Genomic DNA, 57,671 nt, shown 5'->3' on the forward strand with positions numbered 1-57,671 from the left:
GGGGGGAGGGCGTCGTCTTCGTGGAGTTCGCCGCGGACGATCTGGCGGCGTAGGTGGGCGGCGACGAGTTCGGCGGTCTTCGGAACGCGGACATGCCGCCCGATGCGTATGGCGGCGGTGTGCGCGGGTGTGTCGGTGCGCGGGGGTGTGTCGGTGTGCGGGGGCGTGGTGGTGTCCGCGGGCGGGGCGGATCCCCGCCGCCCGCGGCGGCCCGCGGCGGTGCCCTTACGCGGCGGGCCGCCGCGGCCCGGTGTCGCGGACCGGGCGGAGGTCGCGGGCCATCCCGGCCGCGCGGGTCCCGTCGGCGCCGGGGAACCGTCCGACGCGGCGGAGCCACTTGGCGGGGCGGACCGGTCCGACGGTTCTGCCCGGGGCGGGGCCGCGGCCGATGCCCCCACGGGGACGGGTCGGTCGGTCCGGGCGCGGGGCGGTGGGATCACGGTCATGGTGCACCTTTCCGGGGCGGGGTTTCGGTCACCGGGGGTGGATCGGGCGGGCGATGGATCTGGCGGGGCGGATTGCGGGATGAGCTGCGGTACCGATCGGGCGTCGTCTATGGGTGTCGTCGTCTGTCGGGGTCGTCGGCCGGATGCGCGGTGCGTCGCCGTCCGGTACCCGTGACCACGACCGCCGGGGCGGAGATGGTCGCGGGCCGGTGCGCCGGGGCGCCGCCGGGCCCATTCCCGCCGATCGTCGTCGCGCGGTGGTGAGCACCACCGCCAGGTGCATTACCGACGCCGTGAACGGCGGGATAGGCATCGGCGTCGCTCGCCGCCACACACCCCACGGAGGNGGNGGGAGCCGCAGGAGAAGATAAACCGACTACCTGAACCATACACGCGCACCATTGGGAAGATGTTGTCTCGCAAGAATGAAATGTGGTCTCTCGGTGGAGAGTTCCGGATGGTGCGCGGCGATCCGGCGCTATCGGGTTCCTGTCAAGTGGCGGGCACGGTTCTTTGTGATCCGAGTGTGGTCGAGGGAAAGGGATCGGCTCAGCGTAAGGCGTCGTTTCCGGTCGCTGGAAGCCCGCCGGTCCGTGGAAATGTGGGTCCCGTTCCTCTCGTGGCGAGTGGAACGCGGGCCTCGAGTCGGCGTGCGGGTCTGTGCCGACGGCGAACCTCGGTACCGGCTGCGTGTCCGGGCCTTGTCCGGCTCGATGCGGGGCGGCCTGGGCTGGCGGGGCGGCCTGGGCTGGCAGGGTGATCTGGGTTGGCAGGGTGATCTGGGCCGGAGGTCACTGCGGAAAGGGACCTTGGGCCCGAGTGGGCACGTGGGCGGCGGGTCTGTCCGTGCAGCTCCGTGGCCTCGGACGGCTCGGTCGAGTCGGCCCGACACCGCCGTGGACGTCGTCGGGCGACGGCCTCGAACGCTCCGATGCGTTACATTAGGCGCCCGATAAATCCACATAGTCCGTTTTCGGCGTCAAACGGACCGTGTGAGGTGTCGGTTGCTTTCGAGACAATTTTGGCTTTCGATGCGACACGTGCTAAATGTGATGGTCTCCGGCCGCTTCAAGGGGGAACATGTGATCGTCGCGCAGGCCGTTCATCAGCATGCGAGCCAGGACCTTCTGTTCGTGGTGGTGTCCGTCGGGCTTGCCGCGGTGGGATCATTCGCCGCGCTGGTGAGCGCGATCCGGATCCCCCTGTCCCAGGGTGCGGCCAGGGTTCGCTGGACTCTCGCCGCGGCGCTCTCCCTCGGCGGCGGCGCGATCTGGTCCATGCATTTCATCGGGATGATCGGTTATCGCGTCGACGGGCTCGACCTGCGGTACTCCCTACCGCTCACCGCGGTATCGCTGCTCCTCGCCGTGGCGGTCTCGGCGCTGGGGCTCACCCTCGTGGCGCGCCGTCCACGGAATACCGGATGGCTGGCGCTCAGCGGGGTGGTCTCCGGCCTGGGGATCGCCGCGATGCACTACACCGGCATGGCCGCGATGCACGTCGGCGGGACCGTGACCTACCGGCGCGGCATCGTCGTGCTGTCCATCCTCATCGCGGTGGCCGCGGCCCTCGCGGCCCTGTGGATCGCCTTCCGGGTGCGCACCGGCCGGCACGTGGTCGCAGCCTCCCTGATCATGGCGGCGGCGGTCTGCGGCATGCACTACACCGCGATGGCCGCCACCCAGGTCCAGGCCGGGCCGGGGAACGAGGGGACGACGGGCACCGATCCGATCTCCCTCGCCCCGATCGTCTGTGTGATCGCCTTCTCGGTGCTCGCGGTGGTCATCTTCGCTGCCCTGGGTGGCGTGACCGAGTCCGGCTCCTTCTCGATGGCCCGCGAGAGCAGCCGCCATCGCCGCCCGGGCGTGGGGAGGGCGGCGGTGGACGGGGTCGGGGGTGAGCCTGCGGGCCGAACCGCGGGCCGAACCTCGGGCGGGGGCAGGGGCGGGGGCAGGGGCGGGGGCAGGGGCGGGGCCGCCGGTCAGCCATCCCTGCCGGCAGCCTTCGTGAACCCCCGCGGCGACCAGTACCGGCCCGCCCCGTCGGTCCCCGTCTGGAGCGGGCCGCCCACGGGGGAGTCGACGACCCGCTCCGGCTGAGGCGTGTCGATCCGCGGCTGCCGCGTCCGATCCGGCCGCGTGACGGGGTCGGTCCCGGTCGTACGGTGAACCGGTGAGCCTGTTCGAGACCGCGGACCTGTTCGGCGGGGACGCCACACCGCCGCCGGGTGCTGCGCGCAGCGCCGGCGGCGCGGTCGGCCCTGCGGGCGGCGCGGGCGGCGCGGGCGGATCGGACGCCGGGAGCATCGATGGCGGGGCTGCGACCGGCGGGGCTGCGACCGGCGGGGCTGCGACCGGCGGGGCCGGCCCGACCCCGCTCGCGGCGCGGCTGCGGCCGCGGAACCTGGACGAGGTCGTCGGCCAGCGCCACCTTCTCGGCGCGGGCAGCCCGCTGCGCCGGCTGGTCGAGGGCGGCGGGACGACGTCGGTGATCCTCTGGGGGCCGCCCGGTACGGGGAAGACCACCCTGGCCCACATCGTCTCCCGAGCCACCGGCCGGCGGTTCCGGGAGCTGTCCGCCGTGACGGCGGGGGTGAAGGACGTCCGCGCCGTGATCGACGAGGCGCGCGCCGCTCGCTCGGCCTCCGGCGCGCGCACCGTGCTGTTCATCGACGAGGTCCACCGCTTCACCCGCACCCAGCAGGACGCCCTGCTCCCCTCGGTGGAGCTCGGCTGGGTCACCCTGGTCGCGGCCACCACCGAGAACCCCTTCTTCTCGGTGGTCAGCCCGCTGCTGTCCCGGTCGCTCCTGCTCACCCTCGAGCCNCTCACCGACGACGACATCCGCGGCGTGCTCGACCGGGCACTGCGCGACCCCCGCGGGTACGCCGACCGGGTGACGCTGACCGACGAGGCCCGTGAGCACGTGGTCCGCCTTGCCGGTGGGGACGCCCGCCGCGCGCTGACCGTCCTCGAGGCGGGTGCCGAGGCACTCCTGGCCGACCTCGCCGCGGCCGTTCCCCTCGGCCCCGGCGCTCCCACAGCTCCCGGTGCGGCCGCCGATCCCGCTGATCCCGGCGATCCCGGCGGAGCCGCCGGCGGTGCCGGGCCTGGTCGGCTGGTGGCGCGGCTCGAGGTGGACGTGCTCGAACAGGCCGTCAACCGGGCGGCCGTGCGCTACGACCGGTCCGGTGACCAGCACTACGACGTGATCAGCGCGTTCATCAAGTCGATGCGCGGCGGCGATGCCGACGCCGCGCTGCACTACCTCGCCCGGATGCTGGAGGCGGGCGAGGACCCCCGGTTCATCGCCCGCCGAATGATCATCCTGGCCAGTGAGGACATCGGGATGGCCGATCCGGGAGCGCTCGGCGTCGCGGTCGCCGCCGGGCAGGCACTCGATCTGGTCGGCCTGCCCGAGGCGCGGCTCGCGCTCGCTCAGGCGGTCATCCACCTCGCCCTGGCGCCGAAGTCGAACGCGGTGATCCGGGCGATCGACGCCGCCAGCGCCGACGTGCGTGCCGGCCGGGCCGGCCCGGTGCCGGCGCATCTGCGCGACGCCCACTATCGGGGGGCCGCCCGGGCCGGCAGCGGGGCCGGGTACCGCTACCCGCACGATGCCCCCGGCGGCGTCGTGCGCCAGCAGTACCCGCCCGACGGGCTGACCGGCACGGACTACTACCAGCCCGGCGGCAACGGCTTCGAGCGCCGGGCCACCGAACGCCTGCGCGAACTGCGATCCACCGTGCGGGGCACGCCCGCGGGCGGCTCGGACGGCGGGCGGCAGCGCGGGCCGGACGCGACGCCGGACACAACGCCGGACACGACGCCACCGGGACCGTCCGGCTGAGCGCCGTCTCTCGCAACCACCGTTGTGCCACCTGAGAGACGCCCTGGCCACGGGCCCGTGCCCCAGGGCGGGCGGCGGGGGTTACCCGTGGCCCCCGCGGCTGCCTCGGTAAGGTCACACGTGGGCGCCACCGGGGTGGCGCCCACGGCGTCCACGGTCACCGCGGTTGCGGTCCGCGGGATTCGCGGCCACCGACGGCCGCGTCCCACGCAGGCCGCGAGCCCTCGCGACCGAGGGCCCTGGTGGCGGACCGCGGCGTGGCACGGCGTGCCGGATCGGGTGGGGTGGGACCGGCCCAATCGACGATGGAGGCAGGAGCACATATGTCCGGTGGAGCGGTCGCGGGCCTGATCGCGTCGGGCGCGTTCGCGGTGCTCGCCCTCTTCGGCTGTTTCGTCCTGCTCAAACTCGGCAAGATCTTCGACGAGGCGGCGGCGCGGGTGCGTCAGACCGGTGTCGCCATCGACGAGGGAACCGCCCGGGTTCGGCAGGCCGGTGCGACGGTCGACGAGGTCAACGTGGCACTCGCGCATGTGAACAAGGAGCTGGACCGGGTCGACGCGATCACGGCCAACGTGCAGTCGATCACGACGAACGTCTCCTCGCTGACGTCGCTGTTCGCGGCGACGCTCGGCGGCCCGATGGTTCGGGTGGCCGCGTTCAGCTACGGNGTGCGCCAGGCTGCGGCCAAGCGCACCCGGTCCGAGGTCGAGTCGAGGGTGAAGTCGCAGATGAAGGCGGACAAGGCGGCCCGGCGCACGGTCGCCGAGGACGCTGGCCTGACCCCGGTCGCCGGGGCGACCGACGGACGCCGGGGGGGCCGTTAGATGTCCAGGATCTTCTATCTGGCGTTCGGTGCCGCGGCCGGCGTCGTGGTGGTGCGCCAGGCGGCGAAGGCCGCTGCGGCCCTCACCCCGACGAGCCTGGCCGGATCTCTCGTACAGTCGGTGCAGGAGTTCCTCGCGGACGTGCGTGAGGCGGCGGCGGAGCGGGAGGAGGAGATCCGTGTTGCTCTCGGCCTCGACCGCGACCCGGACGACGATGCCTCCGCTCCCTCCGGGCGGCCCGCCGACGTCGGTGCTGGTGCCGGTGGCGCCGCACCGGCCGGCTATCCGGACGGCCTCGACGACGCCGAGCGCACCATGCGGCTGGTCCCGGGTGCCCGCCGGCCCTGACGGCTTTGACGGCGCGGCGGCCGCACGGGCGGCGGCAGCAGCGCCGCCCATCCCAGGATGACGCCCCTCCTCCCACCAGTCTGGACGATGTGAACCCGATGGACACGGCCGAGATCCGCAGNCGCTTTCTCAACCACTTCGCCCGGCGCGGGCACACGATCGTCCCGAGTGCCTCGCTGGTCGCTCAGGACCCGACGTTGCTGCTGGTCAACGCCGGAATGGTGCCGTTCAAGCCCTACTTCCTCGGGGACCTGGCGACGCCGTGGCCGCGGGCCACCAGCGTGCAGAAGTGCGTGCGCACCGTCGACATCGAAAACGTCGGCCGCACCGCCCGGCACGCGTCGTTCTTCCAGATGTGCGGCAACTTCTCCTTCGGCGACTACTTCAAGNCCGAGGCGATTCCGTTCGCCTTCGAGCTGCTCGTCGACGGGTTCGGCTTCAAGCCGGACGACCTGTGGGCCACGGTCTACCTCGATGACGACGAGGCCGAGGGGATCTGGCGGGAGCTGCTGCCCGCCGAGCGCATCCAGCGCCGCGACAAGGAGGATAACTTCTGGTCGATGGGCGTGCCCGGTCCGTGCGGGCCGTGCAGCGAGATCTACTTCGACCGGGGCGCGGCGTACGGCCGCGAGGGCGGGCCGATCGCCGACGAGGAGCGCTACCTCGAGGTCTGGAACCTCGTGTTCATGCAGTACGAGCGGGGCGAGGGTGCCGGGTACGACTATCCGATCCTGCGCGAGCTGCCGGCCCGCAACATCGACACGGGCATGGGCCTGGAGCGGATGGCGACGATCCTGCAGGGCGTCGACAACCTCTACGAGATCGACATCTCCCGCCCGGTGCTCGACGCCGCCGGCCGGCTCACCGGCCGCCGCTACGGCGCCGACCCGGCCGACGACGTGCGGCTGCGCGTCGTCGCCGACCACACCCGCACCGCGGCGATGCTCATCGCCGACGGCGTCGTCCCCTCCAACGAGGGCCGCGGCTACGTGCTGCGCCGCCTGCTGCGCCGGGCGGTGCGCGACGCCCGGCTGCTCGGCGCGCGCGAGCCGGTCATGGGCGAGCTGTTCGGCGTCGTCGGCACCGCGATGGGTCCGATCTACCCGGAGCTCGTCGACAACGCCGAGACGATCACCGGCGTCGCCGTCGCGGAGGAGGCGTCGTTCGCCGAGACGCTGCGCACCGGTACGACGATCTTCGACGCGGCGGTGCGGCAGGTCCGCTCCACGGGTGCGGCGACCCTTGGCGGCGACGAGGCGTTCAAGCTCCACGACACCTACGGCTTCCCGATCGACCTGACGCTGGAGATGGCCGCCGAGGCGGGGCTGTCCGTCGACGAGGCCGGGTTCCGCCGGCTGATGGAGCGCCAGCGCCAGACCGCCAAGGCCGACCGGGCCGCGCGGCGTATCGGCAACGTCGACCTGTCGGCGTTTCGGCCGATCCTGGCCCGCTCCGGCGCGACGACCTTCACCGGCTACGAGGAGCTGTCGCGCGAGTCCGNCGTCGTCGGTCTTGTCGGCATCGCCGACGGCGCGGGCCTCGAGGTGGTCGGCGAGGGTGAGGAGGTCGGGGTCGTCCTCGACGTGACCCCCTTCTACGCCGAGAGCGGCGGCCAGGAGCCCGACTTCGGGCTGCTGCGCTTCGACGGCGGTGAGGTCGAGGTCCTCGACGTCCAGCGCCCGGTGCCGGAGNTGGTCCTGCACCGGGTGAAGGTGCGTTCCGGGGAGCTGCGCCTCGGCGACCGGGTGCAGGCCGAGGTCGACGAGAACCGCCGCCGCGCGGTGTCCCGCTCGCACACCGCCACCCACCTCGTGCACGCCGCGTTCCGCCGGGCGCTGGGGGAGGGGGCGACCCAGGCCGGCTCGCTGAATTCCCCGGGCCGACTGCGCTTCGACTTCCACGCCCTCGGCGCGGTCCCGCCGTCGGTCCTCACCGACGTCGAGGACGAGATCAACGAGGTGGCGCTGCGCGACCTGCCGGTCCGTGCGTTCGTCACGACCCAGGAGGAGGCCCGCCGGCTCGGCGCGATGGCGCTGTTCGGCGAGAAGTACGGTGACGCCGTGCGCGTCGTCGACGTGGGCGACTACGCCCGCGAGCTGTGCGGCGGCACCCACGTCGCCAGCTCGGCCCAGCTCGGCGCGGTCAAGCTGNTCTCGGAGTCGTCGATCTCTGCCGGAACCCGCCGGGTGGAGGGGCTGGTCGGCATCGACGCGTTCCGCTACCTGGCCCGCGAGCACCTGCTCGTCTCCCAGTTGTCCACGGCGCTCAAGGCCCGCCCCGACGAGCTGGCCGACCGCGTCACCGACATCGTGGGCCGGCTGCGCGACGCCGAGCGGGAGCTGGACCGGCTGCGGGCCGCCGCGGTACTCGCCGGGGCCGGGGCGCTGGCCGAGGGCGCCGAGGACGTCGGCGGCATCGCCGTGGTCACCGCCGAGGTGCCCGCCGGCACCGCGCCCGACGACGTGCGCCTGCTGGCGATGGACGTGCGCGGCCGGCTGGCGGGGCGGCCCGCGATCGTCGCCGTCGTCAAGGCCGACGGCTCCTCGATCGTCGTGGTCACCGACTCCGGCGCTCGGTCGGCGGGGCTGCGCGCCGGCGACCTGGTCCGCAACTCCTGGGCGAGCCTGGGCGGCAAGGGCGGCGGCAAGCCCGACATCGCCCAGGGCGGCGGCGGGAACCCCGAGATGGTCCCGGCCGTCTTCGCGAAGCTGCGTGGGCTGGTGGCCGAGCTCGCGTCCCGGTGACCGTCCGGCGGNCCCGGTGAGCGGGTCGGGGACTGGCCCGGGGAACGCCGGCTCAGCTCCGCGNTCCGAGGTGCGTGTCGGCGTCGGGGTTCGCGTCGGCGTCGATGTCGGCTCCGTGCGGGTCGGGGTCGCCGCCAGCGACCCCGGCGGTGTCCTCGCGGTGCCCGTCACGACCCTGGCACGGGATAAGCGCCATAATGCGGACATCGAGCAGCTTGTCCAGATCGTGCGGGACAGGCAGGCTGTAGAGGTCGTGGTGGGCCTGCCCCGGCAGATGTCGGGGCAGGAGGGGCGGGCAGTCCAGCTGGTNCGGCGGTACGTCGAGGTACTCGCCGAGCGGATCGCCCCCGTCCCCGTGCGGTTCGTGGACGAGCGGCTCACCACGGTTGCGGCTCATCGCAGAATGGCCGAGCGTGGCGTTCGTTCCCGCGCCCGCCGCAGTCTCGTGGATCAGGAGGCAGCCGTGCAGATCCTGCAGCACGACCTGGACAGCCGCCCCCGGGGCGGCGCGCCCGGCGTGGCCGGGTCTGCGGAGGTCCCTTCCGCGGAGGCCCCTTCCGCGGAGGCCCCTTCCCAGGATGCGAGGTGACGGGCGGCAACCTCGACGAGATGCTCGACGAGGATCCCTATCGCCGTGGCCGCCGCTCCTCCGGACACGCCGACCGCCGAGCGGCTGACCGGGCCGCGGTCGATCGAGTCCCGGGCGACCGTGGCCCGGGCGAGCGAGGCCTCGCCGGCCGGCATCCCGAGGACGGGTATGCCGACGAGGGGTACGCCGAGGACGGGTACGTCGGCGAGGGCTATGCCGAAGGGGGCTACGTCGACGAGGGCTATGCCGGCGAGGGCTACGCCGACGACTACGAGGACGATCCGCACCCGCGCGACGCCGGCTCGCACCGTGACCGCCGCGACGGCGGTCGCCGCCGTGATCGCCGCTCCGCCGGGGGTTACCCGCCGCCGGACGACGCCGAGGACTGGGGCGGCGGCTGGGACGACGAGGGTGCCGACGAGCGCCGCAGCCGGGCGCTGCCGAAGCTGATCGCCGTCCTCCTCGTCGTCGCCGCGCTGCTGGGCGTCGCCATCTTCGGCATCGGCAAGGTCATCGGCCGGGTCTCCGGCGGCTCCACCAGCGCCGATTACGCCGGCTCGGGCGACGGCATCGCGGTGGTCCAGGTCCCCGACGGCGCCACCGCCCGCCAGATCGCCGTGGAGCTGCACGACGCGGAGGTGACCGCGTCCGTCTCGGCGTTCGTCAAGGCCGCCTCCGCCAACCCCAAGGCGCTGGGCATCCAGCCGGGAACCTATCGGCTGCGCAGCCGGATGAGCGCCGAGGCGGCGCTCGCCGCGTTGCTCGATCCGGCGTCCTCCGCGCCGTTCAAGTTCGTCATCAAGGAGGGCATGACCGTCCACCAGGTGCTCGACGGCCTGCACCAGCGGCTCGGCCTGCCGTTGAGCGACCTGGAGGCGATCGCCCGCAACCCCGCCCAGCTCGGCCTGCCGTCCTACGCGCCGACCCTGGAGGGCTACCTCTTCCCCTCCACCTACGACCTGGTGCCCGGGTCCACCCCCATCCAGTTGCTGACCTCCTTCGTCACCCGCTTCAAGAAGGAGGCGGCGTCGATCGACCTGGAGGCCAAGGCCGCCGCGCTGGGGACGAGGCCGGCCGACATCGTGACCATCGCCTCGATCGTCGAGAAGGAGGTCGCGAACGCCAGCGAAGGGCCGAAGGTCGCCCGGGTGATCTACAACCGGCTCGGTGACACCTCCGGGCGTTTCCGTCGCCTCGACATGGACTCCACCACCCGCTACGCCGAGGACGAGTACGAGGGTCCGCTGACGAAGGACCAGCTCAACAAGGCCAATCCGTACAACACCCGCTCGGTGGCCGGCCTGCCCCCGGGCGCGATCTCCAACCCGGGGATCTGGGCGCTGAAGTCCGCCCTGGAACCNGCCGCCGGGTCATGGTTGTATTTCGTGTCCATGCCGCAGAGCAAGGTGACGCGTTTCGCCACGACCGATGCGGAGTGGGCCGAGGCGCGGGCGCAGTACCGCGCCGAGGGCGGCAGGGAGTAACGGGGTCCCGGACGGGCGACCGACGGGTGTGAACACAGGCGGCGGCGGGCGATTCGGCGCGTCCGGTCGCGCCCGGACGCCCCTGAACCAGGCGGGAGGCCACGTGGTGCGGGAGATCCAACTGGGCGGCGTAGGCGCGGCGGGCGGCCTGGGCGGCGGTGGCGGGGAAAACGGTGGCGGAGGAAACGGTGGCGTGGGCGCGCAGCCGGCGGCGCAACGGCCGCAGAGCCTCGCCGCCGCGGCGACGCCCGCGCATCCGGCCCGCGCCGCGGTGCTCGGCGCCCCGGTGGACCACTCTCTCTCCCCGGTGCTGCACGCGGCCGCCTACGCGGAGCTCGGACTCGCCGTCACCTACACGGCCATCCACTGCGATGCGCCCGACCTGCCGGCGATGGTGCAGCGGGTCCGGTCCGACCCGGACTGGGTCGGCCTGTCCCTGACGATGCCGCTCAAGACCGTCGCCGTGGACCTGCTCGACGAGGTCGACCCGACGGCCGCGGCGATCGGCGCGGTCAACACCGTCGTCGTCGGCGAGGCCGGGCGGTTGCACGGCTACAACACCGACGTCGTGGGCATCGGCGTCGCCCTGAGTCGGGTCATGCGCGGCGCGGTGCCCGGCCAGCCGCTGATCCTCGGCGCCGGCGGCACCGCCCGCGCCGCCGTCGCCGCCGTCGCCGCTGCCGGCTGCCCGCACGTCGCCGTGGTGGCGCGGCGCCCCGAGGCGGTCGCGGAGGTGGTCCGGATCGGCGCCCGCCTCGGCGTCGAGGTGACGGCGCTGCCCTGGGAGCTGCTCGCCACCGGCCTGCCCGCCGGCCCGGACCTCGTCATCGCCACCACCCCCGCCGGCGCGACCGACCCCCTCGCGACCCGCCGCTGGCCGGCGTCTAGCCAGCTCGTCGAGCTGCTCTACCATCCGTGGCCGACCGCGCTGGCCGCCGCCGCGTACCGGGCCGGCGCCCGGGTCGCCAGCGGCCTGGAGATCCTCGCCGCCCAGGCCGTCGGGCAGGTCGAGCACTTCACGGGCCGCCGCGTTCCCGCCGGGGTGCTGTTGGCCGCCGGCCAGGCCGCCCTCGACGAACGCAGGGGTGCGGATACCGCCATCGGCTCCGACCTGCACCGCGCCGGCCCGACCGTCGGGTGATGTCGGTGCCGGGCCCCTAGCGGTGGGCGAGATCGGGCTCAGCGTGCTGATCGCGCTGGTGGCGCTCGCGGTCGCGGTGCCGGTCGGGCACCGGGTCGTGGCCGGCGTGCTCCCGCCGGACGGCGACGAGCCGCGCCACGCCGCGCCCGGGACGGCGGCCCTGGGGATCGCCGCGGCGGTGGTCGTGGCCGCGGTGACCGCCGCGCTGCATCGTCACCCGGGCTGGTTACCCGCCTATCTGTATCTCAGTGTGGTCGGGGTATGGCTGGCTGTGGCCGACCTGCGGGTGCACCGGCTGCCCGACCTGCTGGTGCTGCCGTCCTACCCGGTGCTCGCCGCGCTGCTGGGGCTCGCCGCGCTGGTCGACGGCGCGCCGGGTCGCCTGCTGCGGGTCGCGATCGCCGGCGCCGCCTGCTGGCTGGCCTTCCTGGCGCTGTACCGGCTGCCGGGCGCCGGCCTCGGCCGGGGCGACGTCAAGCTCGTGGGTCTGCTCGGCGGGGCGCTGGGCTGGCTGGGCTGGCCGAGCGTGGTGTTCGGGATGTTCGCCGGGGTGGTCCTCGGCGGGGTGGCGGCGCTCGTGCTGCTCGCCGCCCGCCGGGCCCGCTGGCACGACCGCCTCGCCTACGGGCCGTTCCTGCTGGCCGGAACCCTGCTGGCGGTCCTGGCCGGCGGCGGCTGACCGGGGAAGCCGGAGCTGTCCCGACAGGTGGGTCTCGGCGGCGACGGACGTGACCTCGTTCCCGGCGCGACGTGCGCCATCGGGTGGTCGTGAAACACTGGAGGCATGGTGCGTTGGTTGACTGCCGGGGAGTCGCACGGTCCCGCCCTGGTGGCCACGGTCGAGGGGCTGCCCGCGGGTATCCGGGTGACCAGTGACGACATCGCCGCGGAGCTTGCCCGCCGGCGTCTCGGGCACGGCCGTGGGGCGCGGATGAGCTTCGAGCGGGACGTGGTCGAGCTGCTGGGCGGCCTGCGCCACGGCGTCTCGCTCGGCGGTCCGATCAGCGTCGTCATCCGCAACAGCGAGTGGCCGAAGTGGGAGCGGGTCATGTCGCCCGACCCGGTCGACCCGGCCGCGCTCGCGGGGCTGGGCCGCAACGCCCCGCTCACCCGGCCTCGGCCCGGCCACGCCGACCTTGCCGGCATGCAGAAGTACGGTTTCGACGACGCCCGCCCGGTGCTGGAGCGCGCCAGCGCCCGCGAGACGGCCGCCCGCGTCGCGCTCGGCACCGCGGCCAAGGCGCTGCTCCGCCAGGCGTACGGCATCGAGATCCTCTCCCACGTCGTCGCGATCGGCGCGGCCGAGGTCCCGCCGGGCCTGCCCGTGCCCACCTCGCTCGCGGCGATCGACGCCGACCCCGTCCGCTGCGCCGACCAGGCGACCAGCGAGCGGATGGTCGCCGAGATCGACGCCGCCCATGCCGACTCCGACACCCTCGGCGGCATCGTCGAGGTGCTGGCCTACGGCTGCCCGCCGGGGCTCGGCAGCTACGTGCACGGCGACCGCCGCCTCGACGCGCGCCTCGCCGGCGAGCTCATGGGCATCCAGGCGATCAAGGGCGTCGAGTTCGGCGACGGGTTCACCACGGCGCGGCGCCGCGGCTCGGTGGCGCACGACGAGATCGAGCCGGTCGGCGGCGTGGGCCGGCGCGTGCGGCGCGCCACCGACCGGGCCGGCGGCGTCGAGGGCGGCATGACCACCGGCGAGCCCCTGCGGGTCCGGGTGGCGATGAAGCCGATTTCCTCGCTCACCCGCCCGCTGTCCACCGTGGACGTGACCACCGGCGAGGCCGCGGTCGCGATCAACCAGCGGTCGGACGTGTGCGCGGTGCCCGCCGCGGGCGTCGTCACCGAGGCGATGGTCGCGCTCGTGCTCGCCGACGCGGCCCTGGAGAAGTTCGGCGGCGACTCGGTGGAGGAGACCCGGCGCAACTGCGAGGGGTACCTGAAGTCCCTGGTTATCCATTGACGCGGCGGTTATCCGCCGGTCGGGGNCATCCACCGGTTCGGGACATCCGCTGATCGGATCATCCACCGGTCGTCGGGCAGAACTGCAGACGGGGTAAAAGAATCATGGTTGGGGAGGCGGCGCCGGCGGCGCCGGCCGGGCCGCGCGCGGTCCTGGTCGGAGCGCCCGGCGCAGGCAAGACGACGGTGGGAACCCGGCTCGCGCAGCGGTGGGGCGTCGGGTTCCGTGACACCGACGCGGACGTCGAGGCGGAGCTCGGTCGCAGCGTCGCCGACATCTTCATCGAGTTCGGCGAGGAGTACTTCCGGGCCGCGGAGGCGCGGGCGGTGGCCGCCGCCCTCGCCGAGCACCGCGGGATCGTCGCCCTGGGCGGCGGGGCGGTCCTCGACGCCGACACCAGGGCGCTGCTCGCGGGTCACCGGGTCGTCTACCTGGAGGTCGGCGTGTCCGACGCGGTGCGCCGAGTTGGCCTCGCGCGCGACCGGCCGCTGCTCGTCGAGGGCCCGCGCGCCCGGCTCGCCGCCCTGCTCAAGGCCCGCCAGCCGCTGTACGCCGAGGTGGCGGCGGTTGTCATCGACACCGCCGGCCGCGAGCCGAACGAGGTCGCCGATCTGGTCGCCGCCGCCCTGGCGGAACTGCCCACGCCGCCAGCTCCGGCGGCGTCAGTGCGGATTCCGCGGTGAGCGCGCGGGCGAGGGTGTCCGACGTCGTGCGGATCCCGGTCCGTCCCGGCGGCGAGCGAGCCTACGACGTCGTGCTCGGTGAGGGGTTGCTCGGCGATCTCGCGGAGACGGTCGCCGGGCGGACCCGCGCCGCGGTGATCCATCCGGCCGCGCTGCGGGCCACGGCGGACGCCGTCGTCGCGGACCTGCGGGCGAACGCGGGGGTCGAGGCACACGCGGTCGAGGTGCCCGACGGCGAGGAGGCCAAGCAGCTACGCATCGCCGGTTTCTGCTGGGACGTCCTCGGCCGGATCGGCTTCACCCGCGACGACATGATCATCGGTCTCGGTGGTGGCACCGTGACCGACCTGGCCGGGTTCGTCGCCGCGAGCTGGCTGCGCGGGGTGGACGTCGTCCAGGTGCCGACCACCGTGCTCGGCATGGTCGACGCGGCCGTCGGCGGCAAGACCGGCATCGACATCGACGCGGGCAAGAACCTGGTCGGGGCGTTCCACCAGCCGCTGACCGTGCTGTGCGACCTCGCCGCGCTGGCCACGCTGCCGGCCGTCGAGGTGCGCGCCGGGCTCGCCGAGGTGGTCAAGACCGGGTTCATCGCCGACGCCGCCATCCTCGACCTGCTCGACGACGACCCCACGGGCGCCGCGCACCTGCCCGAACTGGTCGAACGGTCCATCCGGGTCAAGGCAGACGTCGTCTCCGGCGACCCCCGGGAGGCCGGCCGCCGGGAGATCCTCAACTACGGCCACACCCTCGGCCACGCGATCGAGAAGGTCGAGCACTTCACCTGGCGGCACGGCGCGGCGATCTCGGTGGGCATGGTGTTCGCGGCGGAGCTGTCGCGGCTCGTCGCCGGCCTCGACGACGCCACCGCCGACCGGCATCGCGAGCTGCTGACCCGCATCGGCCTGCCGGTGACCTACCGCGGCGACCGGTGGCCGGCGCTGCTTGACGCCATGCGCGTGGACAAGAAGTCCCGCGGCCGCCGGCTGCGCTTTATCGGCCTGGCCGCCCAGGGCGAGACCGTCATCCTCGACAATCCGGACATCGGCCTGCTGGTCGCCGCGTTCACGGCGGTCGCTCCCGACGGCCTGGCGCCGCCCGACGCACCCTGATCGCACCGCTGCCCCGGGGCGTGGGCGCCGGGCTCGGTAGACTTGTCCGCGGCCTGGCTGATCGCCGCCGCGCAGGGACCGGCAGCGGTCCCGGGCGGGCGGTCGCGGCCGGCAGGGTCGCCGCGGTGCGTGCGACCCGATGACTCTAGGCTTCAGCACGACGACGATCCGCCGTGCCGATGCACGGCAACCGAACGGGAGAACGCGCGCAGTGGCGACCAGCAACGACNTGAAGAACGGCATGACGCTCGACATCGACGGGGTGTTGTGGAACGTCGTCGGCTTCCAGCACGTCAAGCCGGGTAAGGGCGGGGCGTTCGTCCGCACGACCCTGAAGAACGTGCTCACCGGGAAGGTCGTCGACCGCACCTTCAACGCCGGCGTCAAGGTCGAGGTCGCGACCGTGGACCGGCGCGAGATGACCTACCTCTACCGGGACGGCGCCGACTTCGTCTTCATGGACAGCGAGTCCTACGACCAGATCCCGATCCCGCCGGGCGTCGTCGGCACGGCCGCCGACTACATGCTGGAGAACACTGTCGGCACCGTCGCGCTGCACGACGGCGCCCCGCTCTACGTGGAGCTGCCCGCCAGCGTCGAGCTCACCATCGCCCAGACCGACCCGGGCGTGCAGGGCGACCGCTCGACCGGTGGCACCAAGCCCGCGACCCTGGAGACGGGCGCGACGATCAACGTGCCGTTGTTCATCACGACCGGCGAGAAGGTCAAGGTCGACACCCGCGACGGCCGTTATCTGGGCCGGGTGACGAGCTGAGCGCCAGGTCCAAGGCCCGCAAGCGCGCGCTGGACATCCTGTTCGAGGCGGACGTGCGCGGGGCCGCCGTCCCGGAGATCCTCACCGCCCGGCGCGCCCAGGCCGACCCGCCCGTCTCGGAGTACGCCGAGGGGCTGGTCAGGGGCGTCGTCGAGCACTGGCGGGAGATCAACGAGCGGATCGGCCGGCACGCCGAGGGCTGGTCGCTGGAGCGCATGCCCCCGGTCGACCGCAACATCCTGCGGATTGCCGTGCTGGAGCTGTTGTGGCGGCCCGACGTTCCGCCCCGGGTCGTCATCGACGAGGCGGTGGAGCTGGCGAAGAACCTGTCCACCGACCGATCGCCGATGTTCGTCAACGGCCTGCTCGGCAGTCTGGTCGACGCCGGGACGGTGCCGGTGACGGCCGAACAGACGGCGGCGGGGCAGGTCCCGGCCGCGGGCGAGGTCTCGGTGGCGGGCCGGCCGGCCCCGCCGGGACCGGATGCCGGGCCGGGCCGGGAGGCCTGACCTACCGGGTTGGCCGGTGCCGCCGATCGGCGTGCCCGGTACGTCGCCCCAAGCGACGTACCGGGGTACCCCCGGCTACCTGTGTGCCACTCGCGTTTGGCCGGCCGGAGACCCCGAAAGCCGACCCGCGATCACATCGAGCTGAAGCTGCTGTGCCACGAACGAGACTGCTGGTGGTGCTGCGACGCCAGGCGGCGCTGGAACGCTGGTGGTGCTGGAACGCTGGTAGTGCTGGAACGGTGGTGCTGTGCTGGAACCGCTGGTAGTGCTGGAACGTTGGTGATGCTGGAACGTTGGTTGGTGCGCTGCCGGTGGAGCACCGGCGTGGTTGTCAGACGTCGGAAGCGGTGGCGTCCGCGCCCTGCTCCGGGGACAGCACGCCCCACGAGACGAGCTGTTCGGTGAGCTTGCTGGGGGAGGTGTCGTAGATCACTGCGAGGGAACGCAGGTCCTCGTAGCGGATGGAGAGAACCCGGCCGTTGTAGTCGCCGCGCTGGCTCTGAATGGTCGCCGCGTACCGCGCGAGCGGTCCGCCCTGCTCCTTGGGCACCTGGGAAAGGCGCTCGAGGTCGAGGACGATCCGCGGGGACTGCTCCAGCGGGGCGACGGTGGAACCCTCGGGAAGAAGCTCCCCGACCGGAACGCCGTAGAACTCCGCGAGCTCCGAGAGACGCTGTACGGTGACGGNGCGGTCCCCACGTTCGTAGGAACCGACGACGACGGCTTTCCACCGACCGTGCGACTTCTCTTCGACGCCATGAAGCGAGAGCCCCTGCTGGGTGCGTATCGCGCGCAGCCGAGCACCGAGCGCCTTCGCATAGTCGGACATCGGAGTGCCCACTCCTGTCGTGGTCGATCAGTTGGAACCGGGGCTCGTGCCGCCGGCGGTTACCGATAGTAGTGCCCGCCGGGTTGAGGCTCGACACCCGGGGGGTCGTGTCGCTTCTTTCTTTGTACCACTTTCTGTAGCCCTCCGGTTGCGCCCTACGCCTGCCCGGCGGGAACTTCCGCCGTTCGCCGTACCGGCGCATGCGGAAGTGAACCCGGTGACGTGCAGTCACGGCTTGGCGATGATAGTTGGCGCGGCAACAATCCGCACGGGCCGCCGAACCGGGGGGCGCGGACGGAGTCAGACGGCCGGACGGGGGTCGGCGGGCCCGCGCCGCGAGACCCTCACTCGTCCGGAGTGCCCTGGTAACGTCGCTGAGACCGCTCCTTTAAGGACCGTCCCGTGAGGCGGGGAAGGAGGGATGCCGCGTGGCCTCTGCTGCCGCGAGCGACCCCGCATCGCGCCGTCCCGGCATTGCCCGGACAGTACTGTCCGCCGATGACATGACCCGGATCGTCAGCCGGATGGCGCACCAGATCCTCGAAAAGNCCTCCGGTGGTGCCGGTGTCGTGCTGCTCGGGGTACCCACCCGAGGGGTACCCCTCGCGCATCGTCTGGCACAGCGAGTACAGGCCGTCGAGGGAGTGGATCTTCCTGTCGGCTCGCTCGACCCCACGATGTACCGCGACGATCTGCGACTGCGCGGGGTTCGGCCACTGGAGGTGACCGAAATTCCCGACGGCGGGGTCGACGGCCGGGTGGTCATCCTCGTCGACGACGTCCTCTACTCGGGGCGCACGGTGCGCGCCGCGCTCGACGCGCTGGCCGCCTATGGCCGCCCCCGCACGGTCCAGCTTGCCGTCCTGGTCGACCGGGGCCATCGCGAACTGCCGATCCGCGCGGACTATGTCGGGAAGAACATGCCGACCTCGCGTCGCGAGTCGGTGGCCGTTCGGCTGCGAGAGATCGACGGCGCCGACGGCGTGCTCATCGTCTCGCCCGAGCCCAGCCCGACCGGTGCCGCGGCGGGCGCGGCGGACCCGGGAGACCGACCGTGACCCGGCGCTCGCTCGCCGAGCGCGAGCGCGCGGGGGCGGCGTGGGCGGCGAACGGAGGTCGGNTATGAAGGGGCACCTGCTGTCGACGGAGGACCTCAGCCGGGACGACGCGCTGCTGGTGCTGGACACCGCGGAACGGATGGCGCGGGTCGCCGAGGCGTCGGTCCGCAAGCTGCCGACCCTGCGGGGCCGCACCGTGGTCAACCTTTTCTTCGAGGATTCCACCCGTACCCGCACGTCCTTCGAGGTAGCCGCCAAGAGACTGTCGGCCGATGTGATCAATTTTTCGGCGCGCGGGTCAAGCGTGTCGAAGGGCGAGAGCCTGAAGGACACCGCGCAGACCCTCGAGGCGATGGGCGCCGACGCGGTGGTCTGCCGGCATTCCGCCAGCGGCGCGCCGCACCGGCTGGCGACCTGGGTGCGCGGCAGCGTCGTGAACGCCGGCGACGGCACCCACGAGCATCCGACCCAGGCGCTGCTCGACGCGTTCACCATGCGCCGGCGGCTCGGTCGGGTCGACGGGCTCGCCGTCACCATCGTCGGCGACGTGCTGCATTCCCGGGTGGCGCGGTCCAACGTCTGGCTGCTCGCCNCCCTCGGCGCCAGTGTGACGGTGGTCGCCCCGCCGACACTGTTGCCTATCGGTGTCTCTTCGTGGCCGGTCGAGGTGTCGTACGACCTCGACGCGGTGCTACCCAAGACCGATGTGGTGATGATGCTGCGGGTCCAGCGGGAGCGGATGTCGGCGGCGTTCTTCCCCACCGAGCGGGAGTACAGCCGCCGCTACGGGCTGGACGTCGACCGGGCCGCGACCCTGCCCGAGCACGCCCTGGTCATGCATCCGGGGCCGATGGTGCGCGGGATGGAGATCGCCTCCCGGGTCGCCGACTCCGACCGGTCGACGGTGGTGGAGCAGGTTGCGAACGGGGTGAGCGTGCGGATGGCCGTGTTGTATCTGCTGCTGGGCGGTTCCGGGGAGGTCTCATGACGGCGGGTGCGGGCGGCGCGGGGGGTCCGGTCGGTGGGGCGGCGGGGGGCTCGGGACAGTCCTGGGTGCTGCGCCGGGTCCGCCCGCTCGGCGGGGATCCCGTCGACGTGCTGCTTGCCGACGGGGTCGTGGCGGCCTGGCGGCCCGCGGGCTCGACCGGCCCGGACTCCGAGGGCCTGCCCGCCGGGACGACCATCCTGGACACCGACGGCCTGATCATGCTGCCGGGCCTGGTCGACCTGCACACCCACCTGCGCGAACCGGGCCGGGAGGACGCCGAGACGGTCGAGTCGGGCACCCGGGCCGCGGCGCTCGGCGGCTACACCACCGTGTTCGCCATGGCGAACACCAACCCGGTCGCCGACACCGCGGGCGTCGTCGAGCAGGTCTGGCGGCTCGGGCTCGACGCCGGCCACTGCGACGTGCGGCCGGTCGGCGCGGTCACGGTCGGGCTGGCGGGGGAGCGACTGGCCGAACTCGGTGCGATGGCGACATCCGCGGCCGAGGTGCGGGTGTTCTCCGACGACGGGCACTGCGTGTCCGACGCCCTGCTCATGCGCCGGGCGCTGGAGTATGTCAAGGCGTTCGACGGGGTGATAGCCCAGCACGCCGAGGAGCCGAAGCTGACCGCCGGCGCCCAGATGAACGAGGGGGTCGTGGCCGCCCGGCTGGGCCTGCCCGGCTGGCCCGCGGTCGCCGAGGAGGCGATCATCGCCCGGGACGCGCTGCTGGCCGGGCACGTCGGTTCCCGGCTGCACGTCTGCCACGTCTCCACCGCGGGCTCCGTGGAGCTCATCCGCTGGGCGAAGGCGAAGGGCTGGCAGGTCACCGCCGAGGTCACCCCGCACCACCTGCTGCTCACCGACGACCTGGTCAGCTCGTACGACCCGGTCTACAAGGTCAACCCGCCGCTGCGGACCGCCGCGGACGTCGCCGCGCTGCGCGCCGGCCTCGCCGACGGGACGATCGACTGCGTGGCGACCGACCACGCCCCGCACGCGCTGGAGGACAAGGAGACCGAGTGGGCCGCGGCCCGGCCCGGCATGCTGGGCCTCGAGACCGCGCTGTCGGTGGTGATGGAGACGATGGTCATCCCCGGGCACCTCGACTGGGCCGGCGTCGCCGACCGGATGGCCCTGGCCCCGGCCCGCATCGGTGGCCTGCCGCGACCGGCGGTTGAGGGGTGGAGTTCCATAGCGGTGGGTGCGCCCGCGACCGTGACGCTGCTCGACCCGTCACCGTGGCGGGTCGTCGAGGCGGACACGCTCGCCAGCCGCAGCCGCAACACCCCCTATGCGGGGCGGTCTCTGCCGGGAGCGATCCGCGCCACGTTCCTGCGAGGCCGACCCACCGTGCTCGACGGGAAGGTCGTATGACTGTCTCGCTGGCAGCCGCCTCGCCGTTCGCCGCCTCGCCGTTCGCCGCCTCGCCGTTCGCCGACTCCTCCTCCGCCACCGGACCGGTGGTCCTCGCCGCCGGCCGGGGACCGGACCGCCTGGGCCTGCACCTGCTGCTCGTGGTGGGCCTGCTGCTGCTGTTCGTCGCGGTGGTGGGGGCGATGCTGCGGGCCTGGCGCACCAAGGCCGACCAGCAGGAGGAGGACCTGCCCGAGCTGCCCGACCCGCCGGCCGAGCCCGGCACGGTCTTTGCCGCCCCGCTGCGCGGGATGTACCTCGGCACCGTCGACGCCGGCCACTGGCTGGAGCGGATCGCCGCGCACGGCCTGGGCGGGCGCACCGGCGGGTACGTCAGCGTCTATGAGACCGGCGTGCGGGTGGACCGCGGCAGCGACGCGTTCTGGATCCCCCGGGACGCCGTGCGCGGCGCCCGGCTGGAGCGGGCCCACGCCGGCAAGGTCTCCGCGCCGGGACGCCTGATCGTGATCGCCTGGTCGTACGGCGGGCACGAGCTGGAGACCGGCTTCCGCGGGGAGGACCGGGCGCGCCAGCCCAAGGTGGTCCGCGCCGTGCACGACCTCATCGGCCCACCGCCGGCCCACCTGGCCTCCGGTGACGTCACCTCGCCGCATGCCGTGCCGCGGATGCGACCCCGGTTGCGCCCGCGGGCCGCGGCCCCGGGACCGGGACCGGGCGGCCCGCCGCCCCGGCCGGGCTCGGGCCAGCCCACCGAGGAGATGCCGGCGATCCGCACCGGTCCGCGGCTGCGCCGCGGCGAGCGCGGTGCGGCCCGCGGGGAGCGGCCGGGCGCCGCCGACCGGTCCGACTACCCGCAGCGGCGCCGGGACCCTCGCCATTCTGACCCTCGCCACCCTGACCCCCGCTACCAGGACGCCGACCAGCCGGATCCCCGCCGCGGCGGGCCACGCCCGGCCGATCCCGGCCGCGGTGACCCGCGCCGGGCGCCCGGTCCCGCCGACGCCCGCCACCCGGAGGCCCGCCACCCAGACCCCGGCTGGCCAGCCTCCCGCCAGCCCGACCCTCGCCCTTCTGACCCCCACCCGGCGGACCCGCGCTACGGCGACCGGGGCCGCCCCGAGCAGTCCGACCCCGGCCGGTCACCGGTCGACCCGTTGACCTCACCACTGGGTGAGGTGCGCAGGCTGAAGGAGGATCGGTGAGCACCCTCACCACGACCCCCGGCTCCGCGGCCGGCGACCAGCTCGCGGCCCCCGCGGCGGCGCCGGCGAACCGGCCGGCCGACCGGGCGAACCCGACCCGCGCCGTGCTGATGCTGGAGGACGGGCGCAGCTTCGTCGGCGAGGCATACGGCGCGATCGGCGAGACCTTCGGCGAGGCGGTGTTCTGCACCGGGATGACCGGATACCAGGAGACGCTGAGCGACCCGTCGTTCCACGGCCAGATCGTCATCATGACGGCGCCGCACATCGGCAACACCGGCGTCAACGACGCCGACTACGAGTCCGACCGCATCCAGGTCGCCGGCTTCGTCGTGCGCGATCCGGCGCGGCGCCCGTCGAGCTGGCGGTCGCGCGGCAGCCTCGACGACGAGCTGGCCGCCGCCGGGGTCGTCGGCATCAGCGGCATCGACACCCGTGCGCTGACCCGTCACCTGCGCGAACGCGGGGCGATGCGCTGCGCGATCAGCAGCACGCTCGCCGATGACTCGGCCGTCAATGACCCGGCCGCCGGCGACTCGGCCGCCGGCGTCGACGAGGGCGGGCAGAGCGCCGCGCTGGCCGCGCTGCTCGACCGGGTCCGCAGCTCGCCGGAGATGGTCGGCGCCGATCTGGCCCCGGTCGTCTCCACCCCCGAGCCCTACGTGGTCCCGGCCGCGAGCGGCACGGCGCAGTTCAAGGTCGCCGCGTTGGACCTCGGCATCAAGCGGGCCACCCCCGCCGCCATGGCGGCGCTGGGGTGCGAGGTGCACGTGCTGNCCGCCCGGACCACCGGCGAGGAACTGCTCGCCCTCGAACCCGACGGGGTGTTCCTGTCCAACGGCCCCGGCGACCCGGCGACCGCCGACTACGCCGTCGAGGCCCTGCGCACCGTGCTGCGCGCCGACGTGCCGGTGTTCGGGATCTGCTTCGGCCACCAGTTGCTCGCCCGCGCCCTGGGCTTCGAGACGTACAAGCTGACCTACGGCCACCGCGGGGTGAACCAGCCCGTCGGCGACGTGGCCACCGGCCGCATCGCGGTCACCAGCCAGAACCACGGCTTCGCCGTTCGTGCCCCGCTGACCGGCGTGACGGACACGCCGTTCGGGCGGGTCGTGGCCAGCCACATCGGCCTCAACGATGAGGTCGTCGAGGGATTGGAGTGCCTGGACGTGCCGGCCTTCAGCGTGCAGTTCCATCCGGAGGCCGCGCCGGGACCCCATGACGCGGCCAACCTGTTCGAGCGGTTCCGCGACCTGATGGCCGCCGCCCGCCAGGCCCGCGCCGCGGTCGCCGGAGGGGAGTCCTGATGCCCCGGCGCGAGGATCTCAGCAGCGTCCTGGTGATCGGCTCCGGGCCGATCGTCATCGGCCAGGCCTGCGAGTTCGACTACTCCGGCACCCAGGCGTGCCGGGTGTTGCGGGCGGAGGGCCTGCGGGTCATCCTGGTCAACAGCAACCCGGCAACGATCATGACAGACCCGGAGATCGCCGATGCGACCTACGTGGAGCCGATCACCCCGGACATCGTCACCAAGATCATCGAACGGGAGCGGCCCGACGCCGTCCTCGCGACCATGGGCGGCCAGACGGCACTGAACACCGCCGTCGCCCTGCACGACGCAGGCGTCCTGGACCGCTTCGGCGTCCAGCTGATCGGCGCGAACATCGACGCGATCCGCGCCGGCGAGGACCGGCAGGCGTTCAAGGACATCGTCGCCACCGTCGGCGGCGAGACGGCGCGCAGCGCCATCTGCCACACCGTCGAGGAGTGCCTGGCCGCGGGCGAGGAGTTCGCCTACCCCGTGGTCGTCCGGCCGAGCTTCACCCTCGGCGGCGCCGGCAGCGGCTTCGCCCACGACGCGGGCGAGCTCGCCCGGATGGCCGCCGACGGCCTCGCGGCGAGCCCGTCGACGGAGGTCCTGGTCGAGGAGTCGATCCTCGGCTGGAAGGAGTTCGAGCTGGAGCTCATGCGCGACCGCGCCGACAACGTGGTCGTCGTCTGCTCCATCGAGAACGTCGACCCGATGGGCGTGCACACCGGCGATTCGATCACCGTCGCCCCGGCGATGACCCTGACCGACCGCGAGTACCAGACGATGCGCGACATGTCGATCGCGGTCATGCGCGCCGTCGGGGTCGACGCCGGCGGGTGCAACATCCAGTTCGCCGTCGACCCGGCGACGGGCCGGCAGGTCGTCATCGAGATGAACCCGCGGGTGTCGCGCTCGTCGGCGCTGGCCTCCAAGGCCACCGGCTTCCCGATCGCCAAGATCTCGGCGAAGCTCGCCCTCGGCTACACCCTCGACGAGATCCCCAACGACATCACCCGCACCACGCCGGCCGCGTTCGAGCCGACGCTGGACTACGTCGTGGTGAAGGTGCCGCGGTTCGCGTTCGAGAAGTTCCCCGGCGCCGATCCGACGCTGACGACGACGATGAAGTCGGTCGGCGAGGCGATGGGCGTGGGCCGCAGCTTCGCCGAGGCGCTGCAGAAGGCGCTGCGGTCGATGGAGTCGGCGGGCTCGATGTTCTCCTTCGTCCCGCCGACCGGCGACGCGGCCAGCCTGCTGGAATCGACCCGGGTGCCGCACGACGGGCGCCTGCGGGCCGTCCAGCAGGCGCTGCTCGCCGGCGCCGACCCGGCGGACGTCACCCGGGTGACCGGCATCGACCCCTGGTTCGTCGACCAGATCGTCTTCCTGAACGAGATCGCCGCCGCCGTCACCCGCACGCCGGCGGGCATCCGCCGGGCCAAGCGGGCCGGCTTCGCCGACGCCCAGCTCGCCGAGCTGCTCGGCACGTCCGAGGACGTGGTCCGGGCGTTCCGGCACCGGTCCGGCATCCGGCCGGTGTTCAAGACCGTGGACACCTGCGCGGCCGAGTTCGCCTCCGAGACCCCGTACCACTACTCGGCCTACGACAGCGAGACCGAGGTGGCGCCGAGCGGCCGGCCGCGGGTGATCGTGCTCGGCAGNGGGCCGAACCGCATCGGCCAGGGAATCGAGTTCGACTACGCCTGTTGTCACGCCGTGATGGCGCTGTCCGACGCCGGGTTCGAGACCGTCATGGTCAACTGCAATCCGGAGACGGTGTCGANCGACTACGACACCGCCGACCGGCTCTACGTCGAACCGCTGACGGTCGAGGACGTCCTCGAGGTCGTCCACGCCGAGCAGCAGGCCGGCCCGCTGGCCGGGGTGATCGTGCAGCTCGGCGGCCAGACCCCGCTGGGCATCGCCGCGGCGCTGGCGGAGGCGGGCGTGCCGATCGTCGGGACCCCGCCGGAGGCGATCCACCTGGCCGAGGACCGCGGCCTGTTCGGCCGGGTGCTGGCCGCCGCCGCCCTGCCCTCGCCGCCGCACGGCGTGGCGACCTCGTTCGCCGAGGCCCGCACCGTCGCCGAGCGGATCGGCTACCCGGTGCTCGTCCGTCCCTCCTACGTGCTCGGCGGCCGCGGGATGGAGATCGTCTACGACGACTCCATGCTGCGCGACTACATCGAGCGGGCCACGGCGATCTCCCCCGAGCACCCCGTGCTCGTCGACCGGTTCCTCGACGACGCCGTCGAGATCGACGTCGACGCCCTGTTCGACGGCGAGACGCTCTACCTCGCCGGCGTGATGGAGCACATCGAGGAGGCCGGCGTGCACTCCGGCGACTCGGCCTGCGCCCTGCCGCCGATCACGCTCGGCCGCGCCGACCTGGAGCGCATCCGCACCTCCACCGAGGCGATCGCCCGCGGCGTCGGCGTGCGAGGGCTGCTCAACGTCCAGTACGCCCTGCAGTCCGACGTCCTCTACGTGCTGGAGGCCAACCCGCGGGCCTCGCGCACCGTTCCGTTCGTCTCCAAGGCGACGGCGGTGCCGCTGGCCAAGGCGGCCGCCCGGGTGATGCTCGGCGCCTCCATCGGCGAGCTGCGCACCGAGGGCCTGCTGCCGCGCACCGGCGACGGCGCCACCCTGCCGCTGGACTCGCACATCGCGGTCAAGNAGGCGGTGCTGCCCTTCGGCCGCTTCCGCGACGCCGTCGGCCGCGGCGTCGACACCATCCTCGGCCCGGAGATGAAGTCCACCGGCGAGGTGATGGGCATCGACGACGGCTTCGGCACCGCGTACGCCAAGTCGCAGGCCGCCGCCTACAACGGGCTGCCCACCTACGGGCGGGTGTTCGTCTCGGTCGCCAACCGGGACAAGCGGGCGATGATCTTCCCGATCAAGCGGCTCGCGGACCTCGGCTTCGTCGTCTACGCCACCGAGGGGACCGCCCAGGTACTGCGGCGCAACGGGGTCAAGGCGGTCGTGCTCGNCAAGCACCGGGCGCCGACCGAGGGCCTGCTCGACTGCGTCGAGATGATCACCTCGGGTCAGATCGATCTGGTCATCAACACCCCGTGGGGGGTCGGCCCGCGGCTCGACGGCTACGAGATCCGCACCGCCTGCGTCAGCGCCGGGGTTCCCTGCATCACCACCATCCAGGGCGCCGCCGCCTGCGTGCAGGGCGTCGAGGCCCTGGTCCGCGGGGAGCTGGGCGTCCGGCCGTTGCAGGAGTACCACGCCGCCCTGCGCGAGGCGTGGGGCGGCGCGGACGGCCCGGCCGCCGGTCCCGCCGCGTCCACAGCCTCTGCCCCCACAGCCTCTGCCCCCACAGCCTCTGCGCCTACGGGCGCCGTGTCTGTGGTCGCCGCGTCCACGGAGTCCAGGGGCGCCGCAGATCCGGGCGTGCCGTTCGACGAGCAGCCGATCGAAGCCTTCGAGGAGCAACCGACCGAGCGCATCGACAGCCCGCCGGGCGAGCGCTTCGAGGAGCAACCGACCCAGCGCGTCGACTGGCAGTCGCCCGGCGACGCGGCCACGGCCACAGACCCGGTCACCGGCGGCGACGTGCGCAACGGTGTGACCGGTTTCGCGGCGGGCGACGCCGAGCAGAACGGTGCGACCGGGCCGGTGACGGGCGACCCCGGACCGGACACCTCGGCCGGGCCGGGCGCGGTGTCCGACGCCGACGCCGGCCTCGACCCCGCACGGACCGGTCGGTGAGTGCCGTGTCCCGCTTCACCCCGCGCTCCGGTCGGGCGCCGCTGGCCGTCGCGCTCGACGCCCCGGACGGCGCGACCGCGCTGCGGTGGGCCGCGGCGGTCGCGCCGCACGCCGCCGTGCTCAAGATCGGGATGGAGCTGTTCTACCGGGAGGGGCCGGCGATCGTGACGGCCCTGCGCACGGCCGGCCTGCTCGCCGAGCCCGCTGGGGGAGCCGAGCCCGCTGGGCTCGTTGAGGCCGGCACGGCGCCCGAAAGGGCGACCGGTGGTCCGCCCGAGCTGTTCCTTGATCTCAAGCTGCACGATATTCCGGCAACGGTCGCCGGTGGAATGCGGTCGGTCGCCACGTTGCAGCCTCGATTCGTCACCGTGCATGCGGCCGGGGGAGCGGCGATGATACGTGCGGCCATCGCCGCGGCCCCCACGGTCGAGGTGGCCGTTGTGACCGTCCTCACCTCGCTCGATGCGGCCGCGCTGACCTCCGTCGGGCTCGCCGGACCGCCGGATGATGCCGTCCGCCGCCTCGCCGTGCTCGCCGTCGAGGCGGGGGCGCGCACCCTTGTGTGCAGCCCACGGGAGGTCCGAATGGTCCGTTCGGAGCTCGGTGACAACGTGACTCTCATCACGCCCGGCGTGCGTCCGGAGGGGTCCGAGGTGGCCGACCAGGCGCGAATCGCGACTCCGCGGGAGGCACTGGAGGCGGGTGCGGACCTGGTCGTAGTGGGCCGTCCCATCACCCGAGCCACCGATCTGGGCATAGCGGCGAAGGTGGTCGCAGATAGTATTTTCGCAGGTCAGACGCCTGCGTCTCGCTGACGGCCGTGGTCAGGGCGGGGTGTGTTCGTCCTGGTGCGGTACGAAGCGGTACGGTGGGGCCGTCGTAGACCGAAAGGGTGCGGCACGAGCGGGCCACCCCTTTCGTCCCGTCAAAGCCTTCTCTTGTGCGGACAATATGTCCGCATCAGAGTGTTGTGGCCAAGGCTGGACCGAGGAGCCACTTCCTCGCTAGTTTGCGCGGCGCGATCACCGAATTGAGGAGGCGTACCCGTGCCCCTGCCGCCCCTAACGNCCGAGCAGAGGGCCGCCGCCCTCGAGAAAGCCGCGCTGGCTCGTAAGCAGCGCGCGGAACTCAAGGAGCGGTTGAAGAAGGCGGAGACCACTCTGGCCGCCGTCTTGGAACAGGCCGAGGCCGATGAGGTCGTCGGCAAGATGAAGGTTTCGGNTGTTCTGGAGTCGCTTCCCGGAGTTGGGCGCGTGCGCGCCCAGAAGATCCGAGAACGGCTCGGGATCAGTCCGACCCGCCGGCTGAGAGGGCTCGGCGCGAAGCAGCGCGCCGCGCTCCTCGAGGAGTTCGGAACGGCCTGATCCGGCGGAGTGGGAAATCCACTCCGGCAACCGGAGTAGGGCCTTGGCGGGACGCGGCGTCGCCGGGTGAGTGGTCTCACTCACGTTCTTCCGGCGAAGCCGCGGTACCTTCCGAGCGGATCGGGGGTCGGAATTCTTTACCGGCCCTCGATCCGAAAGTCNATGGGAAACAAGTCCCATCCTGGGCATCCACGGCCGGATGACCGCTGTGCGGCAGCCGTCCCGGAGGCCCTAGGGTTGGGGCCGTGGGTCTCACAGTGCTGTCCGGGCCGTCCGGCGTCGGGAAGGGAACGGTCGTTGCGGCCGTCCGCGAGCGTCATCCCGAGGTCTGGGTCTCGGTCAGTGCCACCACCCGGGCTCCCCGGCCCGGGGAGACCGACGGTGTCGAGTACCACTTCGTCGACGCCGAGGAGTTCGCCCAGATGGTCAAGGCCGGCGAGTTCGTCGAGCATGCGATGTTCGCCGGGCACGCCTACGGCACTCCGCGGGGTCCCCTGCAGGAACGGCTCGCCGCCGGCGTCCCGTGCCTGTTGGAGATCGAACTGCTCGGGGCCCGCCAGGTGCGTTCGGCGATGCCCGACGCCCGGTTCGTCTTCCTCGCGCCACCCACGTTCGAGGAGCTGGTCCGGCGGCTGACCGGCCGGGGGACCGAGTCACCCGAGGTCATCGCCCGCCGGTTGGACCGGGCTCGCATCGAGCTCGCGGCCGAGACGGAGTTCGACCACGTGGTCGTCAACGACGATGTGCGGGCTGCGGCCGCCCGATTGGTAGCATTGATGATCGGCTCCTAGGTGCGGGTCCGCTCGTACCGCGCCGCGAAGCCGCACTTCACGCGCCTGAGTCCGGGCGCAGGCGGCTTGGCGGCCTGTGCACGCGGCCCTGTGCGCGGGAGCACGGTCCGGACGGCGGCCGCCGCCCCGGACGTTCACCCCGGAAGGACATCGTGGCCGGAACCGTAGCCCACCCCGAAGGCATCACCAACCCGCCGATCGACGAGCTGCTCGAGGCCACCGACTCGAAGTACAGCCTGGTCATCTACGCGGCCAAGCGGGCTCGCCAGATCAACGCCTACTACTCGCAGCTCGGCGAGGGCCTGCTGGAGTACGTCGGGCCGCTGGTCGAGACGACCAACGCCCAGGAGAAGCCGCTGTCGATCGCGCTGCGCGAGATCAACGCCGGCCTGCTCACCCACGAGACCGTCTCCGACAGCCTCCCGCCGGTCGCCTGACCCGGCCGTGACCGACGAGCCCATCGGCGCCGCGGGCGCCTCGGCCCGGCGGCCCCGGGTCGTGCTCGGCGTGGCCGGGGGCATCGCCGCCTACAAGGCGGTCGAGGTGCTGCGCCGGTTCACCGAGTCCGGGCACGAGGTGCGGGTCGTGCCCACGCCGTCCGCGCTGCGGTTCGTCGGGGAGACGACCTGGGCGGCGCTGTCCGGCAACCCGGTCACGACCGATGTCTGGAGCGACGCCGACGAGGTCGCCCATGTCCGCATCGGGCGGGAGGCCGACCTCGTCCTCGTCGTCCCCGCGACCGCGGACCTGATGGCCCGCGCGGCCGCCGGGCGGGCGGACGACCTGCTCACCGGCACCCTGCTCACGGCCACCTGCCCCGTGGTCTTCGCGCCGGCGATGCACACCGAGATGTGGCAGCATCCGGCCACCCGGGCGAACGTGGCCACTCTGCGGGCCCGGGGCGCGGTGGTGCTGGATCCGGCCGTCGGCCGGCTGACCGGGGCGGATTCGGGGCCGGGCCGGCTACCGGAGCCGGCGGAGATCGCCGCGCTCGGCATGGCGGTGCTCGCCCGCGGGGCCGACGGCGTCCGTCCGGACCTCGCCGGCCGGCACGTGCTGGTCACCGCCGGAGGTACCCGGGAGTACCTCGATCCGGTCCGCTTCCTCGGCAACGCCTCCAGCGGGCGCCAGGGCTACGCGGTGGCGCGGGCGGCACTCGCCCGCGGGGCCGCGGTGACGGTGGTCGCGGCCAACGTCGCCCTGCCCGCGGTGGCCGGGGCGCGCACGATCGCGGTCACCTCCGCGGCCGAGTTGCGGGAGCGGGTGCACGAGGTGGCGCCGTCCGTGGATGTCGTCGTGATGGCGGCCGCGGTCGCCGATTTCCGGCCACAGGCGACACAGGCGTACAAGATTAAGAAAGAATCCGCGGCGCCCGACTCCATTGCCCTGGTGCGAAACCCTGACGTGTTGTCCGAGTTGGTGGCGAACCGCCGCCCCGGGCAGGTCCTGGTCGGTTTCGCCGCCGAGACGGGCGGTCCCGACGGGGGAGTTCTCGACCACGCCCGGGCGAAACTCGCCCGCAAGCCCGTCGACCTCCTCGTCGTCAACCAGGTCGGCGCCGGGCTCGGGTTCGAGGTGGCGGACAACGCCGCCGTGGTCCTGGCCGCCGACGGCCGCGAGACGACCATCGAACGCGCAAGCAAGGATCTGGTCGCGCACCGGATCCTCGATCTCGTGGTGGAGTTCCCGATCGGTCACGGGGACGGAACGTCCAGCGAGGCAGTGCGGGTACCCGTGCGGACGCCTCNGTAAGCTTCGTCGGAATCAACCGGATCTCCCAGGGGGTTAGACCAGTGGCGACGCGCCTGTTCACGTCCGAGTCCGTCACCGAGGGACATCCGGACAAGATCGCTGACCAGATCAGCGACTCGATCCTCGATGCCATGATCAAGGACGACCCGAAGAGCCGGGTCGCGGTGGAGACGCTCATCACGACGGGCCAGGTCCACGTCGCGGGTGAGGTCACCACCAAGACCTACGTCGACATCGCCGCGGTCGTCCGGGAGCGCATCCTGGAGATCGGCTACGACTCGTCCAAGAAGGGATTCGACGGCGCCTCCTGCGGGGTCAGCGTTTCCATCGGCGCGCAGTCCGCGGACATCGCCCAGGGCGTCGACACCGCTCACGAGACCCGCGTCGAGGGTTCCAGCGAGGACGAGCTCGACCGTCAGGGCGCCGGCGACCAGGGTCTGATGTTCGGGTTCGCCTGCGACCAGACCCCCGAGCTCATGCCGCTGCCGATCGCACTGGCGCACCGCCTCGCCCGGCGGCTGTCCGCGGTCCGCAAGGACGGCCAGGTCGGCTACCTGCGCCCGGACGGCAAGACCCAGGTCACCATCGAGTACGCCGACGGCAAGCCCGTCCGCCTCGACACGGTCGTCGTGTCCACCCAGCACGCCGCCGACATCGACCTCGACACGCTGCTCGCACCCGACATCGCCGAGTACGTCGTCGAGCCGGAGCTGGCGCTNCTCGAGATCTCCACCGAGGGCCGCCGCCTGCTGGTCAACCCGACCGGCCGCTTCGAGATCGGCGGCCCGATGGGCGACGCNGGCCTGACCGGTCGCAAGATCATCGTCGACACCTACGGCGGCTACGCCCGTCACGGTGGCGGCGCCTTCTCCGGCAAGGACCCGTCCAAGGTCGACCGCTCGGCCGCCTACGCCATGCGCTGGGTCGCCAAGAACGTCGTCGCCGCCGGCCTCGCCAGCGCCTGCGAGGTGCAGGTCNCCTACGCCATCGGCAAGGCGCACCCGGTCGGCCTGTTCGTCGAGACCTTCGGCACCGGCACGGTCCCCGAGGAGCAGATCCAGGACGCCGTGACCCAGGTCTTCGATCTGCGCCCGGCCGCGATCATCCGCGACCTGGACCTGCTGCGCCCGGTCTACGCCCAGACCGCCGCCTACGGGCACTTCGGCCGCCCCGAGCTCGACTTCACCTGGGAGTCCACCTCGCGCGCCGAGGCGCTCCAGCGCGCCGTCAAGGGCTGACGCCCCGACCGCACGCTCCTGGGAAGCCGGGTCGGTCCGCATCGCCGAACCGACCCGGCTTCGCCTTTCCCCGCCGTCCTGCCGTTCGCCGTGGCCGTGGGCCGATCGCGGTGGGTTGATCGCTGCGGGGGGCTGACCCGGGCTGACCGCGGCCGGCCGGTCCTGTCGGAGGTGCCTGGTACTAATGCCCTCATGACCGAACAGCCCGCCACGATCGCCGGTGTCGGCCCGGGGCCGGCCGGGCGGCCGGGCGAGGCTCGCGGCCGCGCCACGCCCGCGAGCGGGGAGGGCGCGGATCGGCCCGCGGCGGCGGGCGGTCCGAGACCGGCCTCCCCGCCGGGCGAATCCGCCGCGTCGGCGCCGCGGCCGGGTCGGGGTTCGGCGGCGCGCGCAGGTTCGGGTACGCGCGGGGGCTCGGGGCGGGCCCGCGGTCCCGGCGCGCCGTCCCCGCTGGCCGCGGAGCTGCCCGTGGCCAGGGTCGCGGTCGACACCCCGCTGACCCACCTCGACCGTCCCTTCGACTACCTCGTCCCGGCCGATCTCGCCGCGGCGGCCGTGCCCGGCTCCCGGGTCCGGGTCCGCTTCGCCGGCCGGCAGGTGGACGGTTTCGTCCTGGAACGGCGGGCCGTCTCGGAGCACCCGGGCCGACTGGCCCCGCTGGAGCGGTCGGTCTCGCCGGAGCCCGTGCTGTCCGATTCGATCGCCCGGCTCGCCCGCGCCGTGGCGGACCGCTACGCCGGCACGCTGGCCGACGTTCTTCGCCTCGCCGTGCCACCACGCCACGGCCGTACCGAGAGCGCCCCTTCCCCGCCGGAGGAAAGTCCCTCCCGACCGGCGACCGCCGCCGGTGTCTCCGAGGAGGCCTCCCCTCCGCCCGAGGCCGCTGCCACGACCTCCGAACCCGTCGCCCCCCGGCCAGAGGTCGCCGCTGCGCCGGAGAGCACCCAGCCGTCGGTCCCGACCCCGGTTCGGATGACCCCCGGGGCTGCGCCGTCGGCGCCGGCGGATGGTGCTGCCCACGACGGGCGGCCGGCGGAGTGGGCGCGCTATCCCGCCGGGCCGTCGATGCTCGCGGCGCTGGCCGCGGGCCGATCGCCGCGCGCGGTGTGGTGGGCGCCGCCCGGCCCCGCGTGGCCGGCGATGATCGCCACCGCGGTCGGCGCCACGGTGCGGTCGGGCCGTGGCGCGGTCGTCGTCGTTCCCGACCATCGCGACGTCGACCGGGTCGAGGCCGCGCTGGTCGAGGTCATCGGACGCGAGACCACCGTCGCCCTGCGGGCCGACCTCGGCCCGTCGCGCCGGTACCGCGCCTTCCTCGCGGCCAGCCGCGGGCAGGCGCGGGTCGTCGTGGGCACCCGTTCCGCGGTCTTCGCCCCCGTCGCCGACCTCGGCCTGCTGGTCGTGTGGGACGACGGGGACGAGCTGCACGCCGAGCCGCTGGCTCCCTACCCGCACACCCGAGACGTCGCCATGCTGCGCGCGCGCCAGGACGGCTGCGCCCTGCTGATCGGCGGTTTCTGCCCAACGACGGAGGCCGAGGCGCTCGTCCGCAGCGGCTGGGCCCATCCGCTGGTGCTGCCCCTGCCCGAGGTCCGGGCGCTCGCCCCCCGGGTCGAGGCGACCGGCTCGGACCACGAGTACGCCCGAGATCCGGCCGCCCGCGCCGCTCGGCTGCCGTCGCTCGCGGTCCGCACGGCCCGCCAGGCCCTGGCCGCCGGTGCCCCGGTGCTGGTCCAGGTGCCCCGGCGCGGCTACCAACCCTCGCTGGCGTGCGCGGACTGCCGGCGTCCCGCCCGCTGCCGGCACTGCCAGGGTCCGCTGGGCCGCTCCTCCGGCGCCGGCGTGCTGTCCTGCCAGTGGTGCGGTCGCCCGGTGCCCGCCGCCCCGGGCGCGCTGGGAGCCGCCCCCGCGCCCGAGCCCCGAGCCCCCGAGCCCCGGGCCGTTGCCGCCGCGGGTGGCGCGGCCGGCGTGGCGGTCTGGCGATGCCCGTCGTGTTCGAGCCCGCGGCTGCGGGCCTCGGTGACGGGGGACCGGCGCACCGCCGAGGAGCTGGGCCGGGCCTTCCCCGACGTCCCGGTGCGGACCTCGGGGCGCGACGGCGTGCTCGCCGCCGTTCCCGCCGAGCCGGCGCTCGTCATCTCCACCCCTGGCGCCGAGCCGGTCGCGGTCGGTGGGTACGGCGCCGTGCTCCTGCTCGACGGCTGGGCCCTGCTCGGCCGCCCCGACCTGCGGGCCGCCGAGACGACCCTGCGGCGCTGGGCGGCGGCGGCGGCGCTGGCCCGCCCGGCGCCACGCGGCGGGCGGGTCATCGTGTCCGCCGACGCCGGGCTCCCGGTCGTGCAGGCCCTGGTCCGCTGGGATCCCGCGACCTTCGCCGCCCGAGAGGCCGACGAGCGCGCCGAACTCGGTTTCCCGCCGGCGACCCGGATGGCCACCGTGGAGGGCAGCGCCGCGGCTGTCGCCGAGCTGCTCGCGGTGACCCGCCTACCCGAGGGGGCCGACCTGCTGGGCCCCGTGCCGCTGCCACCCGCACCCCGCGCACGGGCGGCAGCGACCCCGGGCGGCGGGCCGGCGTCGGTCGGCGGCCCGGGCGCTGGCGAGGGGGGCGAGATCGAACGGTTGCTCATCCGGGTGCCCCGCGAGCGCGGCGCGGCCCTCGCCGCCGCCCTGCACGAGGCTCGCGGCGTCCTCGGCGCCCGCCGGAGCACCGCCGGCCTGCGCGTCCAACTCGACCCGCTCGTCATCGGCTGACCGCGCGCCCACCGCCGGCGGCCGGCCCCCGCCGGGGCCGGCGTCTGTCGCCGGGGCCGGCCGTCCGCCACAGCGGTGCCCGCCCGCGGTACGGTCGGGCAGCGGCAGGCTCGAGGACGCCGCCCGTGTCCCCGTTCCGGGTGCTGGCGGACGGTCCCCGGCCTGGCCAGACAGCTCGGATCTTGCCCCCGTAGACGGCCGCGGCGTCCGCATGGCGTCGCGGCGGATCGGTGCTCGCGTATGCGTCTTGTTTTCGCCGGCACACCGGCGGTCGCCCTGCCCAGCCTGCGGGCGTTGATCGACAGCCCGCGCCACGACGTGGTCGCGGTCGTCACTCGCCCCGACCGGCCCGCCGGCCGAGGCCGGAAGATCAAACCACCTCCCGTGCACCTGCTTGCCGATGAGGCCGGCATCCCGGTGCTCAGCCCGGAGCGGCCGCGCGACCCGGATTTTCTCGCGGCGCTCGCCGGACTGGCGCCGGACTGCTGCCCGGTCGTCGCCTACGGCGCCCTGCTGCCCCGGGAGGCGTTGGCGATCCCCCGCCACGGCTGGGTGAACCTGCACTTCTCGCTGCTACCGGCCTACCGCGGCGCGGCGCCGGTGCAGCGCACGGTGCTCGCCGGCGACGACCTCACCGGCGCCAGCGTGTTCCAGATCGAACCGGCGATGGACTCCGGCCCGGTGTTCGGCGTCGTCACCGAGCGGGTCCGCCCCACCGACACCTCCGGTGACCTGCTCGACCGGCTCGCGGAGTCCGGGGCGCACCTGCTCGCCGCGGTCATGGACGGCATCCACGACGGGACCCTGCAGGCAGTGCCCCAGCCCGCCGAGGGGGTGTCGTTCGCACCGAAGCTGACCGCCCAGGACGCGTTGATCGACTGGACCCTGCCGGCGGTCGCGGTGGACCGGCTGACCCGGGCGGCGGCACCCGCGCCCGGAGCCTGGACGGTGTTCCGGGACCGACGGATCAAGATCGGTCCGGTGCGTGTCGGGGCGCAGAACGTGCCGGCCGAGCTGGCGCCGGGCCGGCTGGCGGCGCTCGCCGACGGCGCCGTCGCCGTGGGCACCGGGACGGCGCCGGTGCTGCTCGGCGAGGTGCGGCCCGAGGGCCGCGGGCCGATGGAGGCCGCCGACTGGGCCCGAGGGGCGCGGCTGACCGCCGAGGACGTCCTGCGTGCGCCGGCAGAGCAGGTGTCGCCGGCAGAGCAGGTGTCGCCGGCAGAGCAGGCGTCGTCGGCAGAGCAGGTGTCGCCGGCGGAGCAGGTGTCGTCGGCGGGGAGGCTGTCCGGCGGCGGGGGAGCCGCATGAGCCCGGCCGGATCACCGGGCACCCGCGGCGCCCGCCCGCCCGCCGCCGTCGACCGGCCCCGACTGCTGGCCTGGGAGGTGCTGCGCGCGGTCGACGAGCGTGGTTCGTACGCCAACCTGCTCCTGCCCTCGCTGCTCGCCGGCAGCGGGCTGCCGGCCCGCGATCGCGGCTTCGTCACCGAGCTCGCCTACGGTGCGCTGCGCGCCCAGGGCACCCTCGACGGGCTGCTCGATACGGCCACGAGCCGACCCGTGCACGACATCGACCCGCCGCTGCGCGACGCGCTACGGCTCGGCGCCTACCAACTGCTGCGCACCCGGGTGCCCGCCCGCGCCGCGGTGGCCAGCACCGTGGATCTCGTCCGGGCGACCAGCGGCGAGCGTCCGGTCCGGTTCGCGAACGCGGTGCTGCGTCGGGTGGCCGCCCGGATCGCGGAGACGGGCGGGGATCTCGCCGCCCTGCTCGGCGCTCCCCGCTTCGAGACGGACCCGATCGGCCACCTCGCGGTGGTGACGACCCATCCGCGCTGGATCGTCGAGGTGGTGGCGGAGGCGCTCGGGGACGACCTCGACGAGACCCGCGCCGCGCTCGTCGCCGACGACGCCCGGCCCGCGGTGCACCTGGTCGCCCGTCCGGGCCGCACCGATCGGGACCGCCTGCTCGCCGAGGCCGCCGGGGAGGGGCTCGTGGCGGCACCCGGCCCCTACTCGCCGTATGCGGTGCGCCTCGACGGCGGCGATCCCGCGCGGCTGCCGGCGGTGGCGTCCGGGGCCGCGGCAGTGCAGGACGAGGGCAGTCAGCTCGTCGCGCTCGCGCTGGCCCGGACGGCTACGGTCGGCCGGGACCGTGGGCTGACCGTCGACCTGTGCGCGGGCCCCGGCGGCAAGGCGGCGCTGCTCGCCGGCCTGCTCACCGATCGCTCGGGCGGCGGGCCCGGGTTCTCGTCGGGTCTCGAGGCGGCATCGGGTCTCGAGGCGGCATCGGGTCTCGAGGCGGCGTCGGGTCTCGAGGCGGCGTCGGGTTCCGGCGCGAGCCTGCTCGCGCTGGAACCGCGGGCGACCCGAGCCGGGCTGGTGGCCCGGTCGCTGGCGGGAGAGCCGCGGGCCTGGGTGGTGCGCGCGGACGGGCGGGCGGCTCCGCTGCCGGCGGGCAGCGTCGACCGGGTGCTCGTCGACGTCCCCTGCACCGGGCTCGGGGCGCTGCGGCGCCGCCCGGAGGCCCGCTGGCGGCGTATCCCTGGCGATCTGGCCGCTCTCGTGCCGTTGCAGAGCGCCCTGCTCGTCGCCGCGCTGGACCTGGTCCGACCCGGCGGGGTGGTTGCCTACGCGACCTGCTCCCCGCATCCGGCGGAGACCGTCGAGGTGGTTCGCCAGGTGAGCGGCCAGCGGGTCGATGTCTCCGTGCTCGACGCGCGGCTCGGCCTGCCGGAGGTCGACGGACTCGGATCCGGTCCGTTCGTCCAGCTCTGGCCGCACCGGCACGGCACGGACGCGATGTTCGTGGCGCTGCTGCGCCGCAACCCGGACTGAGCCCGGGCGGGGGCAGGCGCCGGCCCCGCGACCGCCGGCCGCCTGCCCGGGGGCCGGCGCGCGGCGGAGGTACCGGGCGCGGCGGTCCCGAGCGGGAAGGCTCCCAGCGGAGGAGGTGTCGACCGCGAAGGTGTCGAAACGGGTCGGGGCGTGGGTCGTTCGGTCGATAGTCTCGCGGGGTGGCAACCGCACAGATCTATCCCAGCCTGCTCGCCGCGGACTTCGGCCGACTGGCCGACGCCGCCCTCGCGGTCGAGGGTCGAGCCGACTGGCTGCACGTCGACGTCATGGACTACCACTTCGTCCCGAACCTGGCGTTCTCCCCGGACGTGGTGACGGCGTTGCGGTCGACGACGCAGACTCCGCTCGACTGCCATCTCATGATCGACAACCCGGACCGCTGGGCCGCCGACTACGCCGAGCGCGGCGCGGCGAACGTGACCATTCACGCCGAGGCCGTGTCCGACCTGCCGCGGACGACCGCGGCGATCCGGGCCGCCGGCGCCCGCACCGGCCTCGCCGTGAAGCCGAACACCCCGGTTGAGCGCTACCTCGACGACCTGCACCGCTTCGACCTGCTGCTGCTGATGACGATCGAGCCCGGTTTCGGGGGTCAGAAGTTCATGACCGAGGTGCTGCCGAAGATCGAGGNGGCTCGCCGCCTGATCGACGACCGCGGCCTGGACCTGTGGCTGCAGATCGACGGCGGGGTCAACGAGGACACCGTCGAGCAGGCCGCGGCCGCCGGGGTCGACGTCTTCGTCGCCGGCACGGCGGTCTTCGGCGCCGACGATCCCGGCGAGGCCGTCGAGAAGCTGCGCGCCCAGGCACTGCGGGTCGCCCCCCGGCTGACCCCGCCGGCCTCCCGATCGGTCGGCGACCCGGCGTGACGACGCCCGGCTCGCCGCCTCCCGGTGGTCCGCCCCCAGGGCACGTCGGGGACCGGTACTGGCTGGCCCGCGCGGTCGAGCTCGGGCGTCGCTGCCCGCCGTCGTCCACGGCGTTCTCGGTCGGCGCGCTGATCGTGGCGGCCGACGGAACCCTGCTGGCCGACGGCTACTCCCGGGCGGAGGAACCGCACGACCACGCCGAGGAGGTCGCGCTGCGCCGCCTCGCCGCGCGCACCGACTCGCCGGCCGCCCGCAGCGGTCGGGCCGCCGGTGCCGGTCGGGCCGCCGGTGCCGACCCCGGTGCCGCCGGTGCCGACGCCGGTGCCGGCGTCGATCCGGCGGGGGCGACGGTGTACAGCTCGTTGGAGCCGTGCAGCGCCCGGGCGTCGCGGCCGCGGACCTGCACGGAGCTCATCCTCGCCGCCGGCATCGGCCGGGTGGTGTTCGCCTGGCGCGAGCCGTCGCTGTTCGTCGACTGCGACGGCGCCGAACGGCTGGCCGCGGCCGGCGTCGAGGTGGTCGAGATCCCGGCGCTCGCCGCGGACGTCCGCGCGGTCAACAGCCACCTCCCGCTCGGCTGAGGGCCGCGGGGGCGCATCCGACCTGGTGTTTGACCGGCAGGCATGACCTCGGTCACATCGCCGGGTGCGGCGTGTGGCCGCTTCGTATGTCAGACTTGGGGGCAGTACAACCAGCAGCACGCGCGCTCCGGGGTCGGTGAAACTCCGAGCCGGCGGTGATAGTCCGCGACCCGTCCGCAGGTACTGGGACGGCTGATCCGGTGGAATTCCGGGACCGACGGTCAAAGTCCGGATGGGAGGACGCGCGCGGGCCCAGTGTCCGTGGGTGGCCGTCNCCGTCCGCGGGCGCGCGTCGGCGTGCGCATGCCGACAGGNCCCGCGTGGCAACTCCCCGAAACCGGGGAGCGGTGCCCGGGACCGAAGGGCGCGAGTCGGATGTTCACCGGCATCGTTGAAGAGCTCGGCGTGGTGGCTGCGGTGGATGCGCGGCCGGAGTCGGCGGCGCTCACCATTGCCTGTCAGACCGTATTGGCGGACGCGACCCACGGCGCTTCCATCGCCGTCAACGGCGTGTGTCTCACGGTGACCTCCTTCCAGCGGGCCGGCTCCGATCCGGCTGGCACTGATCTGGCTACCGCTGATCTGGCTACCGCCGATCCGGGCGGCGGCGTGCCGGCCGGGGGCGCCGGTCGTGCGGGGCCTGCCGGCACAATCGCGGCGTCCGCGACGTTTACGGCTGACGTGATGCGCGAAACCCTCGTGCGGTCCTCCCTCGGCGAGCTCGCCGTCGGTGATCCGGTGAACCTCGAACGGCCCGTCCGGCTGGCCGACCGCCTCGGCGGCCATCTGGTCCAGGGGCACGTCGACGGCGTCGGCGTCGTCGTCGACCGGCAGGCCGACGAGCACTGGGAGGTCGTCCGCATCGCCCTTCCCGCCGGCCTCGACCGCTATCTCGTGGAGAAGGGCTCGGTGACGGTCGACGGCGTCAGCCTGACCGTCGTCGAGGTCACCCCGGCCGGGGGTGACTCCCCGGCGACGTTCACGGTCAGCCTGATCCCCACCACCCTCGACCTGACCACGCTCGGCCGCCGCGCACCGGGTGCCCGGGTCAACATCGAGGTCGACGTGCTGGCCAAGTACGTCGAGAAGCTGCATGCCGGCACCATCGACCCGAACGGACTGTCCCGATGACCACATCCGCGGCCGGCGCCCCCTCGACGGCCATCCCCGCCCCGCCCGTCCCCGTCCTGCCCACGGCCGTCACCGGGACGTCCGACGCCGGCCCGGCGACCGGCGACGGCGACGTTGACGTGACGTTCGCCTCCATCGAGGACGCCATCGCAGAGATCGCCGCCGGCCGGCCGCTCGTCGTCGTCGACGACGCCGACCGGGAGAACGAGGGCGATCTGATCTTCGCCGCCGAGGCGGCCACCCCCGAGCTCGTCGCGTTCATGACGCGCTACACCTCCGGGGTGATCTGCGTGCCGATGGACGCCGTCGACACCGACCGGCTCGAGCTCGACCAGATGGTCCCGCACAACACCGAGCGGATGGGCACGGCGTTCACCATCACCGTCGACGCCCGCGAGGGCGTCTCCACCGGCATCTCCGCCGCCGACCGGGCCCGCACGATCCGGCTGCTCGCCGACCCCGACACGGTTCCGGGCGACCTGAGCCGGCCGGGGCACATCTTCCCGCTGCGGGCCAAGGACGGCGGCGTGCTGCGGCGGCCGGGCCACACCGAAGCGGCCGTCGACCTGGCCCGGCTCGCCGGACTGCGCCCGGCCGGCACCATCTGCGAGATCGTCAACGACGACGGGACGATGGCGCGCCTTCCCGAACTCGCCGCGTTCGCCCGCGAACACGGCCTGCTGCTGATCTCCATCGCCGACCTCATCGCCTACCGCCGGCGGACGGAGAAGCAGGTGGTGCGGGTCGCCGAGGCGACGATCCCGACCAGTTACGGCACCTTCCGCGCCGTCGGCTNCCGCAACACCCTCGACGGGGTGGAGCACATCGCGTTGATCCGCGGCGAGCTGGGCGACGGCGAGGACGTCCTCGTCCGGGTGCACAGCGAATGCCTCACCGGCGACGTGTTCGGCTCGCGGCGCTGCGACTGCGGCACCCAGCTCGACGCCGCCCTGCGGATGATCGCGGCCGAGGGTCGCGGGGTGGTCCTCTACGTGCGGGGCCACGAGGGCCGCGGCATCGGCCTGATGCACAAGCTGCGGGCCTACCAGCTCCAGGACGCCGGTCACGACACCGTGGACGCCAACCTCGCGCTCGGCCTGCCCGCCGACGCCCGCGACTACGGCACCGGCGCGCAGATCCTCGTCGACCTCGGGGTGCGTGGCCTGCGGCTGCTGTCGAACAACCCGACGAAGCGGGCCGGCCTGGAGGGCTACGGGCTGCGCATCGTCGAGCTCCTCGGCATGCCGGTCACCCAGACCCCGGAGAACCTGCGTTACCTGACGACCAAGCGGGACCGGATGGGCCACGTCCTGCCCGGGCTGCCCCGCGCCGTCGGAGAGGACGAGCCGGCCGGTGGCCGTTGGGCGTCGAGCCCCGCGCGGGTACCCGCGACCTCCGGTTGCGCCGCCGTCCCGGGTGGCGGCGGCAGCTCTTCGGCCGGCGTGGATCTCACCGACGGAGAGGGTCTGTGAGCGGCTTCGGCGCGCCGCAGGAGGTGCTCCCGCCGGTGGCCGGGCTGCGGCTGGCGATCGTCGCCACCCGCTGGCATGCCGAGATCACCGATGCGCTGCTGGCCGGGGCGCTGCACGCGGCCAAGGACACCGGGCTCGCGACGGCGCCGACCGTCGTGCGGGTCTCCGGTGCGGTCGAGCTGCCCGTCGTCGCCGCGGCGCTGGCCCAGCGGCACGACGCGGTCGTCGCCCTCGGCGTGGTCATCCGCGGCGGCACGCCGCACTTCGACTACGTCTGCCAGTTCGTCACCGCGGGGCTGGCCCGGGTCACCCTTGACGCCCGGGTCCCCGTCGGCTTCGGCGTGCTCACCTGCGACACGGTCGAGCAGGCCCGTGACCGGGCCGGGCTGCCCGACTCCAGCGAGGACAAGGGTCGGGAGGCGACGCTGGCCGCCCTCGACACCGCAGCGGTGCTGCGCGAGCTGGCCCTTGCGAGCTGACCGCAGCGGCTGACCCCGCCGGCTGACCTCCCGCCGGCGTCGCCGAGTGCCATCCGGCCACCGTCCCCGCTGGGGGCGGTGGCCGTCCGCATCCTCATGTCGCACGGACGGTACGAGCCCGATCCGTCCCGGTGACATGGCCTCGGTATGGTGTTGNCATCGCATGGCGATTCGGAGTGGATCGAGTGTGCCGGTGGTGTGTTCGCTGCTCGTGGGTCTGTTTCCGGCTATCTGGATCATCTCGGAGCTCTTGTCGGGGCAGTGGGTGACGCGAGACCGTGATGCCACGCCGTAGCGGTTGCCTCGCGCTCCGGTGTCGTCCAGCGGAGTCGGTCCGGAGATGGGGGCGGGGTGGCACGGATGGCGGGTCATGGTGGGAGCCGGGACGATGACGACACCGCGGCGCCGGTCGATCCGTCCGGGGCCGACCGGGACGGCCTCGACGTCTCGGCCCGGTCCGCCGATCAGGAGGCCCCCGGCGCGGGCGGCGGGGATGCCCGCCCGATCTCCCTGCTCGGCCTGCGCCTGACCGAGCCGCAGTCGCCGCGCAACGCCCTGGTCACCCGGCGCCCCACCCGGACGCGTCCCGGCGTGCCGCGGGGCGAGCCCGGCAGTGGGCTTCCCGGTGGGACGCCCGGGGGGCTGCCCGGAGATCGCGCGCCTGGTCCCCTGCCGTCCCCTCCCGCCTCGACGGCCGCCCGACTCGGGCAGACCCGGCCCCCGCAGACCCGGCCGCCCGTCGATCGGACCTCCCCGCCCGCCCGTTCGCCGGAGGTCCGCCCCTTCGCGGATCGGACCTCACCGCCTCCGCTGCCCCCGTGGTCGCCATACCCTGCGCCGTCCGACGGCGGGGAGGCGGCCGCGTCCACCACGGATGGTCCGCCGCTTCCGCCGCTTCCGCCGCTTCCGGCCACCGGCACCGGCACCGGCACCGGCACCGGCGATCCGATCCCGCCGGCCGGTGGCTGGGCACCCACGATCGGCGGCGGCTGGCCGACCGCGACCGACGGACCCCCGGCGACGTCCCCGGACCGGCCGGGCTGGGGTCTCGGCGCGCCGGCCCCAGGCCCGTCCGGGTGGACGCCCGACCTCGCCGTCCCGGCCCACCCGTCGCCGTCCGGCGAGGCCGCGACACCGGCCGGGGCCACCGGCCGCCCCGCCGCCGCGCCGGCCCCCGGTGGCCTGGTCCTCCCGCCGGGGACGGACGCTGCGCCGCCCGTCGGCGCTGCTGGCGGGGTCGTCCCGTTCCTTCCGGTACCTCCGCCGCCCAGTGCCACGGTGCTGCCGCCGAACGTCTCCCCGCCGCCTCCCACAGCTCCGCCGCCTCCCACGGTTCCCCCGTCTCTCACGATTCCGCCGCCTCCCGCGGTTCCGCCGCCCGGTGAGAGCTGGGGCAGCATGACGGTTCTCGTGCCCGCGGCGGGCTCGCTCCTCCCGCCGGGTGCCGCACCCGCCGCCTCAAGACCGGATCGCCCCGAAGATGCCGACGGCGGCTCCGCCGCCGAACAACCCGGTCATCCGTGGGCGGGAGCGCCCCGCCCCACGCAGATCGACCCGGCCTCGGCCGGGCCCGTGCCCATCGAGCCGTCCCGGGCCGCGCTGCCCCTGCCGTATCCGGACGTCACACCGGCATCGCCGGCCGACCTGCCGGCCCCTGCCTATTTGTATCGGCCGGCCGACCCGCTGTTCGGCCCCTCCGGAGCCGAGTACGGCCCGGCCGCCGTCCCCCCTGCGGCCCCCCTCTACCCGGCTGCGGCCCCCGTCGGGCCGGAGCTTCCGCCGCTGCCCTCGTCCACCAACCCCGCCGCGCCCTGGCAGGTGCCGGAGGAAAGCCCATCGGCGCCGGGCGTGCCCGACCCGCCCCCGCCCGCGACCGCGACCGCGGAGTCCGCGCCCCTGCACCGGGGCGAGATGAGCCGTTTCGACGTCACCCGCCCGGGCGCGGCCCTCATGCCAGCCCAGCCGCCTCAGGTCCAGCCGCCTCAGGTCCAGCCGCCTCAGGCCCAGACGTCCCAGGGCCAGACGTCCCAGGGCCACACCCCGGACCCGACCCGGACCGGTCTGTTCCCCCCGACCGGCGGTGCCACCCCGACTCGCGATGCGACTCGAAGTGATGACATCGCCGGGTTCGGTGACGGCGCCGCGGCCGATCCGGCCGCCGGCGCCTCCTGGCGGGCCGCCGAGGCGTCCGCCGCCGCCGGCCCGTGGGCGGAGCCGATCTCCACAGCGCCCGCGCTTCCCCCACCCCCGCCGAACATGCCGGTCCGGCGGGTTCCCGCGGCGCCGGTCCGACCGGCGGGTGCGGTCATCGCGCCTCGGGCAGCTGGAGCCGTCCCGCAGCCCGCGCCCGCCACGGCGGCGAGCGCGGCGCCGGTGGGCGCCGACGGCCTGGTCTACCAGCGTCCGCGGGCCGGGGGCCGGCGTGTACTGATCGGCGGGTTCGGCGGCGGCGGCGGACGGACGACCGTGGCCGCCGGGCTGGGCCTGGCGATGGCTGCGCACCATGGCCACCGGGTCGTCGCCGTCGACGCCTCCCCGGACCAGTGCGGGCTGCTCGCGCACCGGGTCGGCCTCATGCCCCCGGGGGTCGGCCTGCGGGAACTGGCCGGCGCCCGCCCGCCGGTCTCCTCCCTCGAGGACGTCCGCCGTTTCCTGGCCTCCGACGGGTCGGGGGGGCTGGAGGTGCTGGCCGGGATGCGCGACCTTGCCGGCCCCGGCCTGCTGCCCGAGGAGCTGGCCTGGGCGTTGGACCTGCTCGGCCACTGGTACCCGGCCGTCGTCGCGGACGCGCCGCCGGGCTGGAACCAGCCGGTCCCCGCCACCCTGCTCGCCCGCGCGGACCTGCTCGTGCTGACCGTCCGCGCCGGGGAGGCGGAGATCGCGGGTGCGGACGACGCGCTGACCGCGCTCACCGCGGCCGGCCGCGGTGACCTCGTCGCCACCGTCATCGTCGCCATCGTGGAGACCTACCCGTCCCGGCTCAGCCGCGGCGCCCGGATGCGCCTGGACCATCTCGAGGATCGGGCGTACATGACGGTGCCNGTGCCGTTCGACGCGGCGCTGGCCGACAGCCGGCCGATCAACTGGTTCCGCCTGCGCAGGCGGACCCGGTTCGCCTTCCAGCGTCTCGCCGGTGCGGTCGCCACCGCCCCGCTGCCCGGTTCCCAGCCGGCGGCGGCCCTCGCCCGCCCCGCTCTCGCCGCCGCCGATCCACAGGCTCGCATCGCTGCCTGGCCCTCGGGGGCCTGACGCACCCACCGCCGGCCCCGGGTGGTCCCGGCGGCGGGGCGGTGATGGGGGGCGGCTGCAGGCCGGTCCGGCACCGGCGGCCGCGGGGCCGCCCGGCGCTGCGGCGTTTAGGCTGCGGGGAATGGCACGCCATCTGCTGACTCCGGCCGGGCAGGGAGACGACGGGGCGGCCGACGAGGCCCTCGTCCGGGTGCTCGCCGCCGGCGGCTCGACCGGTCGCGTCGATCCTGCCGCCCTGACCGCCGCCCTGCGCCGCGCCCGGGTCTTCGTCGCGATCGAGGCCATGCTCACCTCGGCCGACGCCACCACCGGCGCCGACAAGACCAGTGAGATGGCGCTGGCCACTCTGCGCACCCCGTCCGGTGCCACCGCGCTGCCGATCTTCTCGAGCGTGGCGACGCTCGCCGCCTGGCGTGGGGCCGCCCGCCCCGTGCCGGTGGCCGCCCCGGACGCCTGGGCGGAGGCGGTCCGCCTCGGCCTCGACTCGGTGGTGATCGACGTCGCCGGTCCGTACCCGACCAGCCTGGAGGTCGGTCCCGGCGGCGCGGACATCCCGGTCGGTCCGGATGCCGCCGCCGATGCCGATCGAGCCGACCGCGCGGTCGCCGTCGATCGTGCGGGTGCGGTCGATCGTGCGGGTGGGGCCGATCGTGCGGATGTCGCCGGTGGTGGGGATGCGCCGGTGGGCGTGGGGCGGACGGATCCGTCCGTCGACATCGCCCTGACGGCGCTGCGGCGGCCGGCAGCCCCCGACGGACCGCTGGCCCGTCCCCGAGTGCGGGTGGCCCTGCGGGCGATCACGGAACGGGTCGAGGCCTGGCCGGCCGAACTGGTGGAGCCCGGCGCGACGGCGCCGCGACCCGTGCTCGCCGTCGCGGTCCACGGCTCGGTGGGGGACACGCCCGCGACGGGGGAGTCGATCGCCCGTCGACTGTCCCAGCTCCTGGCGACGGCTTCCGCAACCAGCGGCTCGGCCTCGACGGCTCCGACGGCCTCGACGGCCTCGACGAGCCCGGCGGGTGGGGCTGGCCAGCTCGGCGCCCCCGAACCCGCGGCCGCGCGCGCGGTGGCGGTGCTGCTGGTCGGGTCGGGACAGGCTCGGGCGGTGCGTCGGCTCCTGGGCCGTGGCCTGCGCTCCGAGCGGCGCTGGGGGTGGCGGCCGCCCCGCTGAGCCACCCCGCGGCCGCGCGGGTCCGGGTCGCGGGGCGGATCGCTCCCCGCGGGCCGGCCGTCGCCCGGATCGTCCCTGTCTGTCGGCTCGCGGATCGCGGTCGCCGCGCCCGTTCGGGGCGGCCGGTCGCCGCCGTGATCGTCCTGCCCGGCGGTGTGGTGCTACTCTTGGCCTCAGACCGATTGCCGGTTGGTTCCACCCATCCGATGGTGCCGTCGTTCGTGACGGCCCTGGCGAGGGCACGGAGCCTGTCCGGCAGGACCAAGCGGGGGTTCGCCCTCCACCCGATGTTGCCGACTGGCGCCGCCTCCACGGGGTGTCAGAGTGTCGACCGGCCCGAGTTCCGGGCCGTGGCCACGGCAGCCGGGTCGCCGGTCGGCCGAGCCGTTCCCGCGGTTGTCGGCCGGGAGCCTGGTGCGGCCAGGCTCGGTGCTCCGCTGCGGTGAGGTCACGCCCGCGCGTCGAGCAACGGAGGAACACATCAGCACAGAGTCCCGTATCAATGACCGGATCCGCGTCCCCGAGGTACGCCTCGTCGGCGCGGAAGGCGAGCAGATCGGCATCGTTGCGATCGGCGAGGCTATGCGCATGGCGCAGGAGGCCGATCTCGACCTCGTGGAGGTCGCGCCGACCGCTCGCCCTCCGGTCTGCAAGCTGATGGACTTTGGAAAGTTCAAGTACGAGTCCGACCAGAAGCGTCGGGAAGCTCGGAAGAACCAGGTCCAGACCGTCATCAAGGAAATGAAGCTGCGGCCGAAGATCGATCCGCACGACTACGAGACCAAGAAGGGTCACGTCGTGCGGTTCCTGCGAGCCGGTGACAAGGTAAAGATCACCATCATGTTCCGCGGTCGGGAGCAGTCCCGGCCGGAGCTTGGCATCCGCCTGCTCCAGCGGCTGTCCGCCGACGTGGNCGACCTCGGCTACGTGGAGGCCCAGCCCAAGCAGGACGGCCGGAACATGACGATGGTGATGGCCCCGCACAAGGGTTCCAAGCCGCAGCGGCTGCCGGAACCGGCTGGCCACGTCTGACCCGACGTCGGTGGGTCCGCGCGGTGGTGTCCCCACCGTCCGGACCTCACCGCGCCGACCGCTCGACCACCCCCCGTAAACCGTCAGGATGTCGACATGCCCAAACAGAAGTCCCACAGCGGCGCGAGCAAGCGGTTCCGGATCACCGGCTCCGGCAAGGTGGTGCGCCAGAAGGCCAACCGCCGCCACCTGCTGGAGCACAAGTCCAGCCGCCGCACCCGCCGGCTGGCCGGCGTGGAGCCGCTGACGAAGGCGGACGCAGGCCGAATCAAGCGCCTTCTCGCCCGCTGAGCGCGCCCCGCTGACGAATCCGGCCCCGGTGACACCGGCGCGCCCTGCGCGGTGATCGATCCCGGTCCGGCCGGCCNGATGCACCCGAACGAAGGAGACAGGTGCCCTCATGGCACGCGTGAAGCGGGCGGTCAACGCCCAGAAGAAGCGCCGTACGGTCCTCGAACAGGCCAGCGGCTACCGGGGNCAGCGCTCGCGGCTCTACCGCAAGGCCAAGGAGCAGATGCTCCACTCGATGACCTACTCCTACCGGGACCGTCGCGCGCGCAAGGGCGACTTCCGGCAGTTGTGGATCACTCGGATCAACGCTGCGGCGCGCGCCAACGGCATGACGTACAACCGCTTCGTGCAGGGTCTGAAGCTGTCCGGCGTGGAGGTGGACCGCAAGATCCTCGCCGATCTGGCGGTCAACGACGCCGCGGCCTTCACCGCTCTGGTCGAGGTGGCCCGGGCGGCCCTGGCGGCGGCGCCGGAGCCGACCGCCGCCTGAGCCCGTCGCGACGCCGACCCGTGCCCGCCGCCCGCGTGCTCCCGCCGCCCGATCGTGGGCCGGTCGCCGGGCTGCGGTCGGCTCGGGTCGGTGCCGCCCGGCGCCTGCGGCGCCCGGCGGAGCGCCGGGAGCAGGGCCGCTTCCTCGTCGAGGGGGCGCAGGCCGTCGGCGCGGCCGTCGCCGCGGGCGGCCTGCTCGAGGTGTTCGTGGGCGTGTCGGCGGCGGGCCGTCACGACGATCTGCTGCGCGCCGCCGCGGTGCCCGTCCGGCTCGTGACGGACGAGGCCGCGGCGGCGCTGTCCGAGACGGTCACCCCCCAGGGGCTCGTCGCCGTCGCCGCCCTGCCGGGTCACCGGCTCGTCGACCTGGCCGCACCCCGACTGGTGGCGGTGTGCGTGGGCGCGAACGATCCGGGCAACGCCGGCACCGTGATTCGCAGCGCGGACGCGGCCGGGGCGGACGCGGTGGTGTTCACCGGCGGCGGCGTCGACCCGTTCGGCGGGAAGTGCGTGCGGTCGTCGGCCGGTAGCCACTTCCACCTCCCGGTGATCGTCGAACCGACGCTCGCCGACGTGGTGGCGGGGTTGCGCGCACGGGGGTGCCGGATCGTCGCGACCTCGGGTTCCGCGCGGCGTGATCTCGACACCGCGGTGGACGCCGGCGAGCTCGACGGGCCCACTGCCTGGTTGTTCGGCAACGAGGCGCACGGTCTCGATCCCGCCGGTCTGGCCGCCGCGGACGCGGCGTTGCGGGTACCGGTGTACGGTCAGGCCGAGTCCCTGAATCTTGCGGTTGCGTCCGCCCTGTGCCTATACGCATCGGCGCGGGCGCAGAGAACGGGTAGGTCCGGTACTGACGGCACCGGAGGAGGTGGTCGGCGGTGGTGAACACCGTCGCATCGACATCCGAACAGGCGCCGACCACGCAGCAGCCGCCGGCTCCCGCCGGTGCAACCGTTCCCCCGGCGGGCGGCTCGGCCGGCTTGCCCACCACCGCCGCCCCGGCATCAGGCGAGGCCATGACTGCTGACGACGAGCCCGTGCAGGATCACGGCGTACCGGCGGACCCCGCCGAGGCCGACGGCGGCGACGGCGCCGGCTCGGCCGCGCTGGACGGGCCACTGCCCGCGGCCGCGTTCGATCTGCTGCCCGATGCGGTCGTCGTCACCGACGCCGCCGGCACGGTCGAGGTCTTCAACCGGGCCGCGGTCCGCCTGATCGGCGTGCCCGTGCCGGCCGCGGTCGGCCGGCACCTCACCGAGGTGCTCCCGCTGCTGGACGAGCGCGGCAACGACTGGTGGGAGTGCTCCGCGCTCAGCCGGGAGCTGCCGAGGGTCATCGGGCAGCCCGAGCGACGGCTGACCTATGCCGGTCCGGTGCACGATCGCGACTTTCACGTCACCGTCCGCTTCACTCGGGTCGCGGGTCGGCTGGCCCGGGTCTCGCTGTCGCTGCGCGACACGCTGAGTCGGGAGCGGCTGGAGCGCAACCGGGCGGACCTGGTCNCCACCGTCGCCCACGAGCTGCGCTCGCCGCTGACCAGCGTGAAGGGCTTCACGGCGACGCTGCTGGCCAAGTGGGACCGGTTCACCGACGAGCAGAAGAAGCTCATGCTGAACACGGTCAACACCGACGCCGACCGGGTCACCCGCCTGCTCGCCGAGGTGCTCGACGTCTCCCGCATCGACTCGGGCCGCATCCAGGTCCGCAAGCAGATCGTCGACCTGCCCAGCCGGGTGCGCTCGGTGGTCGACGGCAAGATCGCCGCCGGGGCGGCGGGCGCCGAGCGGTTCAACGTCCGCGAGGAGGGCGAGCTGCNCGAGATGTGGGTCGATCCGGACAAGATGGAGCAGGTGCTCCACAACCTGGTCGACAACGCGCTGCGCCACGGCGCGGGTACTGTGACGGTGCTGCTGCGCGGCAGCGACACCGGCACGGAGGTGAGCGTGGCCGACGAGGGCGAAGGCGTGTCCGAATCGAACGCCGCGCGCGTGTTCACGAAGTTCTGGCGCGGTGCCAGCCGCGGCAACGGCACCGGTCTCGGGCTCTACATCGCCAAGGCACTGATCGAGGCGCATGGGGGCACCATCTCGGTCGGCCGGGCCGCGGGCGGCGGCGCCGAATTCCGATTTTTCGTGCCCGCCGGCGGTCCGGTGTTCGGCTGAGGCCGAGCGTCACGATCGACCGGCGGGCGCCCCGGGCAGCCGACGGGCGGCATCGAGCGCGGACCGCGCCGCCGCCGCGGCTGCCTCCCGGCCTCCATCGCCCGCCGGGCCCCTTCCGGGCCGGGCGATCACTCCGGCCGGGCGACCTCATGCCCAGCGAAACGATACGAGGATGAGCACCGTGCCCGCCCCTGGAGAGACTGTCGACCCGTCCCGGGTCCACGCCCTCGACCCCGACCAGCTCGCCGCGGCCGTCGCCGCGGCCCGGGAGTCGATCCGCGCCGCCACCGACCTCGACGCGCTGGCCGCCGCCCGCACCGCCCACGTCCACGGCGCCGCCGCCCCGTTGGTGCTGGCCCGCCGGGAGCTCGGTGCGCTGCCGCGCGAGGAGCGTGCCGACGCCGGCCGTCGGCACAACGCCGCCCGCGCCGAGGTCCAGGCCGCCTACGACACGCGCCTGGCCGAGCTGACCGCCGAACGCGACGCCCGGGTGCTGCGCGAGGAGCGCGTCGACGTCACCCTGCCCGTGGCGCGCCGTCGCCGCGGCGCCCGCCACCCNCTGTCCTCGCTGTCCGACCGGCTCGTCGACGTGTTCGTCGCCATGGGCTACGAGGTCGCCGAGGGACCCGAGATCGAACACGACTGGTTCAACTTCGAGGCCCTGAACATGGCCCCCGACCATCCGGCCCGCAGCGAGCACGACACCCTCTACGTCGAGCCCACCGCCTCCGGCCGGGTGCTGCGTACCCACACCTCGCCGGTGCAGGTCCGGGCCCTGCTCGACCGGCCGCTGCCGGTGTACGTCGTGTGCCCGGGGCGGACGTACCGCAACGACACCATCGACGCCACCCACTCGCCGGTGTTCGGCCAGCTCGAAGGGCTCGCCGTCGACGAGGGCATCACCATGGCCGACCTGCGCGGCACGCTGGAGGTCTTCGCGCAGGCGCTGTTCGGCTCCGGGTTGTCGACGCGGCTGCGCCCGTCGTTCTTCCCGTTCACCGAGCCGTCCGCCGAGCTGGACGTGCAGTGCTTCGCCTGCCGCGGCGAGGCGGCCCGCCAACCCTGCCGGGTCTGCTCGGACGAGGGCTGGATCGAGATCGGCGGCTGCGGCATGGTCGATCCGAACGTGCTGCGGGCCACCGGGGTCGACCCGACCCGCTACAGCGGCTTCGCCTTCGGCATGGGCCTGGAACGGGCCGCGATGATCAGGCATGACGTCCGGGAGATCCGCGACTTCGTCGACGGTGACGTCCGGTTCAGCCTCCCGTTCGGAATCGAGGTCTGAGCAGATGCTGATCGTGATGTCCTGGCTGCGGGAGTACGTCGAGGGGCTGCCGCCCACCCGGGCGGTCGCCGACGCGCTGATCCGCGCCGGTTTCGAGGTCGAGGGGCTGCGCGGCGTCGGGGGCGATGTCTCCGGCGTCGTCGTCGGGGAGATCGTCGACTTCGAGATCGTGGAGACGAAGAAGAAGGACGTCCGCTGGTGTCAGGTCCGCGTGGNCCCGCAGCCGGCCGGCGAGTCGTCGGGTCTCGGTGTGCGGGGGGTCATCTGCGGCGCGCACAACTTCGCCGTCGGCGACCGGGTGGCCGTCGCGCTGCCCGGCGCGGTGCTGCCCGGCGGGTTCGCCATCACCGCCCGCAAGACCTACGGCCATGTCAGCGACGGGATGATCTGCTCCGCCCGGGAGCTGGGCCTCGGCGAGGATCACGACGGCATCCTCGTGCTCCCGCCGTCGGCCCCGATCGGCGCCGACGTCACCGAGCTGCTCGATCTCGTCGACGAGATCCTCGACATCGCCGTCACCCCCGACCGCGGCTACGCGCTGTCGGTGCGGGGCATCGCCCGGGAGGCGGCGACCGCCTTCGCGCTGCCCTTCACCGACCCGGGCGTCCCACGGTCCGGGCAGGTCGAGGCCGGGCAGGTCGAGGCCGGGCAGGTCGCGGCCGGGGAGAGTGCGGCCGGGGAGGCGTATCCGGTCGTCGTCGAGGACACCGCGGGCTGCGACCGGTACGTCGCCCGGGTGGTCACCGGCGTCGACCCTGCGGCCCGCACGCCGCTGGGCTGGTCCCGGCGGCTGTCGTTGGCCGGGATGCGGCCGATCTCCGTGCCCGTCGACGTCACCAACGCCGTGCTGCTCGGGCTCGGCCAGCCGCTGCACGCCTTCGACCGGGCGAAGCTCACCGGCGCCATCATCGTGCGCCGGGCCGAGGCGGGGGAGACGCTGCGCACCCTCGACGGGGTCGAGCGCATCCTCGACCCCGAGGACCTGGTCATCGCGGACGACACCGGCCCGATCGCGCTGGCCGGGGTGATGGGCGGCGCGAACACGGAGATCTCCGCGCAGACGACCGACATCGTGCTGGAGGCCGCGCACTTCGACCCGATCAGCGTCGCCCGCACCGCGCGGCGCCACCGGCTGTCCTCGGAGGCCGCGCGGCGCTTCGAGCGCGGCGTGGACCCGGCGCTCGCCCCGGTCGCGGCGGCGACGGCCGTCGACCTGCTCGTCGAGCTCGCCGGCGCCCGCCCCGCTCCGGGGGTGACCGACCTCGACCACCGACCGACTGCGGCGCCCGTGCTGCTGTCCCTGCACGAGCCCGAGCGGCTCGCCGGCCGGCCGTACTCCGCCGAGGTCGTCCGCCGCCGCCTCGCCGACGTCGGCTGCGTGGTCGCCGCCAGTGCCACCTCGGACATCACCGACTTCACCACGGATGTCACCGGCGCCACCACCGTCGGTGGGGTCACCACCACCGTCGTCGGTGGTGATGTCCTCGTCGTCACGCCGCCGTCGTGGCGGCCCGACCTGACCCGGCCCGCGGATCTCGTCGAGGAGATCATGCGGTTGGAGGGGTACGACACGATCCCGGTGACCCTGCCGCTGCTGCCCGCCGGCCGCGGCCTGACCCCGGCGCAGCGGATGCACCGGGCGGTGGGCCGGGCGCTGGCGTACGCCGGCCTGGCCGAGGTGCTGACCCTGCCGTTCGTGGCCGCGGACGCCGCCGACGCGCTCAGCCTGGTCGCGGACGACAAGCGGCGCCTGGCGGTCCGGGTCGCCAACCCGATCGCCGAGGACGCCGCCTACCTGCGCACGACCCTGCTGTCCGGGCTGATCGCCGCCGCGGTGCGCAACATCGGCCGGGGCCAGCAGGACCTGGCCCTGTTCGAGGTCGGTCGGGTCTTCCGGGAGCAGCCCGGCGCGCCGGTGCGGGTGCCGACGCCGCCGGTGGACCGCCGTCCGTCCGCGGAGGAGATCGCCGCGCTGGACTCGGTCCTGCCCGGGCAGGACCGTCACGTCGCGGCGCTGCTCACCGGTCGCCGCGAGCCGACCGGCTGGTCGACGCCGGGCCGCGAGGCGGACTGGGCGGACGCCGTCGACGCCGCGCATGTCGTCGCCGAGGCGGTCGGGCTCACGCTGACCGTCACGGCCGGTGACACCATGCCGTGGCATCCCGGCCGCTGCGCGGAGCTGACCGTCGGCGGCCGCCTCGTCGGCTTCGCCGGGGAACTGCACCCGCGGGTGCTCGGCGACGCCGGCCTGCCGCCGCGCACCGTCGCGATGGAGCTCAGCCTCGACGTCCTCGTCGAGGCCGCGACGGCGGCGCCGCCGGTCGTCGCGCCGGTGATCTCCACCTACCCGCCGGCGGACCGGGACGTGGCGCTCGTCGTCCCGAGCCGGGTGCCGGTCGCCGAGGTGACCGAGGCCCTGCGCGAGGGCGCCGGCGACCTGCTGGAGTCGCTGACCCTCTTCGACGTGTTCGAGGGCGCCCAGGTCGGCGCCGGGCAGCGCTCACTCGCCTTCGGTCTGCGCCTGCGGGCGGGGGACCGGACGCTGACCGCCGCCGAGGCGAACGCGGTGCGCGACGCGGCCGTCGAACTCGCCGCGCAGCGCACCGGCGCCGCCCTACGCGCATAGGCAGGCAGGTTTTCGGCCGGATGGCGGCCAGATCGTGCCGAGGCATACTCACGGTTCTGCGCCCGCAATCGCGACCAAGCCTCGGCACGATCACGGTTCCGCACGCAACTGGTAGCAGAAGGACGCGACGGTTCCGCAGGGAACATCATGATCACTGGTCCTGGTCCTGGCGGCCGCCGGGTCTAGCCGTGCCCGCGCCGGCCGAGGACGAGCAGCCCCACCAGGGGCAGCCGGATCAAGACGAGCAGCCCGCCGCGTTTTCCCGCCCCGGCCGGGACCGGTTCGTCGCGGTCCGCCGCGGGAGGGGTATCGGCCCCGGAACCACCTCCACCGAGGAATCGGTCCGTGCCGGGGCCGCGCAGGCACGCCGGAAGGCGGCCCGGTCGGCTGCACGCCAGGGCGAAGCGCCGGCCGGCCGTGCACGCCACGAGCAGCTCCGCGCGGGCGTCGACATCGAGCATGTCGTAGTGCTCCCGGGCGTACGCGTGGGCGTCTGCCCAGGTCGTCGTCGGTGGGAGCCACGCGGCGACGGCCGCGAACCCGGCGCGGAAGCCGGGGGTCCGCGCCAACGCGGGCCAGTGCTCGACCACTACCGACCGGCGCTTGTCGATCAATGCCGCGCGGGTCGCCTCGATCCGGTCCGTGGCGAAACCGGGCGGTGGGCCGTCTCCCGCCGTGAGCGCCCGGACCAGTGCGATCTGCCCGGCAAGTAGCTCCCCGTCGGCCCGCGCGTCGGCCGGCTCCAGACCCGCGCGGGCGGCCCCCGTCTCGGATCCCCTCCCGGCCCCCGTCCCGGATCCCGGCACCGATCCCGCCCCGCTCGCCGCCGCGCCGGTCGTCGTGCTGATCGCTGTGCTGATCGCTGTGCTGATCGTCGCGCGGGTCAGGCCCGCGGCGCGGGTGACCGCGTCGAGCTCGGCATGGAACTCGGCCACCGGCGGCAGGTGGGTGTCCCGTTCCAGCAGGCAGGGCAGCGGGCCCGGCCAGTGGTCGACGGCGGTGCGCAGCAGCTCGAGGACCTGTGGGCGAACCGGGTGGGCGTGCGAGTCGTGGTACAGGCCGCCGGCGGTGACGCCGCCGGCGACGTGCAGGTAGGCGACCCGTTCCCAGGGGATGGCGGCCAGGAACCGGTCGGGATCGGTGCCGTGGTTGACCACGTCGCCGTACAGGTTGGCGACGTCGAGCAGCAGCATCACCCCGGTCTGCTCGGCCAGCTCGGTGAGGAACGCCGCGGAGTCCAGCTCGTCGTCGGGCCAGCGCAGCAGCGCCGCCGGGTTCTCCACCGCGAGCGGAACGGACAGCTCCGCGCTCAGCGACCGGATGTTGCGCGCCAGCACCCGCAGCGCCGCGCGGGTACGCGGCACCGGCAGCAGGTGCCCGGCCTCGACCCCGCCGGCCCGGACGAACGCGGCGTGCTCGCTGACCAGTGGGGCGTCCAGACGCTGCGCGACACGGACGAACCGGTCGACGCGGGNGCGGTCCAGCGGCTCGCTGCCCCCCAGCGACAGCCGGACGCCGTGCGGCACCATCGGCACGTCCAGCTCGGTCAGGGCGACCGGCAACGGCCGGTCGGGGTCGACGCTCTCCGCGATCAGTTCGACGAACGCCAGGTCGCCACGCTCGGCGATCGCGGCGGCGAGGGGCGGGCGCCAGCCCACCCCCAACCCGGGTGGCAGCGGCGAAGTCGGTCGGGACGGTCGGAGCCGGGCCATCACCCCCCGCCTCCACAACCCCCGCCGCCGCACCCTCCGCCGCCGCATCCCCCGCCGCAGCTACCCCCTCCGCCGCAACTACCCCCGCCGCCGCAGCCGCCACTCGAGGTGGTGTCGAGGCTTCTTCTCGATCGGGCGGTGCCTCGGGGTCGCGGCCGAACGGCGGGCGCGAGCAGCCCGAGCTCGGTGGCCAGTTTCCGGTCGGCGCCGCCGAGCGCCTCCGGTCCGAACAGCGCGACCGCGAGCGCATGCTGCCCCGGCAGACCGCCGCCGGCCAGTCCGGGCAGGCGCCGCCGGGCCTCGACCGCCACCGCCCACCCGGCCGCGGTGGTCTGCGGCGTCTGGAGGCGGACGCCGAGAACGAGGGCGCCGACCTCGCCGAGCGACAGCACGAAGACGGCGCTGCCGTCGGGCGAGCCGACGTCCGCCACCAGCAGGATGATCCCGCCGACGAACAGGGCCAGCGCGGCGGCCCGGCACCAGCGCAGCACCCGCTTCTGCCGGACGGTGGGCAGGAGCCCCTCCTCGCACAGCCGCTGGCGCGTCGCGGCCAGCGCGGGGGTGCCGGCGAGCCACCGACCGAGCTCGGCGATGCGGCGCCCGCCGTGCGCGTCGATCTCCTGGTGGATGGCGCANCGCAGATCCTGATCCGCGCAGACCGCGGGGCGACGGGAGATCACGGTCCCCGGGGTGGCGCCCGGCCCCACGGCTTCCGATTCGTTGAGCGCGACCACCGCGACCAGCGCCGCCAGATCCGGGCCGCCGTCGAGCAGGGCCAGCTCCTCGGCCTGCTCCGGCCGCGGTCCCAGGCCGTCGGCGTCGAGTCCGAAGCGGTCGACGACCGATCTGGGTGCGGTCAGGCGAGTCGCGGCGCGCCCCCTTCTCGTGCCGTCCCCGTCGGTGCCGTCTCGCCCGGCGTCGCCCGCTCCCATGCCGACCCGGTCGGGGGCGGGCGCGGGTGCGCCGCGCTGGGCCGCCCGCCACGCGGCCCACGTGCCGATCCACAGGACGATCACCAACGCGACATAGCCGATCGCGATCACCATCCGCCGCTCCTCACTGCCGTGCATCGTCCGAGGACAGTGCGTGATATGTGCGGCCCAGGATGGGAGGGCGCGGTACCTTCAGCGTCAACGTGAGGTCAACCGCCAGGTCAGGCGGTCGACGCCCGGCGCGGAGGGGGCGCGGACCGACGTCTGCGCCCGCGACCGACGCGGCCGCGCTGCCCGCCGCGCCGCCCGCGTTCGCCGAATGTCGTTGCATGCCCATAAGCTCGTGTGTATAACCTTGCACATGGGAGTGACCGCAGCAGTGGCAGGGGCGAGCGGGTACGGCGGCGGGGAGCTTCTCCGCCTGCTGCTCGCCCACCCGGAGATCGAGATCGGCGCGCTGGCGGCGAAC

The 57,671-nt window shown here is 74.3% G+C and carries 38 protein-coding genes, 39 pseudogenes and 1 riboswitch (1 of these 78 running past the window's edge); of the genes and pseudogenes, 70 read left to right on the forward strand and 7 right to left on the reverse strand.

The window, feature by feature from the left end; translation table 11 throughout:
- A pseudogene (locus FF86_RS36300) lies at positions 1-446 on the reverse strand (hypothetical protein); the annotation flags it as partial.
- A gap of 1,031 nt (positions 447-1,477) precedes the next feature.
- Between FF86_RS36300 and FF86_RS22845 the strand changes: the two are divergent.
- The 22 genes and pseudogenes from FF86_RS22845 to nusB all read left to right on the forward strand — a co-directional run bounded on the left by FF86_RS22845 (position 1,478) and on the right by nusB (position 16,476).
- Positions 1,478-2,545 carry an MHYT domain-containing protein gene (locus FF86_RS22845; protein WP_095212304.1) on the forward strand — a complete coding sequence of 356 codons (1,068 nt, stop codon included), beginning with the start codon at positions 1,478-1,480 and terminating at the stop codon, positions 2,543-2,545.
- Positions 2,546-2,750: 205 nt separating this feature from the next.
- A partial coding sequence (locus FF86_RS55345; RefSeq protein ID WP_396230027.1) for an AAA family ATPase occupies positions 2,751-3,271 on the forward strand: 521 nt, incomplete at its 3' end.
- A gap of 1 nt (position 3,272) precedes the next feature.
- Positions 3,273-4,295 (forward strand): annotated as a pseudogene (locus FF86_RS55350) (replication-associated recombination protein A); the annotation flags it as partial.
- Positions 4,296-4,618: 323 nt separating this feature from the next.
- Positions 4,619-4,965 (forward strand): DUF948 domain-containing protein (locus FF86_RS22855; RefSeq protein WP_242419325.1); only part of this gene is annotated, 347 nt, incomplete at its 3' end.
- A 1-nt stretch (position 4,966) separates the two neighbouring features.
- Positions 4,967-5,122 (forward strand): annotated as a pseudogene (locus FF86_RS55355) (DUF948 domain-containing protein); the annotation flags it as partial.
- Positions 5,123-5,470, forward strand: a complete 348-nt coding sequence (locus FF86_RS22860) for a hypothetical protein (RefSeq protein ID WP_044886887.1) — start codon at positions 5,123-5,125, stop codon at positions 5,468-5,470.
- A 122-nt stretch (positions 5,471-5,592) separates the two neighbouring features.
- A pseudogene (locus FF86_RS55360) lies at positions 5,593-5,859 on the forward strand (alanine--tRNA ligase-related protein); the annotation flags it as partial.
- A 1-nt stretch (position 5,860) separates the two neighbouring features.
- Positions 5,861-6,970: pseudogene (locus FF86_RS55365) on the forward strand (alanine--tRNA ligase-related protein); the annotation flags it as partial.
- 1 nt (position 6,971) lies between these two features.
- Positions 6,972-7,161 (forward strand): annotated as a pseudogene (locus FF86_RS55370) (alanine--tRNA ligase-related protein); the annotation flags it as partial.
- A gap of 1 nt (position 7,162) precedes the next feature.
- Positions 7,163-7,620: pseudogene (locus tag FF86_RS55375) on the forward strand (alanine--tRNA ligase); the annotation flags it as partial.
- 1 nt (position 7,621) lies between these two features.
- Positions 7,622-8,214 (forward strand): annotated as a pseudogene (locus FF86_RS55380) (DHHA1 domain-containing protein); the annotation flags it as partial.
- Positions 8,215-8,278: 64 nt separating this feature from the next.
- Positions 8,279-8,523: pseudogene (gene ruvX, locus FF86_RS55385) on the forward strand (Holliday junction resolvase RuvX); the annotation flags it as partial.
- A gap of 1 nt (position 8,524) precedes the next feature.
- Positions 8,525-8,803, forward strand: a pseudogene (gene ruvX / locus FF86_RS55390) (Holliday junction resolvase RuvX); the annotation flags it as partial.
- Between the two features lie 20 nt (positions 8,804-8,823).
- Positions 8,824-10,163, forward strand: a 1,340-nt coding sequence (gene mltG, locus FF86_RS22875) for an endolytic transglycosylase MltG (protein WP_313954370.1), incomplete at its 3' end; no start/stop codon positions are given.
- A gap of 1 nt (position 10,164) precedes the next feature.
- Positions 10,165-10,287, forward strand: a pseudogene (locus FF86_RS55395) (hypothetical protein); the annotation flags it as partial.
- 271 nt (positions 10,288-10,558) lie between these two features.
- Entirely contained in the window at positions 10,559-11,428 is an 870-nt protein-coding gene (locus FF86_RS22880; RefSeq protein WP_063870482.1) for a shikimate dehydrogenase, read from the forward strand.
- Positions 11,429-11,450: 22 nt separating this feature from the next.
- Positions 11,451-12,107 (forward strand): prepilin peptidase, encoded by a 657-nt coding sequence (locus FF86_RS22885; RefSeq protein ID WP_044886891.1) that lies wholly within the window; start codon positions 11,451-11,453, stop codon positions 12,105-12,107.
- Positions 12,108-12,212: 105 nt separating this feature from the next.
- Positions 12,213-13,397 (forward strand): chorismate synthase, encoded by a 1,185-nt coding sequence (aroC, locus tag FF86_RS22890; RefSeq protein WP_044886892.1) that lies wholly within the window; start codon positions 12,213-12,215, stop codon positions 13,395-13,397.
- A 104-nt stretch (positions 13,398-13,501) separates the two neighbouring features.
- Positions 13,502-14,080: a shikimate kinase gene (locus FF86_RS22895; RefSeq protein ID WP_044886893.1), complete on the forward strand. Its 579-nt coding sequence runs from the start codon at positions 13,502-13,504 to the stop codon at positions 14,078-14,080.
- On the forward strand, positions 14,077-15,192 hold the full coding sequence (gene aroB, locus FF86_RS22900; RefSeq protein WP_082122111.1) for a 3-dehydroquinate synthase: 1,116 nt from the start codon (positions 14,077-14,079) through the stop codon (positions 15,190-15,192). The genes FF86_RS22895 and aroB overlap by 4 nt, the downstream gene beginning before the upstream one ends.
- Before the next feature lie 230 nt (positions 15,193-15,422).
- A pseudogene (efp, locus tag FF86_RS22905) lies at positions 15,423-15,967 on the forward strand (elongation factor P); the annotation flags it as partial.
- Between the two features lie 53 nt (positions 15,968-16,020).
- Entirely contained in the window at positions 16,021-16,476 is a 456-nt protein-coding gene (nusB, locus tag FF86_RS22910; RefSeq protein WP_044886896.1) for a transcription antitermination factor NusB, read from the forward strand.
- Between the two features lie 331 nt (positions 16,477-16,807).
- On the opposite strand, the gene FF86_RS22915 is transcribed toward nusB, so the two are convergent.
- Positions 16,808-17,163: transcriptional regulator (locus FF86_RS22915; protein WP_242419327.1), on the reverse strand; the 356-nt coding region annotated here is incomplete at its 5' end.
- A gap of 1 nt (position 17,164) precedes the next feature.
- Positions 17,165-17,305, reverse strand: a pseudogene (locus tag FF86_RS55400) (transcriptional regulator); the annotation flags it as partial.
- Positions 17,306-17,733: 428 nt separating this feature from the next.
- On the opposite strand from FF86_RS55400, the pseudogene FF86_RS55405 reads away from it, so the two are divergent.
- The 47 genes and pseudogenes from FF86_RS55405 to FF86_RS23065 all read left to right on the forward strand — a co-directional run.
- Positions 17,734-17,853: pseudogene (locus FF86_RS55405) on the forward strand (bifunctional pyr operon transcriptional regulator/uracil phosphoribosyltransferase PyrR); the annotation flags it as partial.
- Between the two features lies 1 nt (position 17,854).
- Positions 17,855-18,363 (forward strand): annotated as a pseudogene (gene pyrR / locus FF86_RS22920) (bifunctional pyr operon transcriptional regulator/uracil phosphoribosyltransferase PyrR); the annotation flags it as partial.
- Between the two features lie 64 nt (positions 18,364-18,427).
- Positions 18,428-18,955: pseudogene (locus FF86_RS55410) on the forward strand (aspartate carbamoyltransferase); the annotation flags it as partial.
- 1 nt (position 18,956) lies between these two features.
- A pseudogene (locus FF86_RS55415) lies at positions 18,957-19,351 on the forward strand (aspartate carbamoyltransferase); the annotation flags it as partial.
- Positions 19,348-20,727: a dihydroorotase gene (locus tag FF86_RS22930; RefSeq protein WP_236706434.1), complete on the forward strand. Its 1,380-nt coding sequence runs from the start codon at positions 19,348-19,350 to the stop codon at positions 20,725-20,727. The pseudogene FF86_RS55415 and the gene FF86_RS22930, both read left to right, overlap by 4 nt.
- Complete coding sequence (locus tag FF86_RS22935) at positions 20,724-21,929, forward strand: hypothetical protein (protein WP_052681271.1); 1,206 nt, start codon at positions 20,724-20,726, stop codon at positions 21,927-21,929. The genes FF86_RS22930 and FF86_RS22935 overlap by 4 nt, the downstream gene beginning before the upstream one ends.
- On the forward strand, positions 21,926-22,705 hold a 780-nt coding region (locus tag FF86_RS55420; protein WP_304438167.1), incomplete at its 3' end, for a carbamoyl-phosphate synthase domain-containing protein. The genes FF86_RS22935 and FF86_RS55420, both read left to right, overlap by 4 nt.
- Position 22,706: 1 nt before the next feature.
- Positions 22,707-23,236 (forward strand): annotated as a pseudogene (locus tag FF86_RS55425) (gamma-glutamyl-gamma-aminobutyrate hydrolase family protein); the annotation flags it as partial.
- The coding region (carB, locus tag FF86_RS55430; RefSeq protein WP_242419328.1) for a carbamoyl-phosphate synthase large subunit at positions 23,236-24,902 on the forward strand (1,667 nt) is incomplete at its 3' end. The pseudogene FF86_RS55425 and the gene carB (FF86_RS55430), both read left to right, overlap by 1 nt.
- Position 24,903: 1 nt before the next feature.
- Positions 24,904-25,024 (forward strand): annotated as a pseudogene (locus tag FF86_RS55435) (hypothetical protein); the annotation flags it as partial.
- A gap of 1 nt (position 25,025) precedes the next feature.
- Positions 25,026-25,917: pseudogene (gene carB / locus FF86_RS55440) on the forward strand (carbamoyl phosphate synthase large subunit); the annotation flags it as partial.
- Position 25,918: 1 nt separating this feature from the next.
- A pseudogene (locus FF86_RS55445) lies at positions 25,919-26,233 on the forward strand (hypothetical protein); the annotation flags it as partial.
- A 1-nt stretch (position 26,234) separates the two neighbouring features.
- A pseudogene (gene carB / locus FF86_RS55450) lies at positions 26,235-26,964 on the forward strand (carbamoyl phosphate synthase large subunit); the annotation flags it as partial.
- Positions 26,961-27,779, forward strand: a complete 819-nt coding sequence (gene pyrF, locus FF86_RS22950) for an orotidine-5'-phosphate decarboxylase (RefSeq protein WP_044886901.1) — start codon at positions 26,961-26,963, stop codon at positions 27,777-27,779. The pseudogene carB (FF86_RS55450) and the gene pyrF, both read left to right, overlap by 4 nt.
- Before the next feature lie 253 nt (positions 27,780-28,032).
- Positions 28,033-28,185, forward strand: a pseudogene (locus tag FF86_RS55455) (integration host factor); the annotation flags it as partial.
- Position 28,186: 1 nt separating this feature from the next.
- Positions 28,187-28,328: pseudogene (locus FF86_RS55460) on the forward strand (integration host factor); the annotation flags it as partial.
- Between the two features lie 245 nt (positions 28,329-28,573).
- Positions 28,574-29,119 (forward strand): guanylate kinase, encoded by a 546-nt coding sequence (gmk, locus tag FF86_RS22960; protein ID WP_044886902.1) that lies wholly within the window; start codon positions 28,574-28,576, stop codon positions 29,117-29,119.
- 152 nt (positions 29,120-29,271) lie between these two features.
- On the forward strand, positions 29,272-29,556 hold the full coding sequence (rpoZ, locus tag FF86_RS22965) for a DNA-directed RNA polymerase subunit omega (protein ID WP_009742799.1): 285 nt from the start codon (positions 29,272-29,274) through the stop codon (positions 29,554-29,556).
- A gap of 7 nt (positions 29,557-29,563) precedes the next feature.
- Positions 29,564-30,866 (forward strand): bifunctional phosphopantothenoylcysteine decarboxylase/phosphopantothenate--cysteine ligase CoaBC (gene coaBC / locus FF86_RS22970; protein ID WP_242419329.1); only part of this gene is annotated, 1,303 nt, incomplete at its 3' end.
- Between the two features lie 46 nt (positions 30,867-30,912).
- The coding region (locus FF86_RS55465; RefSeq protein ID WP_304438168.1) for an S-adenosylmethionine synthetase N-terminal domain-containing protein at positions 30,913-31,589 on the forward strand (677 nt) is incomplete at its 3' end.
- A 1-nt stretch (position 31,590) separates the two neighbouring features.
- A pseudogene (locus FF86_RS55470) lies at positions 31,591-31,670 on the forward strand (hypothetical protein); the annotation flags it as partial.
- A 1-nt stretch (position 31,671) separates the two neighbouring features.
- A pseudogene (locus FF86_RS55475) lies at positions 31,672-31,848 on the forward strand (methionine adenosyltransferase domain-containing protein); the annotation flags it as partial.
- Position 31,849: 1 nt separating this feature from the next.
- Positions 31,850-32,109: pseudogene (locus FF86_RS55480) on the forward strand (methionine adenosyltransferase domain-containing protein); the annotation flags it as partial.
- A 192-nt stretch (positions 32,110-32,301) separates the two neighbouring features.
- On the forward strand, positions 32,302-34,860 hold the full coding sequence (locus FF86_RS22980; protein ID WP_095212306.1) for a primosomal protein N': 2,559 nt from the start codon (positions 32,302-32,304) through the stop codon (positions 34,858-34,860).
- 240 nt (positions 34,861-35,100) lie between these two features.
- Positions 35,101-36,168 carry a methionyl-tRNA formyltransferase gene (gene fmt / locus FF86_RS22985; protein ID WP_370657119.1) on the forward strand — a complete coding sequence of 356 codons (1,068 nt, stop codon included), beginning with the start codon at positions 35,101-35,103 and terminating at the stop codon, positions 36,166-36,168.
- Positions 36,165-37,697 carry an RsmB/NOP family class I SAM-dependent RNA methyltransferase gene (locus FF86_RS22990; protein ID WP_044886904.1) on the forward strand — a complete coding sequence of 511 codons (1,533 nt, stop codon included), beginning with the start codon at positions 36,165-36,167 and terminating at the stop codon, positions 37,695-37,697. Before fmt ends, FF86_RS22990 begins: the two co-directional genes overlap by 4 nt.
- Before the next feature lie 179 nt (positions 37,698-37,876).
- Positions 37,877-38,348, forward strand: a 472-nt coding sequence (locus FF86_RS22995; protein WP_242419330.1) for a ribulose-phosphate 3-epimerase, incomplete at its 3' end; no start/stop codon positions are given.
- Position 38,349: 1 nt separating this feature from the next.
- Positions 38,350-38,587: pseudogene (locus FF86_RS55485) on the forward strand (ribulose-phosphate 3-epimerase); the annotation flags it as partial.
- Positions 38,584-39,168, forward strand: a complete 585-nt coding sequence (locus tag FF86_RS23000) for a dCMP deaminase (protein ID WP_044886906.1) — start codon at positions 38,584-38,586, stop codon at positions 39,166-39,168. The pseudogene FF86_RS55485 and the gene FF86_RS23000, both read left to right, overlap by 4 nt.
- A gap of 118 nt (positions 39,169-39,286) precedes the next feature.
- Positions 39,287-39,416, forward strand: a riboswitch (FMN riboswitch).
- A 127-nt stretch (positions 39,417-39,543) separates the two neighbouring features.
- Positions 39,544-40,299: a riboflavin synthase gene (locus tag FF86_RS23005; protein ID WP_044886907.1), complete on the forward strand. Its 756-nt coding sequence runs from the start codon at positions 39,544-39,546 to the stop codon at positions 40,297-40,299.
- On the forward strand, positions 40,296-41,094 hold a 799-nt coding region (gene ribB, locus FF86_RS55490; protein ID WP_242419331.1), incomplete at its 3' end, for a 3,4-dihydroxy-2-butanone-4-phosphate synthase. The genes FF86_RS23005 and ribB, both read left to right, overlap by 4 nt.
- Position 41,095: 1 nt before the next feature.
- Positions 41,096-41,771: pseudogene (gene ribA / locus FF86_RS55495) on the forward strand (GTP cyclohydrolase II); the annotation flags it as partial.
- Complete coding sequence (ribH, locus tag FF86_RS23015; protein WP_044886909.1) at positions 41,768-42,250, forward strand: 6,7-dimethyl-8-ribityllumazine synthase; 483 nt, start codon at positions 41,768-41,770, stop codon at positions 42,248-42,250. The pseudogene ribA and the gene ribH, both read left to right, overlap by 4 nt.
- Before the next feature lie 3,370 nt (positions 42,251-45,620).
- The gene (locus tag FF86_RS23025) at positions 45,621-46,670 is read left to right on the forward strand and encodes an SseB family protein (protein WP_044886910.1); all 1,050 of its coding nucleotides are present in this window, start codon (positions 45,621-45,623) and stop codon (positions 46,668-46,670) included.
- 480 nt (positions 46,671-47,150) lie between these two features.
- Positions 47,151-47,583 (forward strand): translation initiation factor IF-3 (gene infC, locus FF86_RS23035; protein WP_396230028.1); only part of this gene is annotated, 433 nt, incomplete at its 3' end.
- Position 47,584: 1 nt separating this feature from the next.
- Positions 47,585-47,702: pseudogene (locus FF86_RS55500) on the forward strand (translation initiation factor IF-3); the annotation flags it as partial.
- A 96-nt stretch (positions 47,703-47,798) separates the two neighbouring features.
- Positions 47,799-47,993 (forward strand): 50S ribosomal protein L35, encoded by a 195-nt coding sequence (rpmI, locus tag FF86_RS23040; RefSeq protein WP_011606309.1) that lies wholly within the window; start codon positions 47,799-47,801, stop codon positions 47,991-47,993.
- A gap of 109 nt (positions 47,994-48,102) precedes the next feature.
- Positions 48,103-48,179, forward strand: a pseudogene (locus FF86_RS55505) (50S ribosomal protein L20); the annotation flags it as partial.
- 1 nt (position 48,180) lies between these two features.
- Positions 48,181-48,483: pseudogene (rplT, locus tag FF86_RS23045) on the forward strand (50S ribosomal protein L20); the annotation flags it as partial.
- Between the two features lie 20 nt (positions 48,484-48,503).
- Positions 48,504-49,370, forward strand: coding sequence for an RNA methyltransferase (locus FF86_RS23050; protein ID WP_044886912.1), 867 nt, complete (start codon positions 48,504-48,506; stop codon positions 49,368-49,370).
- A gap of 131 nt (positions 49,371-49,501) precedes the next feature.
- The coding region (locus FF86_RS55510; RefSeq protein ID WP_242419332.1) for a PAS domain-containing protein at positions 49,502-49,987 on the forward strand (486 nt) is incomplete at its 3' end.
- 1 nt (position 49,988) lies between these two features.
- Positions 49,989-50,300 (forward strand): annotated as a pseudogene (locus tag FF86_RS55515) (sensor histidine kinase); the annotation flags it as partial.
- Position 50,301: 1 nt separating this feature from the next.
- Positions 50,302-50,647: pseudogene (locus FF86_RS55520) on the forward strand (sensor histidine kinase); the annotation flags it as partial.
- Positions 50,559-51,205, forward strand: a pseudogene (locus tag FF86_RS67765) (hypothetical protein); the annotation flags it as partial. The pseudogenes FF86_RS55520 and FF86_RS67765, both read left to right, overlap by 89 nt.
- Position 51,206: 1 nt before the next feature.
- Positions 51,207-51,932, forward strand: a pseudogene (pheS, locus tag FF86_RS23060) (phenylalanine--tRNA ligase subunit alpha); the annotation flags it as partial.
- Between the two features lie 4 nt (positions 51,933-51,936).
- Positions 51,937-52,147: hypothetical protein (locus FF86_RS55530; protein ID WP_242419333.1), on the forward strand; the 211-nt coding region annotated here is incomplete at its 3' end.
- Position 52,148: 1 nt separating this feature from the next.
- Positions 52,149-54,558: pseudogene (locus FF86_RS23065) on the forward strand (phenylalanine--tRNA ligase subunit beta); the annotation flags it as partial.
- A 182-nt stretch (positions 54,559-54,740) separates the two neighbouring features.
- On the opposite strand, the gene FF86_RS55535 reads toward FF86_RS23065, so the two are convergent.
- The 4 genes and pseudogenes from FF86_RS55535 to FF86_RS67770 form a co-directional block, all read right to left on the reverse strand.
- The coding region (locus FF86_RS55535; protein ID WP_242419334.1) for a DUF692 domain-containing protein at positions 54,741-56,032 on the reverse strand (1,292 nt) is incomplete at its 5' end.
- A 1-nt stretch (position 56,033) separates the two neighbouring features.
- Positions 56,034-56,318 (reverse strand): annotated as a pseudogene (locus FF86_RS55540) (DUF692 family multinuclear iron-containing protein); the annotation flags it as partial.
- On the reverse strand, positions 56,270-56,905 hold a 636-nt coding region (locus FF86_RS55545; RefSeq protein ID WP_242419335.1), incomplete at its 5' end, for a TIGR04222 domain-containing membrane protein. The gene FF86_RS55545 and the pseudogene FF86_RS55540, both read right to left, overlap by 49 nt.
- 1 nt (position 56,906) lies before the next feature.
- Positions 56,907-57,340, reverse strand: a pseudogene (locus FF86_RS67770) (hypothetical protein); the annotation flags it as partial.
- A 223-nt stretch (positions 57,341-57,563) separates the two neighbouring features.
- Between FF86_RS67770 and argC the strand changes: the two are divergent.
- Positions 57,564-57,671, forward strand: the 5' end (the start) of a protein-coding gene (gene argC / locus FF86_RS23080) for an N-acetyl-gamma-glutamyl-phosphate reductase (protein ID WP_044886915.1). Its footprint extends 921 nt past the window's final position; the window shows 108 of its 1,029 coding nt (coding positions 1-108); the start codon lies at positions 57,564-57,566; its stop codon lies off the right edge, out of view.

This window comes from Frankia sp. CpI1-P (assembly GCF_001421075.1).
Classification (GTDB): domain Bacteria; phylum Actinomycetota; class Actinomycetes; order Frankiales; family Frankiaceae; genus Frankia; species Frankia torreyi.

Coding starts and splice junctions, on each gene's coding strand:
- FF86_RS23005 (WP_044886907.1), top strand. CDS start 39,544: ATGTTCACCGGCATCGTTGAAGAGCTCGGCGTGGTGGCTGCGGTGGAT.
- aroC (WP_044886892.1), top strand. CDS start 12,213: ATGGTGCGTTGGTTGACTGCCGGGGAGTCGCACGGTCCCGCCCTGGTG.
- fmt (WP_370657119.1), top strand. CDS start 35,101: ATGCGTCTTGTTTTCGCCGGCACACCGGCGGTCGCCCTGCCCAGCCTG.
- FF86_RS22930 (WP_236706434.1), top strand. CDS start 19,348: ATGACGGCGGGTGCGGGCGGCGCGGGGGGTCCGGTCGGTGGGGCGGCG.
- rpmI (WP_011606309.1), top strand. CDS start 47,799: ATGCCCAAACAGAAGTCCCACAGCGGCGCGAGCAAGCGGTTCCGGATC.
- FF86_RS22980 (WP_095212306.1), top strand. CDS start 32,302: ATGACCGAACAGCCCGCCACGATCGCCGGTGTCGGCCCGGGGCCGGCC.
- FF86_RS22845 (WP_095212304.1), top strand. CDS start 1,478: ATGCGACACGTGCTAAATGTGATGGTCTCCGGCCGCTTCAAGGGGGAA.
- FF86_RS22990 (WP_044886904.1), top strand. CDS start 36,165: ATGAGCCCGGCCGGATCACCGGGCACCCGCGGCGCCCGCCCGCCCGCC.
- FF86_RS23025 (WP_044886910.1), top strand. CDS start 45,621: ATGGCACGCCATCTGCTGACTCCGGCCGGGCAGGGAGACGACGGGGCG.
- FF86_RS22860 (WP_044886887.1), top strand. CDS start 5,123: ATGTCCAGGATCTTCTATCTGGCGTTCGGTGCCGCGGCCGGCGTCGTG.
- FF86_RS22895 (WP_044886893.1), top strand. CDS start 13,502: ATGGTTGGGGAGGCGGCGCCGGCGGCGCCGGCCGGGCCGCGCGCGGTC.
- FF86_RS22935 (WP_052681271.1), top strand. CDS start 20,724: ATGACTGTCTCGCTGGCAGCCGCCTCGCCGTTCGCCGCCTCGCCGTTC.